The 57,671-nt window shown below is 53.1% G+C and carries 39 protein-coding genes (1 of these 39 only partly in view); 16 read left to right on the top strand and 23 right to left on the bottom strand.

Annotation, left to right across the window (positions count from 1 at the left end):
• The 10 genes from AC5DDB_RS01490 to AC5DDB_RS01445 all read left to right on the top strand — a co-directional run.
• Positions 1–918, top strand: the final stretch of a protein-coding gene (locus AC5DDB_RS01490; RefSeq protein WP_491737894.1) for a type I restriction endonuclease subunit R. The gene continues 2,022 nt to the left of window position 1, outside the view; 918 of the gene's 2,940 nt are visible here — the last part of the coding sequence; its start codon lies off the left edge, out of view; the stop codon is at positions 916–918.
• Between the two features lie 128 nt (positions 919–1,046).
• Positions 1,047–2,420, top strand: a complete 1,374-nt coding sequence (locus tag AC5DDB_RS01485; RefSeq protein WP_491737893.1) for an ImmA/IrrE family metallo-endopeptidase — start codon at positions 1,047–1,049, stop codon at positions 2,418–2,420.
• A 16-nt stretch (positions 2,421–2,436) separates the two neighbouring features.
• Positions 2,437–4,050 carry an adenylosuccinate synthetase gene (locus AC5DDB_RS01480; protein WP_491737892.1) on the top strand — a complete coding sequence of 538 codons (1,614 nt, stop codon included), beginning with the start codon at positions 2,437–2,439 and terminating at the stop codon, positions 4,048–4,050.
• 11 nt (positions 4,051–4,061) lie between these two features.
• Positions 4,062–4,691 (top strand): DUF7002 family protein, encoded by a 630-nt coding sequence (locus AC5DDB_RS01475; protein ID WP_491737891.1) that lies wholly within the window; start codon positions 4,062–4,064, stop codon positions 4,689–4,691.
• A gap of 10 nt (positions 4,692–4,701) precedes the next feature.
• Positions 4,702–5,196, top strand: a complete 495-nt coding sequence (locus tag AC5DDB_RS01470; RefSeq protein WP_491737890.1) for a TspO/MBR family protein — start codon at positions 4,702–4,704, stop codon at positions 5,194–5,196.
• Positions 5,197–5,239: 43 nt separating this feature from the next.
• The gene (locus AC5DDB_RS01465; RefSeq protein ID WP_491737889.1) at positions 5,240–8,071 is read left to right on the top strand and encodes an alginate lyase family protein; all 2,832 of its coding nucleotides are present in this window, start codon (positions 5,240–5,242) and stop codon (positions 8,069–8,071) included.
• A gap of 19 nt (positions 8,072–8,090) precedes the next feature.
• Positions 8,091–9,899: an exo-alpha-sialidase gene (locus AC5DDB_RS01460; protein WP_491737888.1), complete on the top strand. Its 1,809-nt coding sequence runs from the start codon at positions 8,091–8,093 to the stop codon at positions 9,897–9,899.
• Positions 9,900–9,976: 77 nt separating this feature from the next.
• Entirely contained in the window at positions 9,977–11,497 is a 1,521-nt protein-coding gene (locus AC5DDB_RS01455) for a sialate O-acetylesterase (RefSeq protein ID WP_491737887.1), read from the top strand.
• A 690-nt stretch (positions 11,498–12,187) separates the two neighbouring features.
• A complete protein-coding gene (locus tag AC5DDB_RS01450; protein ID WP_491737886.1) occupies positions 12,188–12,664 on the top strand; it encodes a hypothetical protein in 477 nt (158 codons plus the stop codon).
• Positions 12,665–12,873: 209 nt separating this feature from the next.
• Complete coding sequence (locus tag AC5DDB_RS01445) at positions 12,874–13,491, top strand: DUF123 domain-containing protein (protein ID WP_491737885.1); 618 nt, start codon at positions 12,874–12,876, stop codon at positions 13,489–13,491.
• 129 nt (positions 13,492–13,620) lie between these two features.
• Here AC5DDB_RS01445 and AC5DDB_RS01440 read toward each other — a convergent pair whose 3' ends face one another.
• The gene (locus tag AC5DDB_RS01440) at positions 13,621–14,688 is read right to left on the bottom strand and encodes an integrase core domain-containing protein (protein WP_491737884.1); all 1,068 of its coding nucleotides are present in this window, start codon (positions 14,686–14,688) and stop codon (positions 13,621–13,623) included.
• A 169-nt stretch (positions 14,689–14,857) separates the two neighbouring features.
• On the opposite strand from AC5DDB_RS01440, the gene AC5DDB_RS01435 reads away from it, so the two are divergent.
• Positions 14,858–15,964 (top strand): hypothetical protein, encoded by a 1,107-nt coding sequence (locus tag AC5DDB_RS01435; RefSeq protein WP_491737883.1) that lies wholly within the window; start codon positions 14,858–14,860, stop codon positions 15,962–15,964.
• Between the two features lie 584 nt (positions 15,965–16,548).
• Here AC5DDB_RS01435 and AC5DDB_RS01430 read toward each other — a convergent pair.
• The 11 genes from AC5DDB_RS01430 to AC5DDB_RS01380 all read right to left on the bottom strand — a co-directional run bounded on the left by AC5DDB_RS01430 (position 16,549) and on the right by AC5DDB_RS01380 (position 35,347).
• A complete protein-coding gene (locus AC5DDB_RS01430) occupies positions 16,549–17,124 on the bottom strand; it encodes a hypothetical protein (RefSeq protein ID WP_491737882.1) in 576 nt (191 codons plus the stop codon).
• A gap of 167 nt (positions 17,125–17,291) precedes the next feature.
• The gene (locus AC5DDB_RS01425) at positions 17,292–18,542 is read right to left on the bottom strand and encodes a hypothetical protein (protein WP_491737881.1); all 1,251 of its coding nucleotides are present in this window, start codon (positions 18,540–18,542) and stop codon (positions 17,292–17,294) included.
• Positions 18,543–18,785: 243 nt separating this feature from the next.
• On the bottom strand, positions 18,786–20,351 hold the full coding sequence (locus tag AC5DDB_RS01420) for a S8 family serine peptidase (RefSeq protein ID WP_491737880.1): 1,566 nt from the start codon (positions 20,349–20,351) through the stop codon (positions 18,786–18,788).
• Positions 20,352–20,442: 91 nt separating this feature from the next.
• A complete protein-coding gene (locus AC5DDB_RS01415) occupies positions 20,443–22,329 on the bottom strand; it encodes a S8 family serine peptidase (RefSeq protein WP_491737879.1) in 1,887 nt (628 codons plus the stop codon).
• Positions 22,330–22,464: 135 nt separating this feature from the next.
• Positions 22,465–23,457 (bottom strand): zinc metalloprotease, encoded by a 993-nt coding sequence (locus AC5DDB_RS01410; RefSeq protein ID WP_491737878.1) that lies wholly within the window; start codon positions 23,455–23,457, stop codon positions 22,465–22,467.
• A gap of 447 nt (positions 23,458–23,904) precedes the next feature.
• Positions 23,905–27,225 carry a tyrosinase family protein gene (locus AC5DDB_RS01405; protein WP_491737877.1) on the bottom strand — a complete coding sequence of 1,107 codons (3,321 nt, stop codon included), beginning with the start codon at positions 27,223–27,225 and terminating at the stop codon, positions 23,905–23,907.
• 21 nt (positions 27,226–27,246) lie between these two features.
• Positions 27,247–27,738, bottom strand: coding sequence for a DUF6702 family protein (locus AC5DDB_RS01400; RefSeq protein ID WP_491737876.1), 492 nt, complete (start codon positions 27,736–27,738; stop codon positions 27,247–27,249).
• Between the two features lies 1 nt (position 27,739).
• Positions 27,740–30,253 (bottom strand): M1 family metallopeptidase, encoded by a 2,514-nt coding sequence (locus tag AC5DDB_RS01395; RefSeq protein WP_491737875.1) that lies wholly within the window; start codon positions 30,251–30,253, stop codon positions 27,740–27,742.
• A 50-nt stretch (positions 30,254–30,303) separates the two neighbouring features.
• Complete coding sequence (locus tag AC5DDB_RS01390) at positions 30,304–32,346, bottom strand: di-heme oxidoredictase family protein (protein ID WP_491737874.1); 2,043 nt, start codon at positions 32,344–32,346, stop codon at positions 30,304–30,306.
• On the bottom strand, positions 32,343–34,292 hold the full coding sequence (locus AC5DDB_RS01385) for a flavin monoamine oxidase family protein (RefSeq protein ID WP_491737873.1): 1,950 nt from the start codon (positions 34,290–34,292) through the stop codon (positions 32,343–32,345). Before AC5DDB_RS01385 ends, AC5DDB_RS01390 begins: the two co-directional genes overlap by 4 nt.
• Positions 34,293–34,828: 536 nt before the next feature.
• Positions 34,829–35,347: an IS5 family transposase gene (locus AC5DDB_RS01380; protein WP_491737872.1), complete on the bottom strand. Its 519-nt coding sequence runs from the start codon at positions 35,345–35,347 to the stop codon at positions 34,829–34,831.
• A 428-nt stretch (positions 35,348–35,775) separates the two neighbouring features.
• Between AC5DDB_RS01380 and AC5DDB_RS01375 the strand changes: the two genes are divergently transcribed.
• The 3 genes from AC5DDB_RS01375 to AC5DDB_RS01365 all read left to right on the top strand — a co-directional run bounded on the left by AC5DDB_RS01375 (position 35,776) and on the right by AC5DDB_RS01365 (position 38,097).
• A complete protein-coding gene (locus tag AC5DDB_RS01375) occupies positions 35,776–36,828 on the top strand; it encodes a DUF1559 domain-containing protein (RefSeq protein ID WP_491737871.1) in 1,053 nt (350 codons plus the stop codon).
• A 49-nt stretch (positions 36,829–36,877) separates the two neighbouring features.
• Positions 36,878–37,378, top strand: coding sequence for a hypothetical protein (locus tag AC5DDB_RS01370; RefSeq protein WP_491737870.1), 501 nt, complete (start codon positions 36,878–36,880; stop codon positions 37,376–37,378).
• A gap of 65 nt (positions 37,379–37,443) precedes the next feature.
• Positions 37,444–38,097, top strand: coding sequence for a hypothetical protein (locus tag AC5DDB_RS01365; protein WP_491737869.1), 654 nt, complete (start codon positions 37,444–37,446; stop codon positions 38,095–38,097).
• A gap of 8 nt (positions 38,098–38,105) precedes the next feature.
• Here AC5DDB_RS01365 and AC5DDB_RS01360 read toward each other — a convergent pair whose 3' ends face one another.
• The 7 genes from AC5DDB_RS01360 to AC5DDB_RS01330 all read right to left on the bottom strand — a co-directional run bounded on the left by AC5DDB_RS01360 (position 38,106) and on the right by AC5DDB_RS01330 (position 51,015).
• Positions 38,106–40,442: a bifunctional serine/threonine-protein kinase/formylglycine-generating enzyme family protein gene (locus tag AC5DDB_RS01360; protein WP_491737868.1), complete on the bottom strand. Its 2,337-nt coding sequence runs from the start codon at positions 40,440–40,442 to the stop codon at positions 38,106–38,108.
• Entirely contained in the window at positions 40,439–41,044 is a 606-nt protein-coding gene (locus AC5DDB_RS01355; protein ID WP_491737867.1) for an ECF-type sigma factor, read from the bottom strand. The genes AC5DDB_RS01360 and AC5DDB_RS01355 overlap by 4 nt, the downstream gene beginning before the upstream one ends.
• An 871-nt stretch (positions 41,045–41,915) precedes the next feature.
• A complete protein-coding gene (locus tag AC5DDB_RS01350) occupies positions 41,916–42,311 on the bottom strand; it encodes a DUF6876 family protein (protein ID WP_491737866.1) in 396 nt (131 codons plus the stop codon).
• Between the two features lie 458 nt (positions 42,312–42,769).
• The gene (locus tag AC5DDB_RS01345) at positions 42,770–44,467 is read right to left on the bottom strand and encodes an autotransporter outer membrane beta-barrel domain-containing protein (RefSeq protein ID WP_491737865.1); all 1,698 of its coding nucleotides are present in this window, start codon (positions 44,465–44,467) and stop codon (positions 42,770–42,772) included.
• Between the two features lie 396 nt (positions 44,468–44,863).
• Positions 44,864–48,913, bottom strand: coding sequence for a PAS domain S-box protein (locus tag AC5DDB_RS01340; RefSeq protein WP_491737864.1), 4,050 nt, complete (start codon positions 48,911–48,913; stop codon positions 44,864–44,866).
• 5 nt (positions 48,914–48,918) lie between these two features.
• Positions 48,919–49,446 (bottom strand): methanogen output domain 1-containing protein, encoded by a 528-nt coding sequence (locus tag AC5DDB_RS01335; RefSeq protein ID WP_491737863.1) that lies wholly within the window; start codon positions 49,444–49,446, stop codon positions 48,919–48,921.
• A 1,074-nt stretch (positions 49,447–50,520) separates the two neighbouring features.
• Positions 50,521–51,015 carry a hypothetical protein gene (locus AC5DDB_RS01330; RefSeq protein ID WP_491737862.1) on the bottom strand — a complete coding sequence of 165 codons (495 nt, stop codon included), beginning with the start codon at positions 51,013–51,015 and terminating at the stop codon, positions 50,521–50,523.
• A 375-nt stretch (positions 51,016–51,390) separates the two neighbouring features.
• Between AC5DDB_RS01330 and AC5DDB_RS01325 the strand changes: the two genes are divergently transcribed.
• Together AC5DDB_RS01325 and AC5DDB_RS01320 are read left to right on the top strand one after the other, a co-directional pair.
• Entirely contained in the window at positions 51,391–52,200 is an 810-nt protein-coding gene (locus AC5DDB_RS01325) for a transglutaminase-like domain-containing protein (protein ID WP_491737861.1), read from the top strand.
• 320 nt (positions 52,201–52,520) lie between these two features.
• On the top strand, positions 52,521–52,718 hold the full coding sequence (locus AC5DDB_RS01320; protein WP_491737860.1) for a cold-shock protein: 198 nt from the start codon (positions 52,521–52,523) through the stop codon (positions 52,716–52,718).
• Positions 52,719–53,109: 391 nt separating this feature from the next.
• On the opposite strand, the gene AC5DDB_RS01315 is transcribed toward AC5DDB_RS01320, so the two are convergent.
• From AC5DDB_RS01315 to AC5DDB_RS01300, 4 genes are all read right to left on the bottom strand, one after another.
• Positions 53,110–53,373 (bottom strand): hypothetical protein, encoded by a 264-nt coding sequence (locus AC5DDB_RS01315; RefSeq protein ID WP_491737859.1) that lies wholly within the window; start codon positions 53,371–53,373, stop codon positions 53,110–53,112.
• 175 nt (positions 53,374–53,548) lie between these two features.
• Positions 53,549–53,836, bottom strand: a complete 288-nt coding sequence (gene rbp / locus AC5DDB_RS01310) for an RNA-binding regulator (RefSeq protein ID WP_491737858.1) — start codon at positions 53,834–53,836, stop codon at positions 53,549–53,551.
• Positions 53,837–54,469: 633 nt separating this feature from the next.
• Positions 54,470–55,705 carry a putative sensor domain DACNV-containing protein gene (locus AC5DDB_RS01305; protein ID WP_491737857.1) on the bottom strand — a complete coding sequence of 412 codons (1,236 nt, stop codon included), beginning with the start codon at positions 55,703–55,705 and terminating at the stop codon, positions 54,470–54,472.
• A 279-nt stretch (positions 55,706–55,984) separates the two neighbouring features.
• Entirely contained in the window at positions 55,985–57,229 is a 1,245-nt protein-coding gene (locus AC5DDB_RS01300) for a SpoIIE family protein phosphatase (protein WP_491737856.1), read from the bottom strand.
• Between the last annotated feature and the right edge of the window lie 442 nt (positions 57,230–57,671).

Below are 57,671 nucleotides of genomic sequence, written 5' to 3'. Positions count from 1 at the left end.
CTCTCCCGGCTCAACCGGGCGCATCCGCAAAAACACGATGTGTTCGTTCTGGATTTCATGAACGACACCGACACGATTCAGGAAGCGTTCGCACGGTACTACCGCACGACGATCCTCAGCAAAGAGACCGATCCCAACAAGCTGCACGACTTGAAGAACGACCTGGATGGTTACCAGGTTTACGGTCCAGAGCACATTGATGAGTTGGTGACCCTTTACCTCAACGGCGCGGATCGGGATAAGCTGGACCCGATTCTCGATGCGTGCGTCGCCACATACAACGAGGAGCTCGACGAAGACGGTCAGGTCGAGTTCAAAGGCAAAGCCAAGGCGTTCTGCCGAACGTATGATTTCCTCGCGTCGATCCTGCCCTACACCAACGCTGGCTGGGAGCGTTTGTCGATCTTTCTGAACTTCCTGGTGCCCAAGCTGCCAGCTCCGAAGGAAGAAGATTTGTCGAAGGGGATTCTGGATTCCATCGACATGGACAGCTATCGCATCGAGAAGCATGCGGCGATGCAGATACAGTTGGCTGACCAAGACTCCGAGATCGACCCGGTGCCGATGGGCGGCGGTGGCTTCGGTTCCGAGCCGGAACTCGACCGGCTCTCGAACATTCTCAAGACGTTCAACGACCAGTTCGGCAACATCCCGTGGACCGACGCCGATCGCGTCCACAAACTGATCACCGAGGACATCCCGGCCAGAGTCGCCGCCGACACCGCCTATCAAAACGCCCAAAAGCAGGGCGACAAGAGCAAAGCCCGCATCGAACACGACGCCGCTTTGCTCCGCGTCATGGTGGGGCTTTTGAAGGATGATACTGAGCTGTTCAAACAGTTCAGCGACAACGAAGGTTTCAAACGCTGGCTCGCGGATACCGTATTCGGTTTGACGTATGAGGGAGATGCTGCATGACATCAAACTCCTTCAGACACTGGATTCCGATCTGGGCTTTGGCCCTGAACTGGCTAAGGTGCAGGTTGTTTGAAGGCGCATTGTGGGCACTCCCGTGATTCAAAAATGAAAAAATGGATGGCATAACCGTGGCTACATTTTGGACTAACAAATCTGTGCAGCCTTTCGCCCAAGGCGGTGACCCGGTCGCTGCGTTGATTGATCGCGCAAACGATGTTGTCTTGGAGGCTGTCGAAAACGGTTGGACAGGTCCACCCTTCGACACGTTTGAGTTGGCGAATCTCCTCGGCATCGCCGTTATCCCTTGCGAGTCGATTCGCGATGCCCGTCTCGTCGCAATGCCGAGAGATCGCTACCGTATCGAATACAACCCTCTGCAACCGCAATCGCGAATCCGGTTTTCGATTGCTCACGAAATCGCCCATACATTCTTCCCTGATTGTCGCGAGATGGTTCGCAACCGGTCAGCGAAACATGAAATCGAAGGGGACGAATGGCAACTTGAAATGCTATGCAATGTCATTGCCTCTGAGTTACTGATGCCGATGGGGAGCTTCCCCGAGATTGGAGACGCCGAATTTTCGATCGACAATCTGCTGCGACTCCGCGCACGATTCCAGGTCTCAACCGAAGCGGTTTTGTTGCGGTTCCTCAAACTATCAAGAACTCCGTGTGCTGTGTTCGCGGCATCCGGTCAGCAAAGTAGTTCGTCCTCCTTGAAGATAGATTACGTCAGGACTGCCAACGACTGGAATCTGCCATTTCACAGTAGTTCGAGAATCCCAGCTTCCAGCGTTGTCAACGAGTGCGTGTCTATTGGATTCACAGCAAAGGGAATGGAAGTATGGGATTCTCACCTCGGCGAAATGCGAGTCGAGTGCGTTGCGATTCCATCGTACCCCGGAGCAGACCAGCCTCGCGTCGTGGGCTTGCTCGCCCCAGCCGTGGCTGAGACGCTTGAACTTCCCACCATTCAGTATTTGAACGGTGACGCCACTTCTCCTCGCGGTGATGGAGACCGCATCATTACGCATGTTGTGAATGACGCCACACCTCGATGGGGTGGTGGTTTTGCCCGTGTGGTCGGCCAGTCTTGGCCGGAAGCGCAGCAAGACTTCGTGTCTTGGGTTGAGCAAGATCGAAGCCGGCTTCGCCTTGGCAATCACCGTTTGTTCCAGGTTGAAGATGATCTTTGGGTATTTCACATGGTGGCACAACACGGCTACCGGCAATCATCGCGCCCTGGAATTCGGTACCACCATTTGGAAACTTGTTTGAGAGCGCTGCATGACGCAGCCCACGACCACATGGCGTCGGTACACATGCCGCGTATTGGATGTGGTCAAGCAGGTGGGAACTGGCCGGTCGTTGCCGAGTTGATAGATGACATTCTGTGCCGCAATGGAATCGATGTGACTGTTTACACGCTTCCATCCGAACGGGCTCAATGGGAACGGCCTGATCGTCAGCGAACCCTCTTTGATTTGGCAGATTCCGAATGAACTAAGGGGGCGTTGAATGGAAAAGCTGATAGTCCTACTCTCCGGCTCTGTTGCCTCCGGCAAAAGTACGCTCGCCTCGCTATTGGAGCGAGAGTTCAACTGTCGAGTGGTCAAGACGTGGCAGCTCCTGAAAGCTGTTGATCCAAAAGTGACACCTGACCGGGGAGCACTTCAGGCTTTAGGTGAAAAACTTGACAAGAAGACCCGTGGCGAGTGGGTTGTCGAAGGACTCGACAAGGTCATTAGGTCTTCCCCAGAATACAGCATCTTTGTCGTCGACGCGGTACGCATCCAGTCGCAGATTGACGCTATTCGTCGTGGTTATGGACGAAACGTCAAACACATCCATTTGGAAGCTCCGACTGAAACACTTGCCACGCGATACGAGGAGCGAGACAGGAAGTCGATCAAGGAGTTTGAATCGCACGCCGAGGTATTGAAGGACAAAACCGAACAAGCGGTACCGAAGTTGGCAGAAACGGCTGACATAGTCATCGACACGCACCGCAACACTCCAGACGACGTGCTTGTCCGTTCTGCTTGCCATCTTGGGCTCTATGGTCGTGGATACGATCGTCTCGTAGACGTGCTCATTGGCGGCCAGTACGGGAGCGAAGGGAAGGGGCAGATTGCCGCGTATGTCGCTCCAGAATACGACGTCCTGATCCGTGTGGGTGGGCCAAATGCCGGGCATAGCGTCTATGAACACCCCACCCCTGACGTGTTTCATTCGTTACCGTCAGGCACCAATCGGGCCGCCAACTCGAAGATAGTTATCGGTGCTGGAGCAGTTGTGAATGTTGACACTCTCTGGCATGAAATCAACACCTGCGAGTTGTCACCAGAACGCCTAACCATAGATCCCCAGGTCTTGCTGATTAGTAAGAAGGACATCTCGCGCGAAACGGCGAATGTGAAGAACATGGGGTCAACCGGCCAAGGAGTTGGCGCGGCAACCGCTCGGCGCATTCTTGATCGAGGTGTGCGGTCCGTCCCAATGGCGCGGGACATCGACAAGTTGAAGCCCTATGTTCGGCCTGCTCACGAAGTGATCGAACATGCTTGTCGGAGTGGGAAAAGGGTGTTTCTTGAAGGCACCCAAGGAACTGGATTGAGTCTTTACCACGGCTCCTATCCGCATGTCACATCGCGAGACACGACTGTCGCCGGTTGTCTCGCCGAGGCAGGTATCTCACCCAGTCGAGTGCGGAAGGTCTTGATGGTTTGTCGGACGTATCCAATCCGCGTACAGAACCCGGCTGGTGACGGAAAACATTCTGGACCAATGTCACAGGAAATCTCCTTGGATGAGATCGCTCAACGCTCAGGCATTGCGCTCGCCGAACTGAAGAAAACGGAGACGACGACAACCACAAAACGGCAGAGGCGCATTTCCGAGTTCGATTGGAGGCTCCTCAAGAGAGCCGCCGAGCTAAATGCACCAACGGACATCGCTTTGACGTTTGTGGATTATCTCGGAGTCAAGAATCAGGATGCGAGGCGGTTTGAGCAACTAACAGATGTCACGCTTCGATTCATTCAGGAAGTTGAGCGTGTCGCGGGAGCTCCTGTGTCCTTGATCGCGACTCGCTTTCACCATCGGAGTATCATTGACCGTCGTGGATGGTAGGACGTACGAACATGGCATTTTCAGACACACATTTCACCCGGACGCGACCGTATCTCTATCATTTGACGGATCGCGAAAATCTGAATCACATTCGCGCAACACCGGTGTTGCTGAGTGCGGCGGTCCTCATGCAGCAGGCTGGTGACACTTCGTACCTTCGGGCTAAACGCGAGTCCTCGATACAAGTCACCGTTGGCCAGCGCGTGTTCAACATTCGGGACCAGCAACCGCTCTACGAGGGCAACATGACATTACAAGGCGGTTACCGGTTTGGTGACGTCATTGAGCTGCTCAATCAACGGGTTTTCTTCTGGCCCGGAACGCCAAGCGGTCCGATTTCCTACGGTGAACGACATTTCCTACGCTACGTAGACGATCAACCCGTCATCTTGCGTGTCGCAACTGCCGAGCTATTTCAAGCGAACAACGGTGTTTCGCCGCTCTATTGCCGGTACAACTCTGGTTCTCCTCGCTGCTCATACGGTCAAGGAAGCCCCCGTGGTCCCGATACATTTGTGACGGCGGCAGACGCAGACTTCACCGCGAGCAATACGGTGGAGGTGACATTCCTTGATCAAGTGACCTTGCCGGCCCGTGTGGAGGTAAGCGATTCGATCAATGGTCCATGGCGTACGATCTAGGGAGGCGACTTTGGATAGGCGAACCACTGCTTCAGCCCATTGGATCGGTCTCCTTATCATTGTCACCATCTGCCTCGGCGCGGGCGGCCTCGGAGCCGCCGCTACCACACCGGAGATCGACGGCTGGTACATGACGATCGAGAAGCCGTCGTGGAATCCGCCCGATTACATTTTCGGGCCGGTTTGGGCCACGCTCTACATCATGATGGCAGTCGCGGCCTGGTTGGTGTGGAAACCGGAAGGATTCAAGGGAGCGGCCACTACGCTCACCTTGTTCGCCGCTCAGCTCGGCTTGAACGTCGCTTGGTCCTGGATTTTCTTCGGCATGCACCAACCCGGTTGGGCGTTCGTGGAGATTGTGATCCTTTGGCTGGCGATCGTGGCGACGACCATCGCCTTCTTTCAGAAATCGAAAATCGCGGGTGGACTAATGGTGCCATACCTGGCGTGGGTTAGTTTCGCCAGCGTCCTGAACTTTGCGATTTGGCGGCTGAATGTGGTATGACCAAGGCGGTTTCGATGTGTAACTGGAGATTGGAACAGAGCCAATGGCGTTCGTAAAACACTTGTGTTGGCTACTCTTGATCCTCGCTTTGCTGTTAGGGACTCACTCATCGAAGGCTGATGAGTCGCGCACGGAATCATCTTCCGTCTCGATTACCACCACAGCTAACGCGCCGACGCGGCAGAAGACACATCTGGTCAAGGAAGACCATGCTGAAGTTGCGACATTCTTGCTTGAAGTTGAGATTGATCCGACAACCAGAAACGAGGGTGACATCCAGGCGATTGCTGGCATTGCCATCAATCTCGCGGAAGATGTGACGAACGCTTTGCCGAGTCGAGAGCGCCAAGGCATTTGTTTCGAGATTCGGGAGGGAGCAACGGCCGGGTTCTGGGACATTTGGATTGATGGAATCAATGAACCCCGCCGCCAGCCGTCGCCCCGGCCATCGGGATGGGTGGACAATCGCCAATACCAGAAACCCTGGGAGTTCACTCCGCACGCTGGGACTTACAGACTCCGCATCATTGGATCGCCCGCCGAAAAAGGAACGCATCTACGATTTTACTTCGAGCATCTTGATCGGCCGGTCTTCGAGTTCACCGTCCCGAGAAGGATTGTGCCAGCGCAGATTGCTTTCTACGCCGTGACGGGCGGCAGTGATTCGCGAACGAATACGGCGACTTTCAAGAATCTCCAGGTTCGAGAAGTTTCGCAGTTGGATTCCCTCGTCAACCCATCTGCGAGGGACATCGTTCTCGATGCAGTCAATCTGAATCATCCAGCGATGTCGAAAGTTGCCTCGGCACTCGCTAAGCAGGAGCGGGATCTGGCCGGAAAACTTCTGCTCGACCATTTGCGAACTCGCACCGCGCCGGTAGGTCCTGGCTTTCAAGTCGAATACCACGGCACCAACTATCGGGAAGTGGCCGATGCCGTCTTGGAAGATCGCTATGGGACGACTGGCCCGTTCTTGAACTTTGAGAAGACCTACATTGACGGCAAGAGCAATCGGCAGCCGTTCGTCGATGAGAAGGGCGTGATCCGCTGGGATCTTTGTCACGGACATTTGACGCGACATTTTCATTGGGTCTCGCTGGCAAAAGCGTATGCCGAGACGAATGATAAACGCTATGCCGCTCGGTTCTCGCGAGAAGTACGGGACTGGGTGGCCCGAGAGCCTTTTCTGCATCCGCGGAATCCCGACATCGGCGGCTTGAACTGGATGGATGGAACCACATTCGAGCTGGGGTATCTGAATACTAGCAACATCGGGCGCCGCTGCGAAATGACCTGGTGGCCCGCCTACGATGAGTTTCGCAAGTCGCCCGATTTCACAGAGGAAGCTCACTTCCAAATGCTGCTTGGGTTTCTCAGGCAGTCGCGTCTGATCATGAACCCCAGCAGCTTTGCGGGCCATGATGACGGCGGGGCTCACACGTGCGTGGCCTTGCTCCAGAACGCCCTAATGCTTCCCGAGTTTGCCGAGTCAATACGCTGGGAGCAGGAAGCGGTTCGCCGTTGGAACGACGTGTTGAAAGTCCAGTTCCATGAGGACGGCAGCCATGTCAGCTTGAGCACGGGCTACAACTGGGCCTCGATCATGGCCTTGGAGAACATGGTCGCACTTTACCGCCGAGTCGGTCGCGAGGTGCCCGAGCGATTTCTCAAGACGTTGGAACTCGCGTATCGACATCCGATCGCCTTGTCGCGTCCCGATCAGGGGCAGATCGACATGAACGACGGCGGCTGGGGCATGATCGACGATCACATGCAGCGAGCGCACAAGCTGTTTCCCGACCGGCAGGATTTCTTGTGGATGGCGACCAAGGGCAAGCAAGGAAATCCGCCGGACTATCGTTCAATCTACTTCCCCAACGGTGGCCACATCGTGATGCGGACGGGGTGGGGACCGCAGCATCGCTATCTGTTCATGGATGTCGGACCGGTTGGAGCCAGTCACGGCAAGGAAGACAAGCTCAACCTCTATCTGGATTACGGTGGACACCAACTTCTGGCCAGTGGCGGACGGGGTTCGTATGCGGGTGGCCCGTTCGCGGCATACACCGGCTCGACGCGAGCTTACAACACGTTACTGGTGGATGACGGCGTTCAAGCCCGCATCCCTTACCGCGTAGAGATCGACGGCCATTCGCCCGAGCCGCGCCGCTTTGTGACTGGTGACCACTTCGAGTACGCCGAGGGTTTTCATACTCACGGCTGGTTCACTCCCGAGAAACACATCGAGGGTAAGCACAGCCGGCAGATCGTGTTCGTCAAAGGAACAAACCCGCCGGAAACGTCCTATTGGGTGGTCTTCGACACTGTCGAGCCAAAGGACTCGAACGAGCACGCCTATGAGGCTCTGTTCCACATCCGCCGCAATCATGCGGCAATCACTGATGAAAAATCGAAGACGGTTCACGGTTGGGATGCAGGAGCTGCATTACGGATCTTGCCCCTTCCTGCCGACTCCCTGGATGTCGAGCTTGTTCACGGACAGACCGAACCGCACATCCAGGGCTGGCACGTGGTGGGGAAAGCCAAGGCCCCGATGTGGACGCCAATCTATCGCTGGCGAGCCACCGGCAAAACAACCCGAGCCTGGGTTTTGGTTCCGGCAGGTGCTGACCAGAAATGGTGTGTCGATCAAGTGAAGATTGAAATCAACTCTCCGAAACTCCTCGTAGTTCGCTGTGTGCATCCTGACGGCAGTAGCGCCGTCATCTACCGCCGCGATCCCAGCCAACCGCCGCAACGGATTCACGGCGTGGAACTCGATGGCGATGTCGGCGCGTTCTCGGTGACGATGGCAGGCAAGGTGCAAGAGCGATTCTCTGTGAAACCCAAACCTGGCTCCGTGTCGGCCCGTTGATGAGCAGGAGAAGTCGTTGATGAAGATTTGGAAGGCAAGTTTACTCGCCTTTGCCTTGCTTGCCTCGGCAGGCGTTGCAGCTGAACCGATGCACTCGGCAGCAACTCCCGATCGGACATGGCCGTTCGATTCCACTTCCTCAGAGCAACTCCAGCAGAAAGGCGGTTCAGCGGTTGAAGCGGCCGGAGTTCGCAAACAATGCCTGGTTCTCAAAGGCAAATCACTGCTTGAAGTAAAGGACTCCACATCAGTCCCCAACAGCAAAAAGCCGTTCACCCTCACCGTCTGGTTCAATCCGTACAACCTCGACCGTGGTCAGCAAATGATTGCAGCGAAGAATCGCTACTCCCTGAATGAACGCGAGTGGGGCGTGATGGTTGACCGCGATCAAAAGTTGCGGCTCTACATTCACCAAGGCGGTTGGAAGACTGCCCAGGCCGACACTGCGTTGAAACTGGGGCACTGGCATCAGGCGGGCGTTGTGGTTGAGGCTGACAAAGCCGAACTGTGGTTGAACGGCAAGCTCGCAGGCACCGTCGAACTCTCGCGACCGATCCCCAGCACCAAGGCCCCGCTGACGTTTGGCGGCGTCGATGACAACGGCCGGATTTGGCAAACCTTCATGGGCGCGTTGGATGAAGGCATGCTTTTCGATCGCGCCCTGAAGCCAAACGAAATGGCAGCGCTCTACGAGCCGGTCCAGGCGACTCACCGGCTTCCCGATTATGCCAAACCGTTCCCGCTCTGGGACGAAACCCAATCGTTACTCGTTGCCGATGCCATCCCCACCCTGAAAAACGTCAAGTTCCGTGTCATCAAGAAGTGGGACCGCGAGGCAGACGGTTACACGTTTTTGCATGGCGTGGGACTCGGCTGGCACAAAGGCAAGCTCTACGCTTCCATCGGGCACAACAAAGGTGCAGAGAATACCGTCACCGAGGAGGCTCAGTACCGGGTGAGCGAAGATAAGGGCCACACTTGGAGCGAGCTGCGAGTCATTGACGCGGGCGAGGAAGCCAATCTCGCGGTGAGTCATGGAGTCTTTCTCTCACACAAAGGCAAACTCTGGGCCTTCCACGGGGCCTATCACAACAAGATGGAGAACATCCATACGCGGGCTTACTCGCTAGATGAAAGCACCGGCAAATGGCACAGCCATGGCGTCGTGATCCGCAACGGTTTCTGGCCGATGAATCAGCCGTTCAAAATGCCTGACGGCAACTGGATCATGCCAGGTATCTCGGCAGGGCCGTATTCCAACACGCGCGTGTTTCCGGCGGCGGTCGCGATCAGCCATGGCGACGATTTCACCCAGTGGGATTACGTCGAGATCCCAACCGGTGAAGGCATCGACCGCATGTGGGGCGAGTCGGCGATCTGGGTCGATGGCAAACGGGTCTTCAACATTGCCCGTTACGGCGGCGGCGCTTTGGCCCTGGCGGCGATCAGCAAGGATTACGGCCGGACGTGGTCAGCTTCTCGCATCAGCAACTTGCCCATGGCCACGTCGAAACCCGCTGCGGGAATACTCAGCACGGGACAGCGATACCTGATCTGCACAACGGCCAAGAGCAACGGTGGCCGGCGCTCTCCGCTGACGATTGCCGTGACAGCTCCCGGTGAAAATGTCTTTCGCAAGGTGTTCGTGATTCGCCGTTCTCGGCATCCCGACCAACCAGGCGAATCGGCGGACAGCCTCAGTCTTTCGTATCCGTGCGCGATCGAGCATGATGGACACCTTTATGTCGGGTATTCCAACAACGGTGGCCGTCGCGGCAACCTCAACAGCGCCGAACTGGCCATCATCCCGATGGAGCAGTTCAAGTAGGATAGAGACAGAGACGAAAAAAGGAGGAATAGCTTGGTTGTGGCGGTTTGGTTCAGAAAAAAGGGAGCGTTTCTTTGATGCAGAAATGTATGGTCCAGATTTGCGTTGTCCTATGCTTGTTGCTGGTCGGTGTCAGCAAAGCGACGGCCGGAGTACGGTTGGCCGGTATTTTCGCGGATCACATGGTCCTTCAACGCGAGCAGCCGGTGAAAATCTGGGGCTGGGCAGACAAGGGTCAACAGGTTCGAGTTGAGTTCGCCGGCCAGGCTGTCGAAACCTCTGCGGCGGGTGATGGAGCTTGGGCCGTCACACTCAAATCGCTCGAAGCGACCCAAAGGGAAAAATCCCTGCGGGTTGAGAGCGGCGATCAGTCCATTGTCATCAATGATGTCCTAGTCGGCGAAGTCTGGCACGCGAGCGGACAATCGAACATGGCCATGACCGTGGGCGCGATGCTGAAAGAACTCGATGCGGTCAAAGCCGACATCGCCTCGGCAGACCTGCCAGCGATGCGTTTCTGTCGGATCAACGACGCCGAGAGCGCCAAGCCTCTAAATGATTTGCGAAGTCCGGTGACTTGGACGGTCTGCAATCCCGCAACCGTTTCGGGATTCTCAGGCGTCGCGTTTTACTTTGCTCGACGATTGCATCAAGAACTCGATGTACCGATTGGTGTGATTGACTCGGCCCGTGGTGGCACGCCGATTGAACCGTTCATTCCCCGAGCCGCTTTTGACTCTCACCCGACCTTACGTCGCGAACTGGAACTGGGTGACCGAGAGGACCTCGACGGAATCTGGAAACTGCCCGGTGGTGTTCGTGCCCGCAGCACAACTTGGTTGCCCGGCCGACTGTTTCATTCCCGGTTGGCACCGATCAGCAGTTTCACTACTCGCGGGGCGATCTGGTATCAGGGCGAATCGAACAGTGGCGTGCAGGAAGATCCCCGCGACTATCAGCACAAGATGCGTGCCCTGATCAATGGGTGGAGAGCCGCCTTCGGAAACAAGAACTTACCCGTGTATTTTGTTCAACTCCCAGGCAGCGGAGCCGGTGATGGCTGGCCGTATTTGCGAGAGCAACAGCGGCTCGCGGCCGATCTTCCGCACACGGGAATGGTCGTCACCATCGACCTGGATGGCAAAGGAATCCACCCGGCCAACAAGATCGACGTTGGACACAGGCTCGCCCGTTGGGCACTCGCCAAGGATTACGGCAAGGAGATCACCTTCAGCGGCCCTATGTTTGACCGGCAAGAGACCCAAGGTGATCGAATCATCCTACATTTCAAGCACGCCGAAGGTGGCCTTATGGTAGCGACCAAGAAGGGCCTCGCGGCACCGAAGGAAACGCCGGACGCAACACTCTCTCATTTCGAGGTGGCCGATGCGTCCGGCGATTGGCAACCGTCCACGGCGAAGATTGAAGGCCAGACGGTTGTCGTAAGCAGCAACGAGGTCAAATCGCCGATCGCAGTCCGTTACGCCTACGGCGTTTCCCCGCAGAACTGCAACCTCTACAACAAGGCGGGGCTGCCGGCTGCACCGTTTTGCTCGAAACCCGATTTGGTGAAGTATGATCCCAAAATACCCAAATAGCACTCAACTCGTTGGGGTTCATCCGATGGAACTCCCTATTAGTCACACTTGATGGTTTTCCAACGACAGTGGATGCGGGGGAACTTGAAAAATTGGCAAACTGGCTATCTTTCCGAACGATCAACTCAAGGTAACTTGGCGGTCGCCACTGATCTCGGGCTGGCGGCTCATCTCCCTGGATGTCTCAGACTCTCCAATTTCGTCTCCCAGAACTGAGCTCGGATCTGGGGCGCTATGGGCCGTGACAATTTCTCGTTTTTTCTCAGAATCCATCAAATTATGTGGAATAGAACCGGTTCGAGATGCATCTTAGTAATGTAGCGGCCAGCTCTCATTGCTTCGGCCCGAGTGGCTTTTGCCCTCCTGCTTCGGACCCACGTCGTCCGACCTCACCGATTTTTGTTGTGGTCCAGTGACGGCCCGCTTTCTCGCCAGGGACTGCTTCCCTGTTGGCCGAAAGGCCGCGGACTTCTAACCTCACCGTTGCCGTGTTTGTCTAGCAGTTGCACCAGTACCAGTCGACCGTACGGTTGCAGCCGATGGTTCAGGAAACATCGCAGTCGACGCCGCCATGTGATCAGGTATCCGAGGTGTCGCAGCCGGTTTTCTTCCAGGATGAAATCGCCAGTCGAGCACATCATGGCAACCCAATGGAGAAGTCCAAGCAAATGTTTGAGGAGTTACTTTACGATGAAGATTTCGAAATGCAGCGTGAAAGGTTACGACCCCCAGCTGGTATTTCCCATCGACTCGATCGACTTCCACGTCTTTCAATGGATTCTCCACAGCGGGCAGGTAGACCTTGACGACCTGGTTCAAAAGGCGAGGACCATCGCAGAAAAGGTCGTTTTGGATAACTCCGCCGACTACACGGTGGAAGAACGGATGCCTGAGGAGTTGAGCTGCCTCGTCGCCGAGCTCCTGGAAGAATGGCTCAATACTTGGATCGGAGAAATTGGTCATCCGAATTGGGTCGAAGCAGACACGTTGGAAATGTTTCGTGACCCGGACAACTCCCCAGAAGTGTTGCACGGCCTGCTTGATCTGTTCGGTCCCCTGATCGTGTCACAATGGCGTTCGGAAGTATGTAGCTTGTCGATTGCTGAAGCAATTCTTCGGACGAAAGGCTTGTCGACGAAGCCGGCTACCCGCGTCGAGTCCGTTTGACGCGCACTACCTACGCACTACTGGTCGCGGTACTGCCTGAATTGCTCAGGTTGACCAGCACAGTTCAGGCCGGGCAGCAGATGTCTGCTGCCCGGCCATCTTTCGACGCTCGAAACACCTTCGAGCATTGGGAATCTCCATGTCATTCAAATCGTAATGAAATGAACATTCTCGAATCACCAGGAGACGCGAAAATGAAAAATGATGTAATGAGCTCGCCACTGTTTTTTGTCGGAGACAGCGAACCGCGAGGCAGCTACGTTCTGCGTATTCATGTCAGCGAGGACATTCCGGCGATGCCGTTTGGCGGCTTCAAACGTGGAAAACGCATCGCTGTGCCGGCCGGGGAGTACGTCTATGTCGGTTCCGCCATGGGCCGGAAAGGCTCCGTATGCCTGAGCAAACGGCTCCTGCGTCACGCCTCGCGTAGCGGAGACAAAGACGCTCACGCGGTTCGTAAAATCATGCTGAGCCAATTCCCGAAGATGGGGCTCGCTAGCACTGATCTTCACGCCCCTGCGCAAAAGACCCTCAAATGGAACGTGGATCATTTGCTGGATGTCGACGTCGCAGATTTGGTCAGCGCTTACATCGTCCGTTCTCCCGTTGTGCTGGAACCGGCGATCGGCGACATGTTGGAAAACGATGCCCATACCATCGTCCTCGAGAAGGGCTTAGGAGCAAATGACCGGCCAGGCTCAACCTACCTGCTCCGTGTCGAAGCAGAGCAGGATTGGTGGAATGAATTGGGTTCCCGCCTTGAAACGCTTCGCGAATCGGTTTTGAGTAAGAAAGGTTTGACCTGCCAAAAACCGCTGCGTGAGTAGCGGTTGAACGTCCGCAAATCATCGGAATGGGCCTAAATGTTCCGGCAGCGGATGTCTAACAATTACAGTCGATTCAATGTGAACTCTGGCGGCCGGTGGACGTTGTTCCTCCGGCCGTCCCCTTTGTAACTAAGCCGCCCTCCGCTCGAACGACTTGACCAAGCCGCCCACGTGTTCCTTCACCTCGATCTGCTCCATGGTTAGCGTCTCAACTTCATCCGGCTCATCTCGCACCGGCGGCAGATGCTCCCGCTCCATGTGGCTGCGATGATGGTTGTAATAGTCGGTGAACTCGCTGACCAAATGATCCAAGTGCCGTTTACCGAAGATGATGAACTTGTTCAAGCACTCCAATTTGATTGTCTCGATGAAACGCTCGCACCTGCCGTTGAGATTAGGACTGGCTTTGGGCAGCGAGTTGGTTCGCAGGCCCCGAGATTTCAGCTTGGCCGTAAACTCCTTGGTGAACTTGGTGTCCTTGTCGTGCATCACGATGTCGGGTTTCTCCTCCCGGCTGGCAGTCTGATCGACGAACAGATCGGCCTGCTTTTCGACCCACGCGGAGTTGGGATGGAGCGTGGATTCCGAGACGATCACCTCGCGAGTCGTCATGCAGAGCCACACTAGCACATACATGTCCCGCAACCCCTTCACTGTAACTGTTTTGACCGAGAAGAAGTCAACGGCCCAAAGCGTCTTCGCATGTCGCTTTACGAAGTTATCCCAGTTGTCTGAGGTCCGATCCGGGCCGGGCTCAATCCCTTCCTCCTTCAAGATGTTCCGCACCGTCTGCCGGCTAATCTTTTTGATGCCGAGCTTTCGCAGCTCGCCGATGATGCGGGTGTAGCCAAACCCAGTCGTCTTGGCGATCTGGATCACCAGCTCGCGGATTTCCTTGGGCTTCCGCTGCCCGCCTTTGGGATTCTTCGGCTTGCCTTTCTCCAACTTTTCGTCTCGCACCCAGCGGTAGAACGTGGACGGTGAGACGATCGTCATCAACTCCTCAATCGCCCTGCCGATCACCTTGCCGAACTTCAACAGCCGGGCTCGCTCCTCAGGCTTGGTGTGAATCTGGCCAGGGATGCGCGCCCGCAGAATCTTGTTCTCCTCTTTGAGGTATTCGACATACTTTGCCAGCTCGTTGTTTGTCGCAGAGGCGATCATCGCCAGCAGTGGGTGGAAAATCTTGGCCGTCATGGTATTGTCGTATCTTGTAATGTGGGAACGGATTGCACATCCGTTGTACAGCGCTATGTCGCCGTTTCGATGCCGAAAAATGGGTCAAAAAACCGGCTTTCCGAGAGGTCGGATTTGCGACCGTTAGAGCCGGGAAAGTTTGCCAGACAAGTGGCTTCAAGTACCAACCATGAACCGACCATTTCTGATTCTCTGCTGCCTGTTTGTTTCCGCGCCAGCACTCGGTGAAGATGCTCCCACGGCAACCCCGAACCGGATCTCATTCCTCGTCTGTGGCGATCCTCAGTATCTGGCCGAGCACGCCGACGAGCCGATGAAGCTCGATCCACTGTCCGAGCAGGCCAATAGCGGATTCGTGAAACGCGTCCTCGCCTTGCCCGGATCGGTGTTGCCCGAGGCGATGGGCGGTGGAACCGTTGCGACCGATCTGCGCGGTTTGATCAATACCGGCGACCTGATCGACAGCCTCGATAAGAACGGCGGCCCTTACCCCGCCATGCAGCGCTTTGAGTGGCAACGATTTCTGGCTGACTACGGTCTCACCGGGAAAGATGGACGGATTCCCCTGCCCGTCTACGAGATCCACGGCAACCACGACGGCCCCCAGGGCGACACGTTCGTCGTCGATGCCATTATCGAACGGAACAAGAAGCGGCTGGGCGTGGTCAATGTGTCACCAAACGGTTTGCATTACTCCTGGGACTGGGGACCGCTGCATCTGGTCAACCTCGGCATGTTCGTCGGCGAGGGTGAACAGCGTCGAGACGATCATCATTACGCGCCCCGTGCGAGTCTGGAGTTCCTCAGGGCTGACCTCGCCAAGCACGTCGGCGACAGCGCCCGACCGGTGATTATCTCCCACCATCTGCACCTTGATGCCCCCGAGTACGATTGGCCCGCTGAGGATCTCGCAGCCTATTACGACGCGATCCGTGGCTACAACGTGGTTGCCATCTTCAATGGCCACACCCACGGCTCGCCCCCGAAACACCGTCGCTGGGACGGTAAACGGATTGGTCCTGATGTCGACGGCATCGACAACTACGACCCCGATGACGCCGGCGCTTCCAAGCTCCACAAGGGCGAGCCGGTTGGCCTTGCCCATGGCCTGCTGTATGTCGAGATCATTGACCGCCCCGGCACCGACAATGACCGCATGCTGGTCCGATCGTACGTGACCCGCGACAACTGGGAGACGGCGCGCTGGGACCGGCTCTGGGAGAAGCCGATCGAATCACCCGACCGCGAGCCGGTCGATGTGAGCACTGCACAGTGACAATCGGTTTCGCCTCAGGAGGGCCGAGGTGATTTCTTTCTTCTGGCGATACCAGTTCCTACACATGCGATTCGTCTTCCGATCGAATCGTGCTCAGTGAATGCGCAGTTCACACTCTCGAAGTCGCCGCTGTTCCCCCCACTAATCCCCCCACTAATCAATGAAAACCTACTTTGAGCTAAGCCAAGTCGAAGTCAGGTTGAAGTGAAAGGCCCTATAAAACAAGGGTTTTTGAAGCCAGGTAAAAGCGTGAGCTAAGCGTTGTTGCACTACGGAACCGAAGGCCCCCGACGAGTTCGCAAGAGATTTCCTCCAGGGGACCCTGGAGGAAATCTCTTGAAAGTCTAACATTGCAGTTGGATCAAACTTCGGGGCAAGGTCAACTTTCGTCGGCAGCCACTGAGCGTGTTTCTCCCAATCGGACTTTTGAATGGGAGTTGTAACGGGATTCGCTTTTACCATTTCGCAATTCTAATGTTTGACACGCCGAAAACAGCACTCGTACACATCCAACTCACAGCCGATTATTCCCGCGGTCAGCTGCGAGACCATGTGTCGTAGCACCTCGACAACCTCAATTCAAACTATCGATCAACGAACGGCTTCGGAGGGACATTGCGAATAGCAATTTTTGAGGCTGGCAAGAAATCTCGACCTTTTAAACGTTTAAACTCCAGACGTTGCTCATTTGTCAGCTCCTTTTCAATCTCCTGTTCCGTGAACGCGAGGTAACTCTTCTTTGCACTTTCTAAAGCTTCCGGCGAGCGATAGCGTTCTTTTGACAAACGATCTAGCCGCTCTAAAATCTTCTTTTTGACACTTCCCCTCAGGATGTGCTGCTGACTCTCGGTGAGCTGAAGCAAATTGGCAACTTCATCAAGATAAACTGCACGTAATCCTAGGACCTGATAATGAATTTCACGGAGACGACGAAATTGATCTTCGTTCAATTCATCTTGCAAGCGAGCAGTTTTCTGGCTGGGTTTTTCTATCCGAAGAAGACTGGACCGAATTTTCTTGCTTAACTGGGGCGAAAGCCCAACTTCTTTTTGAACTGACTCGTCCGATAGAAGGTCCGACCAAGAGATCGCATCGGATATCAACTCAATAGATCCTAGTTGACTAGTGAAGACTGCTGTTAACACGAACGTCGTTGCCATGGCAATAACTCCTAACTCTGCCTACACGAAAACTTAACTAGGCCTATTTGCTTTGATCGTGAATGGCGAGTTTTTCGGGAGAACCCCAATACGTACTATTTGAAACCATTTGCTTTAACTAAGCATCTAGCAGCAGAAGAAAGAACAAACTCACCGGGAAGAATATTTCAGTCGGCTTTAATTGGTTCATCCCATTGAATTGATTTGAACAGACTGCTGTCGTTCATTTGTTCGGAGACATGCGATGACCAGAATTCGGTGACGTCCTCCATGGATTGTCCATCGTCCAATTGCGGATCAAGTTGAAAAGCGGCGATGTGCGAATACTTCGTACCGTAGAGTGAAACTGGCCGCAACTGAGTCAGTCGAGATCCCACTTCGACATACTTCCATGGGGCATCTTGGTGAATCTTGATTAATATTTTTGAACCGGGCCGTTGGAAATCATCATTGTGGGGGCAGGTATAATAACCCAGGATCTCTCCAGTTTTGGTGTCTCGCTCGACACTTCGCTGAAAGACTTGAACTGATACGGATGGCTTGGCATGGTTGGCAAGAATTGCAGAAACGTCGAAGCTCTGAAACGCAACCTTATCCCGTTTCTCAGAGCCAGGAATGCTCCAAACACTGCCCAACTGTAATAACTGGCTAGCTCTTTCGAGATGCGCCATTTGCCCGGCTGCGGGTAGGGCTGCGGACAGTAGACCAATGTAAGCCAAGCCCGCACGTTCGATATCTAATCCTGGAATATCTCTAAGAAGCGGAATGGGAAGCCCTAGTGGAGAGGTCGTATACAATGGAGCAGATAACTCGACACGCTCGACGTTCCTTAGAACGTCATCGTCCACCAAGTGCGTGTGGAGGACGCCTGGGAAGACTCGCGTGGTTATGTCATACTCCTGTGTGAGGACGATGGGAAGGCAGGCATGTTTCCAACAGGCGGCTAGGGTGGCTTCCCGGTCATTCCGCCGTTCCATTTGATTCAGGAACGACTCACGAATGACAAGCACCTGGGGACGATGGCTCAGGACCCAATCGAGCATTTCCGCGAACTCGACTGACGTCTGTTCCGAACTTTCCTTGGGCAGGTCTGCCGTAATCACAGTTAGGTTGGGCCATGCCTGGCGAAGCCACCTCACCAAATGCGTATCTTCCGGGCAACTTTCATTCGCGGGAGTTCGGTGAAACAAGGAAAAATGCTCCGAGGCATCCAGCACGGACGCACTTGGTTTGGGACAGACGCCCAGATAAGCGATTCGCAGCTTAGGCAATGAAACGGAATGTGCACCGAATGCCTTCAGTCTTGCCGGCAAGTTCTCCAACGCAGGCGTTTTTGACTGCTCGTATTCCCACGCGCCCCAAGTCGGGCGTGGGATCAGGGCCAACAGCAACAGCCCCCAAAATCTGCAAGTTTGCATGGCACCCTCTTGAGAAACTTCTTCGTGCAATCACTCAGGCTCTAAACGGAAATTATAAACTCCAATCCGACAAAGTAAACATGTGTTTGGATGTCCCCAATCTGTTTCGAGTGTTGCAGAGGATGTGACGTCATACCACGATCAAAAGTTTCATGAAATGGCGAAGAATCGAAACTCTCTTTCCTAGTCGCTGGCAAGAAGATGGGCCAATTGATTTCTCAACATGTTTTGGAACTCCATCATTTATTGAACTAGACAGTTTTTCAGGTCTTCGGCCGGAGCGAATTCATCGTCTTCCCACACCGCCATCAACACTTCCAGATCTGTAACCGAGCGATATTCCCCACTCTCGGGATGCCACAGACGGGCTTTGCGGGTTGCGTCGACGACCCCGTCACCATTCAAGTCCGCGCGAAGAATCTTTGACGTTTGTTCATGGAATTCCCGTAATCTGAAAGCCGATTGCAAAGCCAGGAAATCCCGCCGAAGAATCTTTGCCGTTCGTTCATGGGATTCCCGTAATCTGAAAGCCGATTGCAAAGCCAGGAAATCCTGCCGATCAATCATTCCGTCCGCGTCAAAATCGGCCAAATCCTTCCAAGAGTTTGGCCGACACTTGATTAGAGCGTCGTAGGCATCGATTGGAGGGGCTAGCGAATCGTCACCCCGCTCGGTCGGATGAGACTTGAGAATGCTCGTTACTTCCTCAGGTTTCAACTTCCGATTGTATGCCAGCATCTGTACCGCTAATGCAGCGACCTGACCAGCAGCAGCCGACGTTCCCGATTCGATCTTGTAGCCGGAACGAGGCTCGAAGGTCCGATCGTCATACAGCGACAATCCCATGATATCCACTCCTGGGGCAGAAACCGTCCCCCCAACGTTAGAAAAGTGGGCCGGCTGCCGGTTTAAGTCGGTGGCTTCAACGACGAGGATGTTTTCTAAAGGAGGGTGTCCCTTGACCCCTTTGAGTCCAAGATAGTTGATCGGACTTGACCAACAGGCGTCGAGCTTTCGCTTGGGAGACGAACTATTTCCCGCTGGAGACACAATCAAGATTCCCCTGTCGTTCGCTTCCTTTAGCACGCCTTCCAGAAGGATGGCTTGATTAATGATCGCGTCTTGATCTGCCTTATCGGGTGCCCCACTTAAGTTGAGTTGACCCCAATTCAAGCCAACGTTCGTCACAACCACTCTAACGTCGGAAATCTTGAAAATCACATGTGTAAGAGAATCGACGAACTGCGAAAAAAAAACAAAATCGCGACGATTTGCATCGTTGGAAGTAATTGCGAGTTTTACTGGAAACAATCTCGCAAAAGGCGTGCACCCCTCGATACCTCTTTCGTCAGTTTTGGCTCCGATGACTCCCGCAAGAAAGGTCCCTGACTGAGCGAGAATCAGTTGTTCGTCCGGCTCGAATCGCGCGCTCACGTCTTTCGAGGCATATTCGATTTCCGGATGAGTTCCGAAGCCTGGCGCAATCACGGCGACGGCAACCCTCGGATCAGCCCCGTCGGCGTACCGTTTGATTGCATCGTTAAAATGCCAAGCTTGAGGAAACCGCGACACGGCCTGAAATCGGCTCCCATCGATAATATGGGAATTACCGGCACGTGATGAATCAACGATTGTCCAACGATCACTACCTCCCCATTCGAACAAAGCTCCCTTGGTCTGCACTAAGGGGCTTCCGGTCGGGCTGCGACTCTTCTCAATGCTTTCTTGCGCAACAGCCAAGTTGGAAAATCCCATCAAAAGGGCAATCGAAAAGCGAATCAAGTTGGGTTGGCGAATACATGTTGGCATAGTAAAGATCTCGCAGGGCAGCAACAAAAATCAAAATGCATGAACTTTCATGTTCCAGTCGGCCAAGGCCGGACTTCTGCAATCGGGCGTGTCATTCGTCCTGGTTTGCCAGCTGTCGAGCAAGTTCCAAGACGCCTAGGTCGGAAAGCTCTCGATAATCCTGAAGCTGCGGAACCCACATTCGTTGTTTTTTTGTATTGTCCAAGGTAAGTTCTCCATCACCGTTCAAGTCCTCACGGGGCCAGTAATTGTCAGCAGAATTCATAGCCAATTCGGCTGCTTTTTCGCGTAACAACTGTTCGTCCTCGTCGTCGATTTGACCATCCCGTTTCAAATCGGCGAGATGGATCAATGAATCGGGGTGCGACATCAGCATCGCCTGATAAGCATCAATAAAAGGAGGACTCCCAGGCAGATCTTTTCGCCCGCTGGCGAGTAGAATCTTTCGAACCTCTTGATACTCTAATTCTGGATTGTATGCATACATCAACGCGATGACTCCTGTTACACAGGGAACCGCCTGAGACGTTCCGCTCATTAAATGTACGCTCGGCACAGCGTTGTACGTTTTCGGGTCGTGAGCACTCAAACTGTACATGTGCCGCCCCGGCGCCGCGATCGTACCTTGATTGTTCGAGAAATCGCACCGCGTATGGTCTTGGTTGGCGGCCTCGACGACGATCACGTTGTCGAGTACGGGATTTGTCGTAAGCGCCGTATAATTGATGATGTTGCCAAATTGACATTCCAAAGTGTTTTGAGCTGAAGAATCATTCCCGCCCGCAGAAATGATGAGAATCCCTCGATCGCGGGCTGTTTTCAATGTGCCTTCGAGGAGATCACGTTGTCGATTTAGTGTTTCTATATCAGCCGCTTGCGGTTTCTGCTCGAGCGGGCGGATGCCCCTCCAGTTGAATCCCAAACTCGCATTGATGACCTTCGGTGGAGGATCCGATTCAATGCATGCTGCCAGGGCGCCCAATGTGAACGAAAAATATTGTTGTGGAGTATTTGCAGTCCCAATACCACCAGGATTAGTAATGTTACACAACTGGATTTTGCAAAACTTGCAGATTCCGTCGATCCCTTGGCCGTTTCCTTGAGTCGCGGCGATGATTCCGGCCACGTGAATACCATGGGTATTGTTAATGAAAAGCTCTGGAATTGCAGCGATCGGATTTTGGGGATGAATCTGAAAGTCCAAATCAGGATGCGTAGAATAGCCAATGTCGATGACCGCTAGAGAAACGGGGTCTCGGTCTTGGTCTTCAATATGGTCATTGAAATTCCAAGCTGCGGGGCATCGTATCATTGTCAATCCATAGTTACCCGCATGGATCGGTGGCGTGAGTTTCGTGTGCTGGAAAATCGACGGTGACGGGCGGTTCGGGATGTTTACAGCCCTAGACTGCTCCGCCGTCGATGGGACTTCCGCTCCGACTGATAATCCAAACGCACTGTCGGGAGCGGCATGCTCTACCATCGGTTCCTCTTCTAATTTATCGAGGAACTTAAAGTACACACGAAGATAATCGTTCTGCTGATTGGCGGGAAGTTGCGAATGAATCTCTAGGAATTTGGGATTGTCGGAATTAAACCATAACGGAATGACCCCAGCTTCGGGAATCCACGGGAGCTCTTCGTGAGGTCTCAGTCCATATTCTGTCAACAAGGCGTCGAATTGCTCAAGATCGACATCCGGTACGAATTTGACGAGAATCGTGTTCCGAGTAATCGGCAGGCCAAGATCAATTCCGAACGAAGCGCCACCTCCAACACCCAAGTTTGACGGCGGATATGCAGGTTGCAGCGCCGCGATTCTCAAATAGCCTTCTTTCTGGGCTGCTTGTTGACGGGTCACGAATCGATATTTGTCACTCTCTTTGAGGGCTTCGATCAGCGGATCTGCGGCTTGAGTCAAACTACAAAGTCCAAGAACCAAGCCGGCCCCAAAACCGATCGTACGTAATTCCGACATTTCTTACCCCATGAATAGCGGCTATCTGCTTATTCAAGCGCAGCCATACATCCAGCGAACATCAGGTCATACCTCAATGAACGCGACACGCGGGTTGAACAACGTGTTTTTCCAACCCGCGTGTCACATCTGTGATCACGGCAGCATTTGAATCTTATTAAACGGCAATTGGTTGGACGAAGCTGCCGGATTCGGTCCGGTCAAGAACAATTCAGATCGATAAACCATAATCATCTGTTTAATACGTGTGACTTGATCTGGCGTAAAACGATCCATCCAGTTGTCATCTACGTAATTCATGAAGTTTTTTGCGATGTTGTCGAGTTGTGCCTTCTCACTGTCATCAAAAGGTGCTGTCAGTCGTTGATCCTGGCAAACCGCATTGTTGGTCTGCACGTGGTTAGGGGTACCAAACTGAATCGCATGCGAAAGGGTGTCGGCAATGCGGTCGTTTTCCATCGTGCACGCGTCTTGGAAGGTGTGATACAGACCACACCAATGGCCGACCTCATGCGTCCCCGTGTCTCCTTCATTAAAGCGGGACGCAGCACCGTCGGGAAGTGTATCGAAAGCCAAGACCACACCATCGAGTTCTGGCTTCGACCCCAGATCCCAGGGAAATGTCGCCCAACCCAATAGGCCTCCGGGAGGCGCACACGTGTAGAAATTTAGAAACTTCTTTGGATCTTTGTGTAGAGCTTCTTTCGCTGCCCGTTCAGCGGGAGTGCCATGTCCCATTTGGAACCAAGTGGCGTTGTCTTTGACAATAGTGCTGTTCTCATCATAGTCGAATTTGACGTTTGTGGTTTGGTAGGCATCATTGAGCACTTGAATTTGCTTCTTCCGCTGATCTGCCGTGACTTTTCCATTGTTGCCATCCACGATGTGAATGAATTGAACAACAATGGTCAATGGGACTTGCCGTTCGTCCAGCATTGCGTTCGCTGCACGGAAACGGCCCGCGAGAATCTCATTTACTTCGATTCGGAAGGCACTGGGTATCTCAGTTGCACATCGGCGGGCTCGTGGAGTGAGCTGAATATTGGCGTCCTGGGCATGTAAATGGCCTGTAGGAATCAGCTGAGTCAGGCCAAGCCCAAAACACAAAGCAAACAGTCGCAAAATCATCCTCGTACTCCTCGTTCTTCGAACTGAAAACTAGTGAAAGACAAATTGGGAAGCAATTTGCCACGTAAGGCTAATTGAGAGTCGGCGTTTATCTGAATCTTCTCAGCCACCTAGGCTAGGTTAATTTGCAGGGTACTCATCGAACCGTCCTGCATTGGCAACCGCCTTGATTCGATTCGACTCAATTGCGGAAATTGCGGTTCACAATTCGTCAGTAGACTGCTGAGCGAACGAGACTTGAACTACGAGCATTGAAAGCAACAGCGCTTGTGTAATAGTCCGAATCCACATACCTAGTTCCTTTAAGATTGGGGAGTGACCGTTGTGCAACGATTGGACAATCGACACTGTCGACTAGAGCACATTGTACATGGGTGTAGCGGGTAAACGGCTAGAAAACCCCAGTCAACTAACCGTTCTGTCTACTACGTTATTCTTTGAACTGCTCTAGTTCTTGGAACGTGCTGCTCGAACGGTCTTGAGGACCGTTGAAAAATCCATCAATGGCTCTTCTCCTCGATGCGCGAAACAAATGCGATTCTGTGCGTCGAGCACGAAGACACCATGTAACGGCGGCTCGGCATTACAACCGAACCGAGAAAAAACCTTCTGGTCGGGATCGGCAAACCAGGAGAAATCCGAGGCGTGTTCGTACGATTCAATCGATCGACTCAGCGTGTCTTGATCATCGCTACTGATGACACACAGTTGAGACTCGAGAGCGCGAAACTGAGCCGACGCTTTCGCGAATTGAGCCAACTGCTGATCACAATGCAGACAACCACGACCGCGTGAGAAAATCAGAATCTTTGGTCCTTCTTTTGCGATGGAACGAAGCGATCGCTCATCACTGTCTTCGAGGTTGGAAGTGTCCAAGCTTTGAAGCTCTTCGAACGCCTCACTCGCGGAAGTTTCCGATGGCTTTGATCCGCGAGACTTGCGTCCATGGTGTCCCGGATCGGAGTGACCCGGAGGCACAACCGCAACCAACTTCATCATGCCTTTGTCTTCGTGGTCCAGGATATGACAGTGCAAGACAAACTCGCCAATGTAGCGGCGGTACTTTGTATGAATGATTTGCTCTTGCTCCGGCGTGACAAACAGTGTGTCCTTCCAATATTTGCGAACGCTCCCGTCGGACTGCTCCTCGACGACTTGAAACGGATTGACATGAATATGAAACGGATGCCCCGCTCGTAAACTTGTGAGCTTCCAAACTTCACGTTTCCCTAATGGAAGTTCAAGGGGCGGACTGGCCGGGTTATAGGATTCGCCGTTAATGAGAAACCCGGTTGGGGTGGACATGATATCGATATTGAACTCAATCATTTGTTGTGGTTCAGGGGCGTTGCCCTTAAAGATCGGCTTGCGAAGATGCTTCGGAATGGTCGATTTCAATGCGGCCGGCGTTGGGAACTGAGTCGCTTTCGGATTGCCCTCGACGACTTTGATCAAGGCGAGCGCTTTGCGAGATTCTTTTTCCTCGTCGCCACCTCGACGCGCAGCCGCTTCATCAGCAAAACTGCGGAGCAACGCTCGACCGGGGGGCGATGGGTCATCGAATAGCCAATACTCGCCCGGCGTTCCCGCCTTCACAAGCACATCCATGCGGTAACCAGGATACAATTCTGCCATATCTCGTTCGATGCGATCCCCCGTCGTGATGCCGTCTAAGGCAACCTCGTGGAGCGAGTGACCTTCCAACCGAGCGTGAATGGCTTCTCGGACACCCCCGTGGATGAAACGCCAATGCTGCACTTCGCCGCTGATCATCGTGATCGTTGGTTGCACATTGCCGTTGATCGAGGTGTATCGGCCAGACTTCTCCCATGTATCCGGGCCGAAAATCGCAAGGTCTTCAACTTCGCCATCCTCGTCGTACTGAATTTGTTGAAACAGGAATATCTGCTCTTTGGCGTCTTCGAGTTCCGGCAGTTCTTCGATTCCGCCCTCAATGATGAGTGCCCCGTGCATTCCAGAGCTGACTTGCACAGCTGTCGAACCGTGGACATGAGCGTGATACCAGAATGTTCCGTGCGGGTGATCGGATGGAATCTTGATCTCATATTCGAATGGTTCGTCGCCGGGCCGGAGATGCAATAACACGTTGTCGCTATTTCCGGATGGAGAAACGTGCAGCCCGTGCGTGTGGAGATTCGTGATGTCAGCAATGTTAGTCGCTTGCGAATCCTCGGCAACGGCAAGGTCGTTTCGAAGGATTACTCGCAATGTGTCACCGGGGCGGGCGCGAATCGTTGGTCCCACCAACCCGCCATTGTAGTTCCGCAAATGAACCCGATCGTAGGATCCGGTTGTCGGGTTCCAAATCGGATTTCGCGATTTCGCGACACGCAATACGAGAGGCTTGACATTAGGACCGACACGATACTCCCTAGCCATGTTTGAACGTCGGCTCGTCGCGTTTTGCTCAAGTGGCTGAGGATTCTTCACACGACGCGAAACATCGACGCTGCGGCTTCGAGAAACAGCATCGGTCGCGTTGCTAGTCGCTCTCAATGTGTCTGCGGGTTCGGTCCGCTCCCACCACCATTGATGAGGGGCCTTCCGCATATTCCGAGAACCCTCGACATCATACCGATAGCCGAAGTTCAAATAGTCGTGATGGTCGAGTAGATCGATAGGCCGAACCTTTTCCCATGCAGTAAAGGGGAACATCGTATCGTTCAGCCGATGGCCCTTCGGACCTTTCCTTCGGGGAAGATAAAGTTGCTCTCTCGAGGTGATCTGCGGATTGGCAAGCTGCCGGTTTTGCCAGGCGGCCCACAGGTAATCCACATATGCGTGATGCAAGTAGAACAGCGGATCATTCGGTGACGCAGGACTTCGCATCGACCCACCCACCCAAACATGCACGCGGTTGTGATTCTGCACATCCTCATGCTCGACGGTGTAGTCGCCGTCTTTCGTGACCCACCCTTCAAGCCGGTTGCGAAAGCTGATGTTGCCCGGCACTCCATTCCACGGATCAAGATCATAAGCGACAAGCTTCAGGCATTTTTCGACATCCGTTGAACGAGGCAGCGTGTCGCAGACTTTTCCGAACGGACCGGGTAATTCCCCGAACCGACGTTGCAGATAATCAATCGATTGGGCTGCGATATTGAGGCTACCATCGGGATTGGGGCCGACGACGACTTTCCAATTCGGATACATCAGATAGGTGCTGTCAACGATCTGGTAATTCTTGGTCGGGTCACCGTTGCCACCCAGAAACACGTCGGCCCATATCGGGTCGGCTGGGCTGGTCGGTTCTGCGGTCCAATCCCAATAAGGAACCGTCAGGGAAGGATCGACCTCACGGAGTTGTTGTTCGAACAGATGAAGGAAATATCGGTGCCAGGGAAAGAAAGAGGGGCCGCGATGGGCCGCGTTGCGATACATGCTGCTATGGGGTTCGATGCCGGCTTGCACCGTCACGTGGAACCAAGCATCCACATGCATTTTCACGAGGGCATCATACACCGACAGCGGCAAAACAGTTCCGTCACTCCGTTCGAGTTGTTGGTATCCCGGCCACGGCGATGGCTTTTGCTTCAGTTGAACGACCGCCTCGATAAACGCCTTTTTCTGAGCATCACTCAAGGAGGCATAGTTTTGTCGAGTCGGGAGCCGTTCCGCGTTTTGTCGGGATTCATCGGCTCGGAGCGGCTTTCCGACGACGAACCACAGCACAATCGCTGTCGTTGCCAGAACCATCCAGCGTAATGGCCGGAAAACGAATTGGGAGTGAACAGCGGTGGTAATCATCAGAGTGTTCTCGCGAGATTCTCAAGACGATGGTTTCGGAAACAGTGGATGGGACGATCGGCCGACGGTAAACGTGATTGACCATTTGCGGCGACCATCCTTGACGAGGAGAGTGTTGGTTTGGTCGTCCTCGAATTCCATGAAGAGGTTGTTGCGAACTTCAAGTTCACCAAGCGGCGCCGACGTCTTGAACGTCAAATACAGCCACCGGCCGGCCCCGTTGGTGGGTTTTGCTAACTCGTGACCGACCCAAGTCATGCAAATCGGTTTGCCATCGGGATCACGGAGTTGAAAACGAGAACGAAGATACCGACTAAGATTTTCGTCGGTCATCTTTTTCTCCCCCAATGCTCGACGAAGTGAAAGAGACGGCGCCAGGATGGCGACCTCGATGACATCTGGCTCGCCGTGACGAATCGAGACCTCACCAATGCAGACGTGGTGCGGATGCGCGATTGCCAATGCTGGATATGCGAAAGTAAGTACGCTAGCGACCACCAGTAGGTAACGCATCTCAGTCCTCCCTCTCTTCCGTGCAGTCGTCTGTGGTGTTCGGCGTGGGTGGGTTCCCTTCGGTTGCTTCCTCAGATTGCCTAGCTCGGCGGAACGCTTCCAGCCGCGACATGGTGGCAACGGAAGGGAACACATTGTTTTGCAGATCGACGTCTGCGGTCTCTCCTTCCGGATCAAGACGGACCCTTTTGATTTTTCCGCGCGTAAAAACCGATTTGACAATCCGCTCGTTATTTCGCCGCCAGATCTCCGCGGGAACGCGAATCGTCATCGGTTCGGAATTGTCGGCCATTTCGAGTTGGAGGATGAGTGGCATCACCAACCCGCCTTTGTTCTCGACTTCGATCAAATGGTAGTGCGTGAAGTCGCTTTCCGATTCGGCAGCGCCCGCTGAATTGCCGCGTTCCGTTCGGGCATCCGAATTGGGAGAGCGGGCGGCTGGTCCTCGTTTGCGAAAGGCTTCGTCATTTTGCTTGGTCTCTGGTGGGAGAAGAGAGTCTTTGCCACGGAACGGATTGGGATCTTCGGGGAGTTCGAACTCCGGCTTGCGTCGGTCCAACGGGCGGTCCGGGCCTGAGCGTCGTGCTGTTGCGGCACGGTCATTGGACTCAATTCGGTGGGTCTCGACGGCTGTGATCGCAAGGTCGACATGGTCGGTGGTGTAAAACCAACCCCGCCAGAACCAATCGAGATCGATTGCGGACGCATCTTCCATGGTCCGGAAAAAGTCGGCTGGTTGCGGCCGACGGAAACGCCATCGCTGAGCGTAGGTTCGAAACGCAAAGTCGAAGTTCGCCTGGCTCTCCGGAGGCGTCTGGCCCATGATCGAATTTCGGAGGATATTCAGAGCAGTCGCCGGCTTGCCGTAGGCATTGTTACCGAGCTGATGGACGGATTCCGAATTCGTCATGATCGGCACCTGCCTGGTGCTTTGCATGTAGCGGAGGATGGCCGGATTCTGCGGATTGCCGCGAGCGGCTGGGAATTCGCCGCGGTCCATGGGATGCTCGATCCGCCCAAGGAACGAATCGGGAACGGACAGTTGTTCGTTGGGGTCGCTCGGAGTCCGCTCGTCGTCCCATTCGGTTTCTGCCAAGTATTCGAGGAACGTGTTGAGTCCTTCATCCATCCAGGTCCATTGCCGTTCGTCGCTGTTGACGATCATGGGGAACCAGTTGTGTCCCACTTCGTGGATGATGACGCCAATCAAGCTCGCCTTCTGCTCGCGAGAGTAGCCGCCATCACTTCGATCCGGGCGAGGACCGTTGAACGACAACATGGGATACTCCATCCCGAAAACAGGTGCGTTCACGGAAATCGCAACCGGGTATGGATAGTCAAATGTCCGCCGAGAATAAGTCCGCAATGCATGGGCGATTGCGGCAGTGGAATAGGTACTCCAGAATTGCTTTGTCCCTTCCGCTTCCGTCGGATAGTAAGACATCGCCAGGACCCGTTTGCGCTGCGGATTGTCGGAAAGTTCGACGCCCCACGCATCCCAGATGAAATCTTGTGATGCTGCAAACGCAAAGTCCCGTACGTTTTTCGCGGTGAACTTCCACGTCTTCGTGTCTTCAGCCGGATTGGCAGCAGCGTTTCGCCGGGCTTCTTCGGGCGTCACTACAAAGACCGGAGCATCACTGTCTTCGGCATCATCCAAACGCTTCCGTTGAGATTGCGTCAGGACGTGATCGGGGTTGGTCAATTCGCCGGTTGCCGCGACGATGTAATTCGCGGGGACGGTGATACCGACAACATAATTTGCAAACTCTAGGGTGAACTCTCCGTCTCCGAGAAACTGTTTGTTTTGCCAGCCACCATAATCCGTGTGAGCAGCCATGCGAGGATGCCATTGTGCGATTGCAAACAACAGACGCCCGGATTTCAACGTTTCGTATCCAGTTCGTTCCGGAAGCAACTTGGCATCGTTCACCATGTATTCCCATTTGACCTGGAACTTGACCGAGTCGCCCGGTTTCAAGGGCTTGTTGAGTTCAAGTCGCATCATTGTCTTGACGACTGTGAACTCCTCACGTACTCGAATAGCGGCTTCATCTCCCAATGCCTGGACTTGCAAGTTCTTGATGCCACCATTGAAGCGGCGGCGTAAAAGCTCGTCTGGCAGATTGAATCGAACACCCGCATCCCGTGTCACCAACGAGTCGGAATCGGGACGCAACATGTTCGGTTCAAGTTGAAGCCAAAGAAAATGCAGTGATGTTCTTCCCGTATTCTTGTAACGGATCTTTTCTTCGCCCCGAAGCGACCGCGAGGCTACGTCGAGCGTAACTTTGATATCATAATTGAGCTGGGGCGCGGTCGACTCAGGAAGTTCGTCGGTTGGGCTTCCAGCCCCGGTACGATAAAGGTTGGGCGTCGGTAGCAACTCGTCGATCTGCCGAAACTTGTCGACTTGTCCATACTTGTCGTTCGGTGGAATCTGAGCGAATGTCGGTCCGCTCGCCAAACTAGCGACAAAAAATAGACCGGTGAAAAAGGCAACACAACGACGCATACTGACTCCTTACGTGTGTGGCTGTTTGAACAGAGGCTGCTAGCTAACGTCTATGGCTCGCTACCATTGTCTGAAGGCTCGGCGAGTGCGCGCCAAATGGCTTCCTCGTGACTCTGATATTGCGGAAGTCCACCGTTTTCTCCCGGAGTCGGTTCAATGGGTAATCGTAGCGTGAGCAGAAAATTGACCAAGTCGTTCAGTGCTTGATCGGTCGCCGCTTCACCCGTTTTACCTTGATAAGACTGCAGGCGATGTAGGGACTCGAGAACATCGTTAGCTTCGCTTCCCCGAGACTCATGAAGCAGGATGGCCTGCTTCAAAGACAGTGCACGCCCATCGTGCAACCACGGACCGGAATCGGCAACACCCCATAGAGGACGCGTGAGAAATTCATCTTCATTCACGAATATTCCTTTGACGTCCGTTTCCTGCTTGTCGAGGTCTCGGAGCTTGTCGCCCATCTTGTGACGCCGCAAGTCACTAAACAGAGGGACCCGAATTTCGTGACCATGCGGTTTCAACCGTGGATAAGAAAATGGCAATGACTTCGTTGCGTAGCCATTACTCGTCTGACCGTTCAACGGCAAGTTGAGATCGAAACCAAAAGCACGACCGGTTGGGTTTTGGGTTGAGAGATTCTGGATTCGTTGTTGCGAATTCGACCCGCGTTGATTTTCCGGCTGTTTACGAAACTTTTGTTGCACCGGCAGGGTCCGAGATCTCAGTACTTGAGTCGACAAACCAGCTTCACCGGGGTCTTCTCGCTCTTCCAGATTTTCCGGATCCGTCGGATCAAGCACGAATACTTGCGGACTCACTAGCGAGAGCGTCGGAACGTGACATGTCGCACACTTCTGACTTCCCTCGAGAATGACATTGTGGTTCGCGCCGATGAAAATGTCTCGGCCGCGCTCAGCACTTTCTTGACGATTTTCCTCCATGTCATTAGCGGACGGCTCGTGAGCCACCTGGACCGGCGGTCGTAGCGACATCGTAAAAATCGTCAGTGCAGAGACGTTGCCCGGCGAGATTTCGTCCCGAACTCCGTCATCGTCATTGTCGTGTTCGGTGATACGGACTTGGCTTGTATTTTGAGGGTCTTGCTCAAAGAAAAGTTCCTCGGCTTGGATCCCGAAGTGGAAATTCAAAGCGTCTTTCACAAAGTTACGTTCGTTCGACGCGATGCCTTTCCATTGCAGCGGCCGCACGACTCCGTCCTCACTGACGCCTGCCGCTTTTCGGTTTGGGTAGACTTCAGCCTTGTGATCCGGCGGATAGATTGCTACGGATTCCTCGATAATCTTAGCGGCCTGAGCTTCCTCATCCCACTTGGCTTCCGCATAGTAGATTCCCAACGAGACATTGATGTTGTAATTCTTGCCCCCCCAACCTTCGACATCTTCGCCCGCTGGTGCAAATCGTTCGAGATCTTCAGCCTTGGCGAACAGATGAAAATCACCTGACACAGTCGCATCATGGTCGGCAGCAGCACGACTCTTCAAATCATTTTGAAATGCTTTGATGTCATAGAGAATCTCATACGTCATTTCCTCCGCCAACTTTTGAACATAGCCCGTTCCGAAAACATGCGGCGGGTTGCGTATCAGTTTGACTAACTCAAACGGCTTCGTCTTGTCGTTGAAATCGGGATTGATGTAGGCGTTCGAAGCGAACCCGGCCGGTCCGCCATTGGCACCGATTTTCCGAGCCAATGCCTTCGAATTAGCTGATGCCGAATCCATTGGTGCAGCCGAACCGATCGAGTTATGGCACTCGAAACAGCTTTGCGAGTCCAGACCATTGAGCCGGAGAAACGGGAAGCTACTATGCGGGAACAATTCTTGGTTCTTGCGTCGCGGACCATCGACACCTTCGCCATAGCCGTCTTCATGGTTGTAGGGAGTCGAAAATAGATGCCGCCCAGATGCGACAATCTTATCGAACGAAAGATTCGCCGAAGGAGTCAGGTCATCCTGATCGATGGAGATTTCTGGCAGGATAGCTTTGTCTTGCGCAGAAGCAGATGATGAATATTCGATGACAATCGTAGTCAAGAAGAAGAGCGTCAGCGATAGCAGGACTTGAAAGTTCATGGATTCCTTCTTTCTTTGATTTTTTCTTGGACGACCGGTGTTTGAATCACTTCTTCAGCGGCCCGGAGCGCCGAGATCAAGGCCCCTTGAATCCAAGCCTGATCGAGCGAACAATGTTCACCAGCGAAAAACAAACGGCCTTCCGGGCGGATTGCGTCTGCGTAATAGGCTTGAAGGTCTCCCGGCCGGAGAAAACAAAAGGCTGCCCGCGACCAGGGGTTGTTGTCCCAAAACATCGATTGAAAGTCCGTTCCTTCTTTGGCTCCGACCACATCGCGGATCTTTTTGTGGTTTTCTGAGAAGTGCGATATGACATCGATGCAGATATCGCGACGTTTTTGTTTCGAAAAACGGCCCATCCGCCTCGCGTCGCGTCCCCAGCTGTAACTGGCTACAAGAACGCCGCTCTCTGTTTCTTCAGTAGTTCCCTCGTTTTCAGGCGTTTTTCCCATGATTTTGGTTTCACTCGGGGTACCGACAAGCGATGCCCGCGCGGTATAGTGACTCCGGGATCGATCAAACGTTGGTGTCGCCGACTGCAAGCGAACGCCTCGGTCGGATGGGTAATAGGTCGATCGCGTAATTTCGTCAGACAGCGAGGCCCCGCCAAAAATGTCGTCCATTTCCCAAAATCTCGACTGACAGTGCAGCAAGACCTTGGTGGAAGACGCATAATTCAAGTTTCTTATTGCCCGAAGTTTCGTCGGAGATAGTCCGGCAACCTTGATCGTACGCAAGACCGGAAAAGGAATCGTGCAGATGATGGCATCGAAGTGATCGAACGTTTCGGCAACAGGCTCTCCGTGCTCATTACGATGTTTCGGGTCCTGCGCTGGTGCCTCCGGAATTGGGACGCCCTCCTTTTTGAGTTCAACAACCGATAATTTTGGGCGTCGATTCAGGTCATCACGGTCGACTTCGATACCAACAGCCTTGAAACCGTATCGCAACTTCACTGTCGGCAAAGTCTCGCATTTCTTTGCAAGCGCCCAGGGCAGCCGGTCGAGACCACCCGTCAGTTCCTCTAAACCTTCCCCAGTGGCAACAATCTCATCCCGGAGAAACATACCGAGCGACATATCCCACCAGACCTCAAGACCTGTTGTGGCACCGATAAGTTCCCGAGCGTCCTCAGCCGAACGCAAGTTTCCTTCCAACGCATCGTCGACTTGAAGTTTTTGGAGCAGATAGGTTCCCAATGAAGTACCATCCAGACGGCGAACATGATCGGTCAACGGACGCAGCCCAAACAGACTTTCGATGTCGTCGTTGGAAAGACCCCGGACCGCGTCGAGCAAGATGGTTCCCAGAATCGCTGGAGCGACCTGGGTTGTTGCGATCTGATGCTGGCGGTGGGTCAACTGATAGTTTAGACTCTCGTAGAAAGTCTTGCCGAAATTGTTACCGGGCCGGCTACTTCGCGTAGGAGCTGAAGACATCTTTGTGCCTTCATTTTGCTTTCGCAAATAGTAATAGCAGTCCAGATCTTCGTGATCAGTGAAAAACGGTCGCAAGCCGCCTTCTAAACCGAGATCCTTGAGGTATTGCCGTGTGTAGTCGTGCGAGGCGGGAATTCGCATCGCTCCCAACTCGTGATAGGTTCCTTCCTCCAAGCCCGCCGCTTGATCGGGCCGGCGCCCCTTGAAGCCCCATGTCCACACTCGACCACCCGCCCGATACGTTGGCTCAAAGACAGTGACATTATGACCCAGCGTGCCTAATTCATAGGCGGCTGCTAGCCCTGCCATGCCGGCCCCAAGGATCGCAACATTCTTTTTCGACGTATTGGGAAGTAACTTTAGACGCCCCCTCTGCTCTTGAATAGGCGTATGCGTATGCAGGCTCGACCCGGCTGCAAGCAACGACCGACCTTCCATCAGTTTCAGACTAATGCTCGCCAGGACTGAATTGCGGATGAAGTCGCGTCGAGAGACTGAGTTATACATTTTTATTCCTAGCTAGACGAAATCACAATTAAAAGCTCTTGTTGATTATAATCAATCTGAAGAATGATACGGGGAAGCCTTAAACACCAAAGATCAGTGGATGGAGGTCAGCAATCGTCGTTTTCACTTGGGATTTACGCGAGGGCCTCGAAGGCAACTTCACGGCCGCACTCCACTTACCTATTCCGAACAAGCTATCGCAAATCCGTTTCTCTAGCACCGGATTCGTATCCATCGTGAGAATTGCGAAGCCCCATACGTCATCGGAAATGTCGATTGTGTAGCCCGAAGGACGACTTATATTATTAGGCTCGGTTTCGTTACTAACCCGCAAATCATGTTTCGGTCACAGTGGGCCACCAATCCTACCCTAGCATCGCGATGGGTCGGTCACTGAAAATCGTCAGACCTACGCTAATCAACATGTGAAATCACGGAAGCGAAGCAATCCCGCCTGCTAAAGTACTAATAGCAAGGCAGGTGACGAGGATGTCAAAAAAATATTCAACTCTGTGAAGAGCACTACTAAGAGCGATCTAACAAGACCGTTTCAGCTGTTTGGCGCAGATGACGGCAGATGCCAAGTGATGGAAGGCTTGATACAGGTCGTCACGGCGATCAAGACGAATTTTCAAGCGGGCGAATCGATTGAACCAACTGTGCGTTCGTTCGACGGGCCAGCGGACCACGCCCAAGCCGCTGCCGTGCGGATGGCGGCGGCGGGCGATCTGCGTTCGCACCCTCAAACGGTGCAATGCCAAGCGATGTCGACGCGAGTCGTAACCGCGGTCGGCGAAGAGAGTTCGTGGTCTTTGGCATGGACGACCGACTTGGCCTTTGACGGCGGGAATGGCTTCGATCACAGGCGACACTTCCGTCACGTCGTGCCGGTTGGCACCGGTGATTGTGACGGCCAGCGGCGTACCGTTGCCATCGGTCACGAGATGCCTTTTCGAGCCGCATTTGCGGTGATCCCTGGGTTTGCCCAAGAGTTGATTCTTCCTCGAATGGCATTCGGAAGAGGCCGTTGGATCGTTTCGAGGACTCAAAATCACTTACGATGAATGATGGCTGGTGATGATTTGGAAAGCGCTCGTAGCAGGCTCAAGCCTAACGATTTCATTGTTGATATTTCAATATGTGATCGGCTGTGTACTGTCTTGATCGCAGGCTGGTCGCACAAATTGCTTCGACAAGAACACCGGGAAAATTTTCCAGATCTCACTGGATATGAAACTGTTAAACTGTACGATCGTTGGGTGTGTGGTCGAGACTCACCGGAACCCTTTTGCAATTTTTTTAAACTCCGCCGTTTTATGATAATTTGTTAAAAAAATGATACTCCCTGATTCGCTCGTGCGATTATTTGACTGGGAACGATCGCCAATTTGGGATTCCATAGCGCCGCAAACGAATTCCCAGGTGTATTGATGAACTGTCCACAGATTTGTGTGTTGGTTTTGTAATGCGTGGAGAACGTTAAATGAGACGGCATTTTGACTTTGCGAGCGGCATCAAAAGATGCGGGTTTACACTTATTGAGTTACTGGTTTCTATTGCGATTATTGCCATTTTAATCGCTCTACTGCTACCGGCCGTACAGGCCGCTCGAGAGGCCGCCTACCGTTCCCAATGCATGAACAATCTCAAACAGATCGGACTTGCTCTGCAAAACTACCACGACGTGGAGCGGGGGTTGCCAATGGGAGCAGTACACAGTCGGGCTGCGCCGATATCAACAATGGGTCACTCCTGGTACATTGCTATCCTTCCTTATGTCGAGCAACAGAACATTGAGAATAAGTTTGACCTGACAGGTCCGAATTACGGATATCCAACGAGCATTCCTTTTTTGGTCGCGGCCTACAACAACGGGACGCTCGCCAATAACGTCAAACTTGAATTCGCTCGATGTCCATCTAGCCCTTTGCCGGAATTTGTCTCCGCCAGCGGACTACAGCACGCGCGGACTTCCTATGTCGGAATCGCCGGAGCGACTTCAAACGCCGCCGCGAGTACCAATGCGGCAGGGGAAGCGAATTGTTGCGGTAGCGCGGGAGGACAGATTATGGGGAAGATTAGCTCATCGGGATGTTTGTTTCCCAACGGTTCGATCCGAATGGCTGACGCACAAGTTGATGGAGCTTCCAACACGATTTGCGTCGGTGAGGCGTCTGACTATCTTCACGACACCGCTGATGGAAACCGGTATAGCATTGATGGTGCCCATGGATTGAGTTGGATAAGCGGTACGAATGCCAGCGGTGTTCCTGGTGGCTCTCCCACGTTTTCTTCGAGCAATGCAGCAGTCTACAACATCACCACGATCGCTTATCCGCCGAACCACGATAACTACGAGAAAGCTGGAATTTGGTTCAATCACGGGCCGAATAATCCACTGACATCGCCGCACAGTGGGGGAGTGCAAGTGGTGTTACTCGATGGGGCTGTTCGTTTCCTGAGCGAAAGGGTCCATATGACGACTTTTAGAAGACTGGCAATGCGGAATGATGGCGAAGTGGTCGGAGATTGGTAATTGTGCTTAGGAAAACGGGATGACGGACTTCACGTAGCGAAGGTTTTTCATGTCAATTCGTATTTTAAGTTTCTCTGTTGCCTTGATTGCAGCCGTGTTCGTAACACAGATGGCGAACCAAGCCCAACCCACGGAGCGGCAACCAGACGGGCAGAACGCCCCCGAGACACCCATAGAGGCAGGCTCGTGTTTGGAGAAACCAAAGCATTGGAGTGAGAAACCGCCTGCAACGCCCGGCACGACAATCCTCATGTCTCGGTTTATTCGCTTTCAAACGCCTGATGGTCCGATGATTCCGGCTCGAGTGTTTCTGATTGAGTCGAATCCAAGACAGATTCAAATGCCTCCCGGTATGCCACCAGACGTAATCGACCGCACCAAGAAACTTCCGATTCGCTTTATCGGCTTTGGCTGGGAGATCGAAGACGATCCCGACTTTCAACCAGATTTTGAGATTTCCGCGCGTGATGTGCGTGCTCGTCAGCCTTGTACATACGAAGTTAGTGCTCACGACGTGAAGTTTTTGGTCCAAGTAGTTGGTACGCCCTGAATGAAACAACTTTGAACAGTTCCATGCTTTGACGCACACCTCGATTCCTATTTTGGGAGCAAAGAATGTTGAAATTGGTGATGGTAGTTTTACTTGTGTTTGTCCACGAACTCGGTGGCTCATCGGAGCGAGAGGCAATTGCTCAATCAACGGCAATACACGACTGCCCGCTTTACGCTGCGTTCCCAATTGATGGTACAAACTACTTTTGGGCCTGCGATCAGTACCACTCGGAAAACGGTGGCCCTTGTAGCTATGTTGGGAGTTCGTCGCTAATCGGAAGCTACGAGGCCTATGACGGAAGTGACTGCAACCACGATAATTGCAAAATCACCTACACCACACCGCCTAAACTAGAACAGCCAATGGAGCCAGATGATAAGTTTCCGGAAGCAGTGGATGAAAAGGTTGGATTATTGCTGCTTCGTAGTTTTGTAGTGAAATTTAAGCCAGAGGAAGCAGACAAAAATATCAGGGCTCGAGTATTCGTGTTTTTGAGTCGTCATCGAGACAAACAGCGGGATCGAATGTTCGCTTTCGGTTGGGAGGTGAGCGGTGATCCTGATGTCGATATTTCTGTCGAGGAGGGTGCAGTTCACCGATCGCGGTCCGGTGGATCGGTTTTCGATGTTAACATGGGTAACGTCGTGGCGGCCATTATCACGCAGGACTATAGTCAGAAAGAAGAAAAACCGACGCCTGTCGAACAACGCAAATAGACACCGATTTATTGGGCTATTTGGATGAAATCCGCAAGCTCTAACCGGGGCTTGGCACTCCGAGCACATCGGAAGCCAAGCCCCGGATTCGTTTCAAAATATGGCCTCATGAGGAAAGAAAATGGTGAACGGCTTGATGACGTAATTCTCGGGTCTCCTTCGATCACGTCTTTGTTTCCACCACGCACCATTTGATAGTAATCTCCGACTCCGTGAGGCGGCTGGTGTTCTCTCCCAAGCGGCGTCGCATGAATTTGCCAATTACCCTGGACCCATTCGGCCACATTGGAACACAATCCGTAAATTGGCAACTCCTCAGAGACGCAATCGAAGCTAGGGGAACCGACCGGGCCAAATATCTTCGGTTGTAATAGACCTTCGGGAAAGTTTTCTCCCCACGAGTAAGGTTGCTGCCCTCGATTTGTTGCAGCGTATTCAAACTCGACTTCCGTGACCAATCGCTTGCCGCTGATTTCCGCGTAATGCATTGCATCGCCAAATTTGACACAGACCGCGTCTTCAGGGTTCCGCTTCGGAGTTTCCTTGTCGACTGGCAATCGACCATCATTGGCTCGGCGCCAATCTTCGATCGATACTTCGAACGGATCGATAAAGTAATCGGGAACCCTGCACTTCGTTTCACCATCGTTTCGAGGTACCGATGCCATTTGAAAACCTTCTGAACCATTGATTCTGACCATGCCCTCGACAACGTCATTCTCAGGGATACGAATCTCTCGCCATTCGACCGTGCCGTTGTCCTGGACTCGCCACCAGCGATGTCGGTCGCCTGTTGAAAGTCCTTCTCGCTCTTTCGGAACATGCCGGTAAACTTCGTGGAATCGCCCGTCCGGCAAAACAGCGACAATCAGATAGTCTCCAGGATCCAATTGGGTCGTGCAGGGTGTTGAGTCGTCGAGTCGAAACAACTGTTCTGGACGGAGTTCGCTGGTCTCAACATCAATCGGAACGACCGTAATTTCCGCTCCAACTGGCTCGGTTTCAATCAATACCTGTCGATATCCAACGGGCGGCGTGGGGGAAGCGAAGTACATTGTAGCGGCAATTGCCAAGACGGCAATCGTTGACACAGCGACCATCATTCGGTTTCGGCGAATCCACCTCCAAGAGCGAATGACCATGGGAGTACGACGAGCTTGAATCGTCCGACCGTCGAGAAAACTTCGTAAGTCTTCGGCCATGTCCGACGCTGACTGGTATCGTTCGGCAGGCAGCTTTGACATCGCCTTCAAACAGATTGTTTCCAAATCGCGCGGTATCGAGGATACAAGTCGTCGCGGCAACTGGGGTTCGTCCTGTTGAATTTGCGTTAGCAAGACGACTGTTTCGGTTTTCCTAAATGGCACAGACCCGGTGAGCATCTCATACAGGATGACACCGAGTGCATAGATATCTGCCCTCCCATCAGCGCGGTCAGAATCGCCACGAGCTTGCTCAGGGCTCATATAGTGGGGCGTTCCCAGAACGAGACCGGATTGGAGCCGGAAGGAAGCACTTCGATCTCGTTTCGCCAGTCCGAAGTCGGTAATGTGGGGTTCATTCATCAAGTCGAGGAGGACGTTGGCTGGTTTCAGGTCGCGATGGACGATGTCGCGTTCATGCGCATGGGCCAATCCGTCACCAATTTTCGCGCACAACTCTGCAGCTTGATAGGGCGTCAATTTCGTGAGTTTCAGTCGCTGCCTGAGATTCATCCCATGGACAAATGCTAGCGCAATAAAAATCGAGGACGTTGACTCGACGACCTCGTAAACGGGCACAATGTTCGGATGTCGAAGTTTTGCGGCTGCTTTCGCTTCGCGGAGGAACAATTCACGTTGCGATTTGTCGTTCGATATGTTCTTGGGAACTTTTAGGGCGACCTCGCGTTCGAGCTTTGTGTCCCAAGCCCTCCAAACCACCCCAAACGCACCGGTGCCAATCTCCTGACGTAACTCGTAATGCATAAGGAGATTGACGGATGGATCGGGAATGCATGTCTTTGTTGCGTCGTGCTGAAATTCCGACCTCAGCCTCTCGATAACATCGGCAAAGTCTGGAAAACGATCTCGATACTCGTCGAGATCAACGAAGTCCCCGCCGTCAGTTCGGAACTCAATTTCAACGCGGACCAGTTCTTCCAACAAAGTGCTTTCGACCAAATCTTTGGTCTCAGCTGATGCCCGTTGGACTCCATTCGAGCTGACTTTGTAGACTGCGTCTCTTAGAAAATCCTCGATTTTTGGCGTGCCACCGTTTCGATACTCGAATTCGAACAAATCGCAGATTTCATCGACCTGTTTGGAGACTTGAATATCTGGTCGACGCGTCCGGCGGGTATTCACTGATCCAACTCGCTTCGCCAAATGTCGCGAATTAGCCGAAGTTTTCGGGATAACGAGCTCATGGAAATCCCAAACCGATCGGCAATTTCCTTAACGGTCCAGCCCTCTATTCGACTAATCGCAATTGAGCATAGGGTGTCGTCATCCAATAGTCGCAATAACCGAGAAAACTCGTCATTCATTGCCGCGACGAACTCGGGCGTTGGTTCATTTGCGACAAGGTAGTCAAAGGCTTCACTTGCAGAAATCTCCGTTTGACTGATGACTTTTCCGCCCCCTCGTTTGGTCGCTTTCTCTCTTCGATACTCGCGAACACACGAGCGTCTCGTCAATGCCATTAACAGCCACCAAAGCTCATCCCGATTGCGAACATCCGCAAATCGCCCAGCTTCCGCCCCTTGACACAGACCAAAGAATACCGTGGTCGCAATGTCTTCGGCATCGACTAGCCTAGTTGGCATATTCGTTAAATGAGCTCGCGCCAGTCCGACGATCGCATTCGAATACCGATTCCATAGCTTCTGGGTAGCGTCGGCTTCACCAGCCTTCAAGCTTTCAAGCCATTCGGAGATCGAAGATACCTGCTGTGAAGAATCACACATTAATTCGGCATTTTGAACAGATGTTCACAATTAACAGGAGGGCAAAGTATCGCGGAGCATTGGACGCCGCGAGACAGTATCGTTCATCCTAACCTGCGATACTCGTCGTGCAAAGTCATGCGCCATGGGTTCCAACACTTGAGTGCGTATCTGATTGGCCAAAAGCCGCTCGCATTCGGTCAATGTGACGACGGGGCCGTGGTACGTTAGACTTCGGTCTGTTATCAATCCCAGTGGATGCGAAGTCCGGGTACCCGCTTCCTCTCCCTGCCGCTCATCTCACAAACGTGCTCCGCCTCGCATCTTCGTCTCGTCAGCTGGGGTGAAGAAAACTCACACCTTTTTTCTAAAAGCTCGACAGAATTCATGTGTGTACATTTATACTATTGGTGCGTGTTAAAGCTGTGTAAGAGTACGATGACACCGCCAGTAATCCTTGCGGCAACGTGATCTTCAACAAACTGTTTGATAAAGACAACCAACGGCAAAAAACTCAAAGTTTCGGACGCGATGACCTTCCACTCGTCCAAAAATTCGCCGATCGCTTTCGAAACCGGCAACCGAAATCGACCGCGAGCGAATAATGTACTTATTGTGACTACCGAAGCATCCTGCCTAATACTCGTTCCGCGCCAACACGAATATGGCTTGCCCAAAACGGCCTGCGGAAGTTGCTCTCGGCAGTCACGACGGCCTGCAGATCGCTTTCGAGCAATGACCGTGCGTGACAATCCATGCAAATCGGCTGCAGAGTATTTGCAGCACTGCGGGATAAGCAGATTCCCCAAGCTATTGCCGAATTGCGACTTCGATGCCCCCAGGCCACAGGTTCAATTCCCCTGTCTTCAAATGGGTTTCTCCATTGGCGATTTCAGTACTCGGAAGGAAGCAGCAAGACCCAATTCTCAGTGTCATGCGCCGCCCAAATGTCGGCTTCATCGAGCGGGAAATCAGTGAAGGGAATCTGTTCGCGAATGAACGGTTCATCGGGACTATCTGCCCGTGCCGTCAACTCGGCTGACCGATCTGCGTTCACCGCCAACTTCCAAAAATGTATCAAACCAATCCGATCGTCACGCGCTGCCGCTTTACGGAATGCCGACGAATCCAGGTGTATCGCAATCTCGTCGATCAGCCAATAAGCACCACCCCGCTCCGCCACGAACTGCACGCCTTCGGTATAAATCACCGCCCGGTTGAACGCATGCCGATACCGCACATCGCCTCCCGTAAACCGCCGTAAATCGCTCTCACTCAATTCATCCACGAAACCTCACTTTTTCGCTTGCCATTAACGTCCACTACTACGTTGTCGCGATTCACGTTCCGAGTCAATGTGACCATCATACAAGCGTATGCGGCAATACACAGTCAACGTGATGCAAAACCAGTTGGCCAAAAACGTTCGCTATCAGTCGATCCGGCGGGCGGGCCGGGGCATGCCAAACCTCGGTTTGTCATTAACCCCGGCGGCTCCGCATTCCCGCTTTCCTTGGGCATGCCGTCCTCCGTGTGCGTTGTTGCCGGGGGCTCTAAACACCACCAAAGAGCGGTGCCCGCTGATTTCCCCGGAGGGTCTTGTATTCACGGACCCCCGACGCAGGAACGAAGGTCCAAGACTGACGGGCTTGGAGACCGCCTTTGGTTGGTTTAGAGCCACTTTCAAACTACTCCCGTTTTCAAGGCCGCGCAACCGCAAATTGATCGATGACCCGCGGCTCGGCGTCATCGACTTCCAAACCGGCTGGAAATGCTTGCCCTGTGGGGAACTTTCGTCGTACTCTCTGCGGATGAACTTTGGACGAGGGCCGGGAACGCGTAGTTGCCGTTGATGTCGGTGAAGGTCGTCAGATTGATCGAGCCGCCAATCGACTGTGTACCGGTCAGAGTGACCACCACCCCGCCGACGCCCGCTTCGCCGGTTTGGTCGCCATCATTGTTGCTGTCGTTGAAGACGAAGCCGGACACCGTGCGGACTTCGTTGCGAACTGTGACGGCGTTCGCGGCGGGCATCGTGACGATGCTTTGCGGGTCATCGATGGTGACCGACCCCGTGTTATTCGAGGCGATGTCGCGTTCAATGTTGACGATGGCATCGTTCGTGCCCGACAACGGCGTGGTGGTGACGAAATACGGGGCACTCGGACTGCCGGACGCCATGGTGACGTTATTGCCATTGATATCGACGTTGAGGGTGTAGTCGTCGTTGTCTCCGTCATTGGCTTCGATTTCGATGCCACCGTGCCCCCCAGACAGATCGCTGTTGATGTTCGTCAGTGTGTTCCCTGTGACGAGCATGTTCCATACAGCGGGGGCACCCGCTGGATCATTAAACGGGCGAATATGGATGCCTTCCTGTTCGACGTCGCCGAGAGTGTTGCCGTCGATCCACGCGTTGAACAGACCACTAAGGTAGGTCGACTCGGAATCGAGGACTATGCCGTCGACGTGGTGATTCAGCATGTTGTTCGTAATGGCCACAAGAGCCGTCGTGTTTGTTCCGTCGACGTCGAGGTTGATGGCATCAGTAGGTGTGCTGGGGGCTCCACCAATGTTCGTTTGGTTTCCGTCGATCAGGACTGATGCGAAAAAGCCGTCGCTGTTGTTCCCGCCGAGGAACATTTCGATCTCTTCCCCACCGCCGGTGCGTCCCGAGAATATATTGTCGGTGATCCGAGCGGTCAGGGTACCGGCTCCCAGTGCGCTCCGATCCTGAGTGTTGAAGCTGATGCCGCTTTGCTGGAGCCCCGTGAAATTCGATTGATCCACCACGAGATCGAGACTTCCGCCCGCGCTAGTATTCATTTGCACGTTGATGGCACCGACGATTTGGGAACCGGCACTGGAAAAATCACTGTCGATGACATGGACCGCCATGTTGGCCGTGCCGTTCAAGTTGACCGAGATGCCGGACACGCCGTTCAGCGCATCGAATTGGTTGTCATTAAAGGTGATCAGACCGGACACATTCATGACCCCGGCCGTCCCCATGTCGAACCCGGAAATGGTATAGTTGCCGCTGAGGCCGTTCGCGGTCAGGGCGGTACTGGCGTCGTTCCAAATAGCCTGCCGGGAGTTTGCGGCCTGGATGACCAAATCGCCCGACGAACCGCCAATGGCCGACCCCATGAGGTTCAAGTTGACGATCTCGTTATAGGTCCCGTCGTTGACGGTAATGACATCCCCAGGGGAGGCTGAATTGACGGCGGCCTGAATCGTCGTGAAATCGGCCCCCCCGGAATCATCGACCGAGATGGCCGTCAAGAGAACCCGGCTTTCCAAGGCTTCCGCAGTGCACAGTTGGCTCGATGTTTCCTGCGACCGTCGCAGACGTCCGACGCTCGTCGACCGACGAGACCGATTTTTCGGGACGAATCCAAAACAACGGAGGGTAAACTGCTCGAGCCAGTGTACGAAGCGCATGGGTTCTTCCCGACAATCAAACGCAGAGTGGACTAGGCCGCCAAGCCATCACAATCGCTGCTGGCGGTCAAGGTAAAACACCGAACATTCAATGTTCAGAGGACTTAGGCATGATAACCAGTATTGGAAGCCAGGGTGACCATCTACAAGAAAATTGATGGGGAAACCATGATACCGATCAAAAGTTCAATGCAAATATTCGATTCCGACACGTCTGTTGTCTTTGGGGCACAGGCAGCAGTGAGTGCTGCGAAAGCTCAGACCCTATAGAAACAAGGGTTTGCGAAGCTTCGACTAAGCGTTCTGAAAGGCCGCCTGGACTACGGAAGCGAAGTCATGCGTTGATTCGTGGCTCACAAGAATTGAATCGATCCATAATTTGGGATGATTCCTGGTCTATGCGTCAGCCAACTCTCGAAAGAGTTTTTCCAATTCCGACGGTTCGGCTGGCTTGATGAGATGAAGGTCGAACCCTGCCTCCTGGGTTCTGCGGCGGTCCTCCTCTTGGCCCCAACCCGTGAGGGCAACGAGGGCTATGTCTTTGCCCCAGGACTGTTGACGAATGTGTTTTGCCGCTTCGTAGCCATTCATCTTGGGCATTCCGATGTCCATCAAGATCACATGCGGACGAAATGCCGAGGCGACTACGATTGCCTCCTGTCCGTCTCCCGCACGTCGAACCTCGTTGCCAAGCGTTTTGACTACGATTCCCAGCAGCTTGGCGGCTGCTAGGTTGTCATCCACAATGAGAACCCGACGTCCTTTCTGCGGAGAAACCGCTGAGACAGACCCCTGCTCGACTTCCGAAGGGGCACTCGATATCGGTAAGCCGACGTGAAACGTGCTGCCTTGATTACGGCCTTCGCTCTCCACACTAATGTGACCGTCGTGCATCTCTACCAGTGACTTGACCAGAGTCAATCCAATCCCTAACCCGGCATAGGCTTTGTCCGCCAGGTGATCGATTTGGGCGAACATCTCGAAGATTCGCTCTCGCATGTCTGCGGGAATCCCGATGCCGTTATCCGTCACAGAGATGACGATGGTATCTTCTTTCAATTCCACGGAAAGTGAAATCTTCCCACCATCGGGCGTATACTTCGCGGCATTGTTCAGAAGATTGGAGACCACTTGAGCGAGTCGATGCGGGTCGGCGTCCAGATGAATGTGCACATCGGGGACAGACACAGAGAGCTCGTGCCCGGCTTCAATGATGAATGGCTTTGAGGCTTCGATAGCGCTTTGCAGCACATCCGCCAGTTTGACTTGGCATTTTCTGAGTTCGAATTTCCCCCGTGTGATTCGAGACACATCTAGCAGATCATCGACCAGTGTGATCAGCTGCTGCGTTTGTCGTTCCATCGTCTGACGAATTTCTTCCACGGTTTCAGGATCGTCCTGGGACAACTTCATGACTTCCAGGCCCGTGCGGATGGGAGCCAAAGGATTCCGTAACTCGTGGGCCAAAGTTGCTAGAAACTCGTCTTTACGACGGTCGGCCACACGCAAGGCTTCCTCGTCTCGTCGTCTCTCGACGGCAATTCCTGCGGTGCGAGCCAGAACATCGATCAGGCCCAATTGGTCCGACGTGGGTTGGCTGGGCGTGAGGGCATACACGGCAAATGTTCCCAGCACTCGATTAGCCGAGGAAAAAATCGGCGTGGACCAGCACGCCCGCAGCCCGTGACTGAGGGCCAGTTCTCGGAAATCTGTCCACAAAGGGTCTGTGTCGATGTCTGAAACAATCACCGGCTCGCCACGATAAGCCGCTGTTCCGCAGGAACCGACAGCCGGGCCAATTTCCACACCATCGATAGCCTTGGAATAAGCCTCCGGCGCACGACGACCTGCAACCGACCGCAAACGTTTCCCCTCTTCATCCAAGAGGAGAACAGTGGCAATAAGTTTCTGTTGGCTTTGTCCTTCAGTGACTTCGCAGAGAGCATCTAGCACATCGGCCAATGGCGCGTTATTGACCAAAAGTTCCAAAGCTCGTTTTTGCGCCGCAAGAATCGTTTCGTTTCGCTTTCGCTCGCTGACATCTCGAAAGTAAACAGAAATGCCTTCCGTCGCGAAATAAATATGCGCCTCGTACCAGGAGTCGTGGTCTGGATAATAGTCGGTCACACAAAGTGTCTGTTGTTTCGATGCTGCTTCCCGATAGGCCCTCTCGAACTTAGTTCCCTGGAAGCCTGGATATTCCTCCCACAAGTTCCGTCCTAAGAGGTCTTCGGCCTTTCGGCGAATCAACCGTTCCGCCTGAGCGTTGATGTAGGTAAACCGCCATTCTTGATCGACGGCAAAGAACGCATCGGTGATGCTCTCTAACACATTTCGGGTTCTTTGCTCCTGCTCTCGAAGTTTGGCCTCAGCACGATTTCGGTCTGTGACATCCCTGGTGAAGCAGCGGGTATGGACAAATTCCCCGTCCTTCCACATCACACTGGAATCAATCAAGACTTCTTTGATCGAGCCGTCTTTGCAGCGAAGTCGAGCAAGGTAATCACGCAGGTTCTCACCAGCCTGCAAGCGGTTCAAAATGTCAGAGATGATATCCTCGTCGGCATGAAAATCTCGAATCGAATGCCCGACGTACTCGTCCCGGCTATAGCCCAAAAGCTCTAATTCCGCTTGGTTGGCTTTAAGAATGATTCCATCGGGTCCCACCCAATGCAGGCCGATGGTTGCGTTTTGGAAGAAGTCGGTGAGTTGCTCCACACTCTCTTGCAACTGAGCCTCCGCTAGCTTTCGCTCGATGAATTGACCGAGATGCCCAGCGACGGTTTCTGTCATCTCCAGCAAATCCGCATCCGGTTCCTTGATGCTTGTGTTGAAGAACTCAATCACCCCCAAGGTTTCCTCTCCGACGATCACCGGGCTGGCAAAGGCACTGTGCAATCCATCCGTCACAGCTGATGCCGCTCGTGGAAAGTTGGGTTGTTGCGTCACATCGAGCATCCAGATCGGACCGCTCTTGGCCCACGCATTTCCTGGCAAACCTTCACCATGCCGGAAACGGATTTGCCGACTCGCCAATTGAAATGCCGTTTCCGAAATCTGTGACCTGCTGTAGCCCTCCTGACAGACCAATATCTTTTCTTCTTCGTCGACGGACCAGAAAAACCCCATTTCCCATTCCAAATTTTGGCAGACGGCTTCTAGAACCCCCTGAACTGCCTGCGGCAGAGTAGTCGCCGCGGTGAGTACTTGAGTCGCATCGTGGCGAGCATTTCGATACTGCTCCCCTCGCTTCCGCTCGGTAATGTCCCGCAGATATGCGGTGAATAGGGACGAGCCGTCCAAGGGAACATGCGTGATGGCGACTTCAACGGGAAACTCACTTCCATCCGCATGGAGGGCGGTGAGTTCCAGATGTTTGCCTAGGACCGGCCCTTCCCCCGTAGCCAGAAAGCGGGCCAGGCCTGTTCGATGTTGCTCTCGCAAGGGAACCGGAATGACGAGTTCTGCGAGTTCTCGTCCCACGGCCTCGGACGAGCAATAACCGAACGTCTTTTCGGCTGCCGGATTGAAATCCACTACCTTGCCAGTTTCATCCATCTTGATGATGCAATCCAGAGCCGTCTCGAACATAGCCCGTTTGCGGGCTTCACTTGCTCGCAATTCTCTCTCGGCTTGCCTTCGCTCTGTCACATCTCGAAAGACCAAAACGGACCCTAGGACCTCACCATCCTTGGAATAAATCGGAGCAGCGCTGTCCTCAATCGGACGCTCCGTTCCATCCTTGGAGATCAATAACGTATGGTTCGCCAGTCCGATAACTCGGCCATCTCGCAAGGCTCGAAGCGCCGGGTTCTCGACATTCCGTCTAGTGTCTTCGTTAATGATGCAAAACACATCTTCCAGGGGAACACCCGCAGCCGACTCATTGGTCCATCCCGTGAGTTCTTCGGCGACAGAGTTTAGGAGAGTCACTCGACCCGACGCATCCGTCACAATCACGCCGTCGCCAATGCTAGTCAGCGTGACATGGAGGTATTCGCTTCGTTCTTGGAGTTCTTTCTCCAATCCAATCCGTCGTTCAATCTCCTGATTTAACTCACTGATTTTCTCATTGACCAGTTGGTAATGGCGTACCGAAGTTTCCTTGGGAGTGAGCTTGAGGAGTAAAGTTGTCTCACCTCCCTCCGATTCATGATGGGCCAACATCCCGTCGCAACGGCAGACAATCTCATGGTCTTCCTGATTCCGCAAAGTGAGTGCGGTGAGTACTGGTTGTCGGCTACGGGCACAAAGTCGCAGGAAGTCTCGTATCTCGTCCTCGGATGTCGTGCACAATTTGAAAAGAGTCTTCGTCTCCAAATATGAGGGCTCGAAGCTCAACTGACGCACCGCCCCGTTGACGGCCAGGATGCGCCCATCCTTCGTCACTAGTAAGACCGGCTCAGAGAGCAGTGCGAACCAAATGCGAAACTGCTCTGGGGACATGATTCTCAACCTTGGAAATACTCTCGACCATCAGCGGCTTTCGCGTCTTCGGTCGGTTTTAGATGCACGACCACCCGGCAACCCGCATCGCCCCTCGCAATCGCTTCCTCGATGACCACTTTCGAGTAACCCAAGTTCTCAGCGGCGATCAGGCCGAAGACATTTGAAGTCATCATACACAAGGAAGGACGACCAATGACCTTCTCGGCAAAGGGGCAGGCCCGATTTCCCAGCACAATCTTCTCATCGCTCTGTTCGATAATGAAAAAGTCGCCCTGGATTCGACGCTTGAGGTCCACCAACACTTCAGCAACTTGAGGACGAGTCAAATGATTGACCTGCAGCGCCCTGCAGTATTGTTCATTAATCTGTTCCCCCATGCGTTGTCCAACGACGCTGATAAATCCCGACGCTTCTTCGAGGCCCACTACATCTTGTAGTGAACCCGATAGTTCTCTCAGCAGGGTGCGAACGAATCCATCACGTTCCAAGGGAACCGGTAATTGTTGAATTGTTCCTAAGGATTCATCCATCGCGTATTTCCTTGCATTCGAACTTTTGGACCAGAGTAGTGATTTCCTTGACGGGTTCGACCTCGAGGGGATTCGACCAAGTACAGGTAGAATCCGGCTTCTGAAGACTTTCGGGAGAGCTTTGGCCTGTGATTGCCACCCGGCGAGTGCCGCTAAGTTTGGCTTTCTGTCGAAGTGTCCTGGCGACCTGTGAATTTTGACTAAAAGATACAAGCAGTTTACGATACGAAGAGTAGCTGTCAATGAGCGGAAATCGTCGATGCGTTTCGGACCACGAGTCCGAGAAATCCGACGACCGCGGAAACTCACGCAGCGGGAGTTGGCCGAGTAACTGGGTGTGACCTTCAGTGACATCAGCAAGGTTGAGAACGAAAAGCTGCATTTCGGGGATTATCCCAGAGAGAAGTTCATTCTGAAATTGGTAGACATCCTCAACGCCGATGCGGCAGCGTTGCTGCTCTTGGTGGACAAAGTTTCTGCAACCATCCGACAACGCCCTGATGCCTTTCATTCGTTGCCCAGCTTGGATGACTTGTTGTTGGATGGGATGCCTACTAGTCCCTACAGATGGGTGTTGTCGAACAAAAGTCGACTTGTTGTAAAGGTGTCGTGAAACCTCAGGACCTATCAAACAAAGCTATGCGTAACTTAGTCCAGGCCTCCCGGAAAGCAGCTTGGACTAGGGCGGCTGTGACTCCTAGAAAACAGAAAGTCCAAACTAATGATTTTCAGAAGTCACTCTGGTTCCGACATTACTCGAACTTCTGGAATCGCACGTAGCAAGCTCTCTAGTTTGTTGCGAGTTAGCGGCGGATCGTAGGGAACCTTGAAGCTACATATAGCATTGCCTTCGGTCTCGACAAAGGGCTCAAATGTCTTAAATACAAACGACTGGCTCAGCTGATTGAGAAGCCATTTCGCATTCTCCAGCGTGTCCACTCGGACGCGACAGAAATCGCCTAGTGGTCGTATCCAAACTTGACATGTATTCATCGCGTCTCCAAAAATCTGATCCAGTTAGCAAGAGCTTGCCCAGCTAACTGGGGAACTAGGGCAACGATCGTTGTTAGACGTTCATGACGGTGTGGCCTCGAACTCTTTGCAACGTTGTCGAACAGAACTAAAAGGCATGCCACTAGGCCGTTCGTATCGTTCGGCCCGAACAAACCAAAATGCCAAACCGCCGGAATTGTGTTTCGGTCCTCGCTTGGCGTCTGTTGCTCGGACACCGAGAGACCCCTTCCGCCCCGTCTTCTGCCAACCACGCTGTTCCATGACCATTCGAACTAACACCCCGATGGCTTGACGAAATCGTGTGCTGGCACGGGAATGAATGCCGCTTAAAAACTCATCAATCAGAGTTTGGGACTCCAACTCGCGAACAACTCCAGCCAGTGGTGAGCGGTCGTGATGGAGTTCTGATTCCTCCATTCGCCGTTGGCGGTCAGCATCATTGAAAAACACAAGAACTTCGTCGAATGGTTGACGCGGGTCGTTGAGCACGTCGGCAAATGTCTTCCCTTGGTTATCTTCCAAAAAGTCAGCGCGCGTCACCCGGACTTTTGACATCGGAGCGTTCCCATTTAGAACTGCGAGAGTAAGGGGTTGCAAACGTGCAACTACAAATATTGTATCTCCACTGGGTTCAATTAGCTATTTGATAATCACTCAGACGAAGAACATTTCCGAAATAGAGATCTCTCTCGCGAGGAAAATTGATGTGTCAGAGAGCCGGCGGAATTTGATGTGGCTATCGTCTGATCGTCATCGAAACCGATTTCTGGTATGATGTCAGCACGACAAGGGGCAACCGTGTTCCATCGAGGGGATGGCTCTTGTGAACATTGTCACCCTCATATCTTTCGCCCAACTCCAGCGCTCTCGCCGTTCCCTGATAGTGTCCGCGAGTTTTCCACGAGGGAAGCCGCGGCGGAAACGCTTCTCATGAAACTTCGCGTCGGATACGAACTCGTTTACGACTGCCCTCAACCCACACCGATGATCTTGGCATTGAATATTCATTACACACGTGCTTCGGACATTCTTGTGCCAGACCACATCGTGACTCGGCCTTCTGTGCCGGTCAGTGCGTATCGGGATGGTTTTGGCAATTGGTGCACACGGCTAACGGCTCCCCGCGGTGAAATCACTCTCTCCAGTTTGGCCGTCGTGAGTGATACCGGGAAACCCGATGTTGTCATTGCATCGGCGGATCAACATCAAGTGCAAAATCTTCCTGAGGAGACGTTGGTATATCTCTTAGGAAGTCGATATTGCGAAACCGATTTGCTGTCTGAAATGGCTTGGAAGCTATTTGAATCCACGACGCCTGGCTGGCATCGTGTGCAAGCGATTTGCGATTTCGTCCATCAGCACATCACCTTTGGTTACGAGAACACCAGGGCCACAAAAACTGCGTGGGACGCTTTCAACGAACGGACGGGTGTCTGTCGGGACTTTACACATCTTGCCGTGACGTTTTGCCGTTGTCTGAATATTCCAGCGCGGTACTGCACTGGTTATTTGAGTGACGTTGGCGTAGCACCACCCTATGCTCCAATGGACTTCGCAGCTTGGTTCGAAGTCTACTTGGGTGGGCAGTGGCATACTTTTGATGTCCGAAACAACACTCCGCGAATTGGTCGCGTGTTGATCGCCCGAGGCCGCGATGCGGCAGATGTCGCCATTAGCAGCACTTTCGGACCGAATACGCTTAAAAGCTTTAATGTCTATACGGAAGAAGTGGTCAACTGAGAACGCTCCGAACCGGCTCTGTCAAAAGACGTGGTTGCACTCTAACTAGATGGCCAAAGGCTTTCAGAGATGATCGATTTTTCGGCAGCTAATGTACCATGAGATGTGAAGTCTAGAGACCGCTGTCCCTCAATATGGATGGTCGCGAGACGCTGCCCTAGGGAACTCTTCGAAACTTTCTTAATCCAACAATTGCAAAGTTCCTCGGCAAACACCTTGTGTTCTTGATTTGCCGTGTTAGACTCAGTGAATGCGGTTGAATGGTCTGAATTAGTTAGGTCGGCCTCTGCCGCTGCAACATTTTTAGCAATGGAACGAAGATGGCAGAAGGCACGATCAAGAAACTGACGGACAAAGGATTCGGTTTTATCCAAATGACGGATGGAAGAGATATGTTCTTCCATTCCTCAAACGTGGAAGAAGGCAGCTACGAGCAGCTTCAGGAAGGGCAGCGAGTTTCCTACACCGAAGGACGTGGACCGAAAGGCCCCCGGGCCGAGAACGTACGGCCTATTTGAGCTGCACGGGTCAACAACTAAAAAAGGAAGCCGACGAACTTCGTCGGCTTCTTTTTTTAAGAGAGTGGGAAAGTCGCTCTAACTAACATCCATCTGCGTTGACACAAAGAAAGCCCCTACTGGGAAAGACTTTCGTGGGATGGTCAAACGCTGTGACCGCACCTGCAAAGTCATGTCTCCGAGTATGGGGAAGTATCCGTCTCGTTTTTCTTTTTTCGAGACCTGCGAAGGCGTTTTTCCTCCGCTTTCTTCTTTTTGTCTTGCTCACGCTGACGTTTCGCCAACGTCATCTGATGTTTGCTATTTCCGATAACCGACTCCATAACCTTAAGAGATTGCAATAACGCGATCAACGAGTCATCGATGTACGAAACGGTTTGCACGTTTCAACTCAACGCGGCTTGAGTTGCAATTTGGGGCCATCGTCCGTCTCTCTAGTGTCCAGTGTTCGCGACGCGAGGGTTTCGCTGGCCTTCTCGGTGAGAACAAGGACGAGTTGTCCGTCATGGTGGAACAATGTATCGCCCGGTCGTGGACGAGACTTACGAAGCTTTAATCGACGCGAGTTACGAACAATTCGAACAACGTCGCCGGCACTGGCGGACTCTAAGAATTGTTGTAAACGAACACCAGCCGAGGGAGTCACTGTTAACATGCTATCACCTTTTAATAAATGCTGAGTGACGTAACTGCTGTTAAAGAGCAAGTAACTATTCTGATATGCAACGAATGCCGCCGCGACAGCTAACAGCAGTGCGGCGGTCCATTGCCGGGTCTAGTACTTAGAACGAGAACCAGCAATTCAAGTTGCTCGCCCTGCATAGAGCGTTTTAGTAGCGACGTTTGCCACCATATCCACCGCCGCTGTGACGTTCACCGCGTGGCTTTGCCTCATTGACAGTTAACGAGCGACCTTCAACGTCGGTACCATTCAATCCTTCGATTGCCGCATCGCCGCCTTCCGCCATTTCGACAAAACCAAATCCGCGCGAACGGCCAGTTTCACGGTCCATCACAACTTGAGCCGTTGTGACAACCCCGTAAGACCCGAAGGTGTCCCGGAGGACATCCGAAGTGGTGTCGAACGATAGATTGCCGACGTACAAATTCTTACTCATACTAATCCTTTACGAGTCTGCTCTTGAAAAAGAGCTCGACTCATTCTGTAAAAAGTCCATTGTCATCCATTGACGACATGGAGTCTTCACTGAAACCCTGTTCGGCTCAACTTGGGCTTGATTGATCGACTTCAAAACGACGAGCGCAATCCCACTAGGAAGTGGAAATTGGGGCAGAGAAGCGAGAAGTGGACAAACTAGCTTGTGTTGAAAAGTCACTGGCTAGTCAAATTGGTAGATTCGAGAGACAGTCTCAAAGCAAACTACCAGAGAGAGAAGCAGAGTGATGCCGTAGAGCATTCAATGGAGCGTAAAACCGCTCTGTCGTGTCGAAGTGTATCATATTTGCGGTAAGAATGATACAGGAAAACTCTTGCTTGGCTGCGGAATACAACATTTCCGATCCTAAGAACCCGCGTAATAAATAGCCAATGTCCCAGCTAAACCGCATTCGGTACATGGTTTGCGACCGAACTTGAACGGTTGCAGCAACCGTCACGGGCATGGATAGATATTTCGGCTGATACATCCTTTTTGCAGGCCCTACCATGCCACTCAGGTAGCTTCTTCTCCTTTTCTGCGGTTCCTGTTTCGTGGGGCTCGGCTCATCTTGCCCGTTATGGGATTTGCGTCTCAGTCAAGTATTCCGTCCCAGAAATGCAACCGTTCCTCGACGGCCTTGACCGCTTTGACGCTTCCGTCTTGGGAGACAACGAATCCGACCACTTCATGGCATTGCTGGCACACGGAAAAGACGGATTGATGGCGAAGTCCCCAGTTGTCGCATGAATACTCAGTACCGGTAACCGCATCGAGAATGGTCTTATCGGGAGGTAAAAGAACCGGGAATCGCACGCCGAACCCCTCAATTCTCAGGTGCCCGTCGAGCAAAACTGCCCCGTCAATTGCCGCTAAGAGACTCACTCGGCTAACTCCCCGGATCAAGCTGAGGCCAGTTTGCCTGACTGCAGCTTCGGCTCGAAACCGTTCCACTTCCCGGGAAGAATCGGCTTGGGCGTTTAATGCCCCTTGCAATTTCGACTTTGCTCGGCAATGGTTCAGAATGTCATCGGCCAGTGCCGCATGTCCCACAACGGTATAAGTACGATAAGCGAGCATGTTATTGAGTGAGGTCGCTGAGATGACGACGCTACCGCCGTGCCGCTCTAAACGAATTCGTTCCAAAATACTCGCAATCGCCATCATGTACGTGTCTAAAAGACGCTCGGATTCGTCCGTAAACGTGCCCGACTTGCTTGCATTGGCATCCGTTGCTTGCAGTTCGTTGACCAATGTTTCGAAAAACGTCGTCAATGGCTGATCCATCGCGCGAAGCGGATGTTTGTGGGGAGCGATGATTTTCCCGTCTCGCAATCGCACCACTTCCTTTTCGCCTCGGGCGACACTTAACGCTCCCGGTGCTTCAATCGTGATCGTCAGGCAATCAGGTGGCAGGTCTTCTTCACTGACTGGAGTACCCAAAATGCTATCCACCGTCTCACCCAGCCACGCATGACCATGCTCGAACAGTCCCCAAATCTTGAGCGTCCCGTTGAAGTGATGACACCCAATCAACGTTCGGTGGAGTTCCGTGACCGGAGCCAGCCGGACCAACTCACTGGCAGTCAGAATTGCTGGATATTCAAATCGCAACAATGATTTCTTGGCCAGAGATTCCATTGAGACAAATGCCAAGACACAACGGGTGGCGCGGAGTTCCGCCGTTCGAAGCGACGCGTGGTAACATGTCTCCAATAACCGCAGCAAGGTGGGATCATCGGGCAATGCGGAGGACGTCAGGGACTGTGTTGGCCCCCAGTGCGCGTGGAGTTCTTCAAGCAATTGTTCCGGAAATGCGTATTCGCTCATAGTTCATCATTTCATCCGTGATAGTTATTCTTCAAATGCTGTCACTCAGCGAAAGACCACACAAGCAACGATTAAGCATGATATTGTCAGTTGAATGGTTTCGCGGGTAGCACTGTCGTTTCATCAATTGGCAAGTGGTTTAGACTTTTCATCGAAACTAGATTTTCGAGTTCTACACCAATCTGATCGAGCGTCAGGAGGAAGTATGTAATTTGGTGTAGTCTGTTTTTTACTCATTTCGAGAATGGAGAGTTGGAAGCGAGTCGAATCAGAACTAGGCTAGTCAGAATCGTCCGCCTTCAGAATTACTGCAGTCATGTCATCGCCCTCATTGCTTTTGCAGTATCGCGTAACTTCGTCAAAGAGAGCCGCTACGATCTGTTCCGCCGTTTGCTGCTGATGCTGCCTGACCACATCCAGGGTCCGTTTCATGCCGAACATCTCCCCTTCCGGTGAAGTTGCCTCAATGATCCCATCCGTCACTAGTAGGACGAGGTCGCCAGGAACAAGTGTCGCGGTCGATGTTGGAAAAGTTGCTAACCGGACCATACCGAGTGGATATCCTTGGCTGTTCAAGCACCTCTTGATGCCACCTAGTTCATCCAATACATAACCTGGAGGATGACCGGCCCCCGTGAAACTGAGTACGTGGGTTTCGACATTGAGACTTACCAGGAAGGCAGTCACGAATTGGCCGGACGGATTCTCACAAAGACATTCGCTCGTGAGTTCAAGTAGTTTCGCAATATCGTTCGTTATGAATGACAGGCCTCGTAAATACGCATGAGTTTGCGCTGCAAGCAACGCCGCACTGATTCCATGCCCACAAGCATCGGCGACAACTACAGCGACAGAATTCGAGCACGCTGTTGGAAACGAGAGATAGTCAAAGAAATCTCCGCCGACTACATTAGGAGCAATTGACCGTCCACTAATGTCGAATCCCGCGACGCTCGGCCTCGTATGCGGCAGCAGTCCTTCTTGAATTTCCCGAGCGATTCGCCGCTCATCTTCTTGAGAACGCAATCGCCTCTCGGTTGTTCGACGTTCTACGAACTGGCCGATACTGCTGACAATGGTCGTCATGATCTCAAGATCGATGAAGGTGGGTTGCTGAACTTCTCGGCTGTAAAACTCCACGACTCCAATGACATCGACGCCATTATCAATAGGAAAACCGACCGCCCCGCCTAGTCCTTCCTCAACTGCAATGACATTTCTTGCAGAACTCGGATCACTCAAGATGTCCGAGCACCAGGAATATGACTTTTGCTCCCATATGCAACCGGGCAATCCGACTCCTTTTTCGTAGGTTCGATCACGGCTATCATGTTCGAACTTTGAGATCTGAATGCTAGAAGAATGCCAGACTTCGACACATTGCAGAAGATTTTCCTTTCGATCCAGCAGCCAAAGAACGCCAACATCCCACCCGAAACACTTCCCAAGGGCTTGTAGTAGTTCGGCGGCCGCAGCTTCCAGCGAGTCGGCTAACGCCAGAATCCCCGAAATAGCGTGTTCCACACTTAGCCGCTTCTCAAGCTCAGTTTTCTCGGCGAGCAAATCACTGAGGTCTTTGTTCGCGTTCGATAGTTGCTGGACGAGTTCAAACTCACGTGCAACTTCAACTTCAGCGTCCAGCCAGTCCTTTAGACAGTGGTCGTGTGTTCCTTCTCGGGACAACCATTTTAAATAAGCTCGACGAGAAACAACGTCCTGAACGATCAGGGGTGGAGAAACCGACGGAACAGAAGAGGGACATGGGGTATTCGAAGTTTGGGCATTCTCCATAAACCAACCCTCCATTTGACTTTCGCCAGCCACAACGGAGGGAACAGTACCCGGCGTAATGAGGGGAGAGGTCAGGTTGAGTTCGCTAAATAGACGTTATTCCCCTTAGGAGGAGGACGACCTCGCTAAAACCAACCTCTCCATTATATCAACAAAACGTGATGAAAAGACGACA

The organism is Thalassoroseus sp., from assembly GCF_984380535.1.
This window is presented reverse-complemented; position numbering and strand designations above follow the sequence as displayed.

Excerpts from the sequence above, each read along its gene's own strand:
- AC5DDB_RS01480 (WP_491737892.1), top strand. The coding sequence starts at position 2,437 with ATGGAAAAGCTGATAGTCCTACTCTCCGGCTCTGTTGCCTCCGGCAAA.
- AC5DDB_RS01475 (WP_491737891.1), top strand. The coding sequence starts at position 4,062 with ATGGCATTTTCAGACACACATTTCACCCGGACGCGACCGTATCTCTAT.
- AC5DDB_RS01465 (WP_491737889.1), top strand. The coding sequence starts at position 5,240 with ATGGCGTTCGTAAAACACTTGTGTTGGCTACTCTTGATCCTCGCTTTG.
- AC5DDB_RS01460 (WP_491737888.1), top strand. The coding sequence starts at position 8,091 with ATGAAGATTTGGAAGGCAAGTTTACTCGCCTTTGCCTTGCTTGCCTCG.
- AC5DDB_RS01455 (WP_491737887.1), top strand. The coding sequence starts at position 9,977 with ATGCAGAAATGTATGGTCCAGATTTGCGTTGTCCTATGCTTGTTGCTG.
- AC5DDB_RS01450 (WP_491737886.1), top strand. The coding sequence starts at position 12,188 with ATGAAGATTTCGAAATGCAGCGTGAAAGGTTACGACCCCCAGCTGGTA.
- AC5DDB_RS01445 (WP_491737885.1), top strand. The coding sequence starts at position 12,874 with ATGAGCTCGCCACTGTTTTTTGTCGGAGACAGCGAACCGCGAGGCAGC.
- AC5DDB_RS01440 (WP_491737884.1), bottom strand. The coding sequence starts at position 14,688 with ATGACGGCCAAGATTTTCCACCCACTGCTGGCGATGATCGCCTCTGCG.
- AC5DDB_RS01435 (WP_491737883.1), top strand. The coding sequence starts at position 14,858 with ATGAACCGACCATTTCTGATTCTCTGCTGCCTGTTTGTTTCCGCGCCA.
- AC5DDB_RS01430 (WP_491737882.1), bottom strand. The coding sequence starts at position 17,124 with ATGGCAACGACGTTCGTGTTAACAGCAGTCTTCACTAGTCAACTAGGA.
- AC5DDB_RS01425 (WP_491737881.1), bottom strand. The coding sequence starts at position 18,542 with ATGCAAACTTGCAGATTTTGGGGGCTGTTGCTGTTGGCCCTGATCCCA.
- AC5DDB_RS01420 (WP_491737880.1), bottom strand. The coding sequence starts at position 20,351 with ATGCCAACATGTATTCGCCAACCCAACTTGATTCGCTTTTCGATTGCC.
- AC5DDB_RS01415 (WP_491737879.1), bottom strand. The coding sequence starts at position 22,329 with ATGTCGGAATTACGTACGATCGGTTTTGGGGCCGGCTTGGTTCTTGGA.
- AC5DDB_RS01410 (WP_491737878.1), bottom strand. The coding sequence starts at position 23,457 with ATGATTTTGCGACTGTTTGCTTTGTGTTTTGGGCTTGGCCTGACTCAG.
- AC5DDB_RS01405 (WP_491737877.1), bottom strand. The coding sequence starts at position 27,225 with ATGATTACCACCGCTGTTCACTCCCAATTCGTTTTCCGGCCATTACGC.
- AC5DDB_RS01400 (WP_491737876.1), bottom strand. The coding sequence starts at position 27,738 with ATGCGTTACCTACTGGTGGTCGCTAGCGTACTTACTTTCGCATATCCA.
- AC5DDB_RS01395 (WP_491737875.1), bottom strand. The coding sequence starts at position 30,253 with ATGCGTCGTTGTGTTGCCTTTTTCACCGGTCTATTTTTTGTCGCTAGT.
- AC5DDB_RS01390 (WP_491737874.1), bottom strand. The coding sequence starts at position 32,346 with ATGAACTTTCAAGTCCTGCTATCGCTGACGCTCTTCTTCTTGACTACG.
- AC5DDB_RS01385 (WP_491737873.1), bottom strand. The coding sequence starts at position 34,292 with ATGTATAACTCAGTCTCTCGACGCGACTTCATCCGCAATTCAGTCCTG.
- AC5DDB_RS01375 (WP_491737871.1), top strand. The coding sequence starts at position 35,776 with ATGAGACGGCATTTTGACTTTGCGAGCGGCATCAAAAGATGCGGGTTT.
- AC5DDB_RS01370 (WP_491737870.1), top strand. The coding sequence starts at position 36,878 with ATGTCAATTCGTATTTTAAGTTTCTCTGTTGCCTTGATTGCAGCCGTG.
- AC5DDB_RS01365 (WP_491737869.1), top strand. The coding sequence starts at position 37,444 with ATGTTGAAATTGGTGATGGTAGTTTTACTTGTGTTTGTCCACGAACTC.
- AC5DDB_RS01355 (WP_491737867.1), bottom strand. The coding sequence starts at position 41,044 with ATGTGTGATTCTTCACAGCAGGTATCTTCGATCTCCGAATGGCTTGAA.
- AC5DDB_RS01345 (WP_491737865.1), bottom strand. The coding sequence starts at position 44,467 with ATGCGCTTCGTACACTGGCTCGAGCAGTTTACCCTCCGTTGTTTTGGA.
- AC5DDB_RS01340 (WP_491737864.1), bottom strand. The coding sequence starts at position 48,913 with ATGTCCCCAGAGCAGTTTCGCATTTGGTTCGCACTGCTCTCTGAGCCG.
- AC5DDB_RS01335 (WP_491737863.1), bottom strand. The coding sequence starts at position 49,446 with ATGGATGAATCCTTAGGAACAATTCAACAATTACCGGTTCCCTTGGAA.
- AC5DDB_RS01330 (WP_491737862.1), bottom strand. The coding sequence starts at position 51,015 with ATGTCAAAAGTCCGGGTGACGCGCGCTGACTTTTTGGAAGATAACCAA.
- AC5DDB_RS01325 (WP_491737861.1), top strand. The coding sequence starts at position 51,391 with ATGAAACTTCGCGTCGGATACGAACTCGTTTACGACTGCCCTCAACCC.
- AC5DDB_RS01320 (WP_491737860.1), top strand. The coding sequence starts at position 52,521 with ATGGCAGAAGGCACGATCAAGAAACTGACGGACAAAGGATTCGGTTTT.
- AC5DDB_RS01315 (WP_491737859.1), bottom strand. The coding sequence starts at position 53,373 with ATGTTAACAGTGACTCCCTCGGCTGGTGTTCGTTTACAACAATTCTTA.
- rbp (WP_491737858.1), bottom strand. The coding sequence starts at position 53,836 with ATGAGTAAGAATTTGTACGTCGGCAATCTATCGTTCGACACCACTTCG.
- AC5DDB_RS01305 (WP_491737857.1), bottom strand. The coding sequence starts at position 55,705 with ATGAGCGAATACGCATTTCCGGAACAATTGCTTGAAGAACTCCACGCG.